The organism is Corynebacterium sp. 20-84 (assembly GCF_053479455.1).
This window is the reverse complement of the sequence record NZ_JBRBCB010000015.1, coordinates 1-40,738: the sequence shown is the minus strand read 5'-3', so window position 1 is coordinate 40,738 and position 40,738 is coordinate 1. Positions and strand designations below refer to the sequence as shown.

Genomic DNA, 40,738 nt, shown 5'->3' with positions numbered 1-40,738 from the left:
TCCATCAGCTTCTCGCTGATCTCGTTGACCCTCGCCGGGTCATGGCCTTTCTTCGGTGACACCGTAGTCATTATCGGTGAAACTCCTTCTAGATCAGAGCCTCACACACAAACTTCCTGACACTCCCTACGAAACGCTGCCAAGCATCCCGCCAGACCTTGACTGACCTGAGCTGCCATCGTGAACATCACACCACCAGAACACCCCTTTCGGAAACGGAAGCGGGTGTTTTCGCTGTTAGAAGGTGCCCCAGTCAGGAGAGATACTTCCGCCTGACACTCCACCTCCGCCGCCGGGAACAAGCTCGTAATTCTTCGCGACGTAGGCGAAGAGGCTGAAGATCGCCGCAGTCACAGCGACACTCACGGCCGGCGCGAACCAGGCACTTGCGACGAAGGCCAACCATTCAGAGCCAGCGAGGAGACTGAGACCACCGAAAAGCAGAACCACGAAGCGCGGCAGAACCATAACAGCGATGGCGGCGCACAGCGCCAGGAAGACCTTTCGCGTTTCCATACCGGCGGCGAGCACGCACGCGCAGCACGCGGTGAACATGGGCGCAGCCGTCGCGAACGCGGGAAACATCGTCGCAAAGAAGAACATGTCCGCGCCGACAGGCCGCCACGAACTGAACGCCGCAGCTGCCGCGATGCCGAGTAGGAGGATCAACGATGCGGCGATTCCGCGGGCAGCGCGGGTGCGGGCGGTCAGCACACATGCCAACACTCCCGCTACAGCAGCGAGGGCACACAATGCAGCCACTGCTGTGGCGGAATCACCGCCGGTGGTAGCTACCGCAGAGGCAGCGAGACTCACGATGAACAGAAATATAGGTAAGGCGGTCGGGTCGTTGTGGATCATCTACGTACCTCTTCCGGTTTGGCCCCAGGGTACTCGCGGGTGAAGATTGTGAGGTGAAACTTCGCCAGGTTGTCGTGCTCGTTGCGGCCGTGCTTTTCATCGCGGCATGGATGCTTATCGACGTCCCCTCCCTCGCCCAACTCCGGTCCTGGTCCGAGCAGACCGGCGCGTGGTTCCCCGTGGTGTTCTGGCTGGCGTATGTGGTGATCACTCAGTTCCCGATTCCCCGCACGCTCCTCACTGTGTCGGCGGGAGTACTGTTCGGCGCGGTGAAAGGCATCGCACTGGCGCTGACGGCGACGACGGTCTCGGCGGTGATCTCGCTGCTGCTGGTGCGCTTCTTGCTGCGTGACTGGGTGGAGCCGCGGTTGACGCATCCGGCGGTGCAGCGGATCAATCAGAGGCTCGAAGAACGCGGCTGGCTGGCCGTCACGAGTTTGCGGATGATCGCGGGCATTCCCTTCTCGATCATGAACTACGCGGCGGCGCTCACACGTGTTCCGGTACTGCCGTTCGCTGTGGCCACACTCGTGGGGTCGGCGCCGGGAACAATCCTGGTCACCATGTTCGGGCAGACGCTCACCGACGATCCTGATCCGATTTTCGTGGCCATCATGGCAGTGCTCGCGGTGATCGGCATTGCAGGATTGCTTTTCGACGCGACCACGCCCACCCGTCAAGCCTCCACCGTGGACCGCTGGTCAAGGGTCTAGACTATCCCCCATGATTGCTGTCCATGCCCGCTACCGTGGCCGCGATGCGCGGCGCGCCGAACTCGTCAAACGCTCCGCCGAGGCTCTCTCGACCCTCGACGGAGTGGGCCGTTTCGATGTCGTCGGTGTCGAGGACATTCGCGCCCACGTCGACGATGCTGAAGCCGCCTGCATGCTCGTCATGGCGCTCTTGTCCGACGGGAATTGGGCCATCGGTATCGGCATCACAGAAAAAGGCCCCGCCATCTACGCCGCAACAGATGGGGCGGGAAATAAGGCAGGGTCGGTAGGAGTGGTCGTCGATAAGCCTGAGCCCCGAACGGACGCTGCGGACATTGCGTCTGCGTTCGCGTTGCTCGGTCATGTGCTGGCGAAACGCACCGTCGAGGGCCGTGAGGCGACCTCGCTGGTGCGTTCCGGGCTGAATCAGAATGAGGCGGCGGCCGAGCTCGGCATCTCTAAACAGGCGATGAGCCAGCGCCTGCAGGCTGCCGGGTGGCAGGCCGAGCAGGCGGGCTGGCAGCTCGCCGTCAATTTGATGTCTAGGGCTGCTGGGGATACTGGTTAGGCATCTGCGGGGGCTGCGCCTGCTGCATCGGGAACTGCTGCGGCTCATACTGCGGCGGCTCGTATTGCGCAGGCTGCTGCGTCGGCTGCGGCATGTCGAGTTCAGGGCGCGACGGGGACTCGTCGGGCTCGGCGCCGGCCTTCACGCTCGTTGAAATCGACGTGGACGTGGAGCCCTTGGATGCGCTGGCTCCCGTCGCGTCGTCGAGGCTGGACCCGACCGGCTTGTTCGCCACGGCGCGCGCCTCGGCGACAGCCTTCGCGATCTCCGGGTCGGAGGCCGTCTCGAACCACGCGTCCGTGTCTTCCTGGGTGGCGATCTCCTTCGCCTCCGGGTCGATCTGGCCGGGCTCGTAGCGGAAGACACCGTCGTCGTCCTTCTTGGCGAAGGCCTTGGCGAATTCCTCCAGCGAATCGCCGAACTGCGACGGGATCATCCACATGGTGGAACCGTTGCCCTCGGCGATCTTCGGCAGCTTCTCCATGTACTGGAAGGCGAGCAGCTCCGGCGTGACGCCGGAGGACTTGATGGCGGCGTTGACCTTCTGGATCGCGCGTGCTTCACCCTGTGCTTCGAGGAATTTCGCGGCGCGCTCACCTTCAGCGCGAAGAATGGTCGCCTGACGCTCAGCTTCCGCGGCGAGGATGGCTGCGTGCTTCTCACCCTCAGCGGACAGGATGCGCGACTGCTTCTCACCCTCGGCGGTCTTGATGTCGGACTCTCGGCGGCCCTCAGCGGTGAGAATCATGGCGCGCTTCTCGCGGTCCGCCTTCATCTGCATCTCCATGGACTGCTGGATGGACGGCGGCGGATCAATCGCCTTGAGCTCCACTCGGCTAATGCGCAGGCCCCACTTGGCGGTGGCGGCGTCGAGCTCGCCGCGCAGGCGGCGGTTAATGGTCTCACGGGAGGTCAGAGTTTCCTCGAGGGTCATGCCACCGACGACATCGCGCAGCGTCGCGGTGGAGATCTGCTCCACACCGACGATGTAGTTGTCCACGCCGTAGATGGCGCGCGCAGGGTCGTTGACCTGGAAGGTCACCACCGTGTCAATGGCCACGGTCAGGTTGTCCTGGGTGATCACAGCCTGCGGCGGGAAGGACACGACGCGCTCACGGGTGTCCACGCGCTCGCGCACTCGGTCGATGAACGGCACCAGCAAAGTGATGCCGCCCGAAACGGTGCGGGTGTAGCGGCCGAGTCGTTCGATGACCGCGGCCTCACCCTGCGGGATCAGCGCGATGGCGCGGAAAACGACGATGACAATGAAAATGAATAAGACGAGTAGCAGAACAAGCGTTGGTGTCATGATCACTCCTTCCGGACGACGGCGGTCGGGCCGTCAATATCAGCGACGGTGACGTGCTCACCGGCGGGGATGGTGAAAGCGGGGTCGATAGCGCGGGCCGACCAAATTGACCCGTCGAGGCGGACCTGGCCACCATACCGGTTGATCTCCTCGAGCACCTCTGCCTTGGCGCCGACGAGAGCCTTCGGGGACGTGTCCAGGGCTGCCGGTTTTTTGAAGCGGCGGTGCAGCCATGGGCGAAGGAACAGGATGAGGGCACCGGACGCGAGTCCGAAGATGACGATCTCCGCCCACAGCGGAATGCCGAACAGGCTTGCGCCGGCTGTCGCCAGTGCACCCCCGGCGAGCATGAGAAATGTGAACTCGCCAGCCGCTAATTCGAGGAGGGCGAGTACGAGCGTGCCAATGAGCCAAATAACTGTTCCCACACGATCAGGTTAACGCATTTTCGGGCGTCGATAAGCCACTCAAAAGCTTTCTTTTGGCAACTCCGGCGTTGTCACGAAATCGACGAGTCGCTCGACCGCGCCAATGAGCGTGTGGTCGAGGTCGCGGAACGTCTCGACCGCGCCATACACGCGATTCCACCCCTCGCGCGGATCCGACCAGCCGACGCGGCGGCAGATGCCAGTCTTCCAGTCCTCGCCCTTCGGCACGTCCGGCCAGGCGCGCAACCCCAAGCGCTCGGGCTTGACCGCCGCCCAGATATCCACGTACGGGTGCCCGGTGACCAGCACATGCGGGCCGACATCCGCCACGAGCCGCGACTCTTTCGACCCGGCAATGAGGTGGTCAGCGAGCACCCCGATGCGGCGTCCGGGCCCCGGCTGAAACTCGGCGAGCCGCTCCGGCAGATTGTCCAAGCCTTCCAGGAACTCGACGACGACGCCCTCGACGCGCAGATCGTGCCCCCACACCTTCTCCACGATCGCGGCGTCGTGCACGCCCTCGACCCAAATCCGCGACGGCATCGCCACTTTCGCCTGGACATTCTCCACGCGCCGGGACCCCGAATTCGAGCGTTGCGGCTTCCGCTTGACGACGGGCCGCGTCAAGGTCACCCTCTCCCCCTCCACCAGGAACGCGCCAGGCAGCATCTTGAACAGTCTTTGCGTGCCGTAGCGATCCTCGAGCCGGACAAACTCACCGTCATAGGTGCGCTCCACGCCGACAACGAGCCCCACGAAGTCGTCGCCGAACACCTCCGCCACCACATCGCCGGTTGCTTCCACCTGCGGGTACACCTTCGGTCGCTTGCGGGCGTGACCGGCGAAAATATCGCCGCCGTACGGGTCTGCGTGGCTGTTGAATCCGCTCATAGTGGGCCAGAGTGTATCCCGTATACTTCGCCACCGTGAGTACGCGCGCCGAAGTCTATTCTCCCCTGCAGAACACCGCCGTCTGGCTCGCGGCATGGCTCTACGGGCACGAGCCCTCCGACGCACTCGTCGGCGCCATGACGGAATTGCACGGCCGGAACAGCTACCAGGGCGAACCGCTCGCGCATTTGCTTCACGACGTCCGCTCCTCCACCGACCTCACCTCCCCCGGCCCCGCCGTCCGCCTCATTTTGTCTGGCCCCGGCCAACCTCCGGAACTGCCCGCGGGTTCAGCAGCAGCATTGGCCGCCACCGAACTCAGCGGCGGCAGCGCGATCGTGCTCCGCGGCAACGGTGGCGTGTCCCATGTTTTGGTGCCTGATAGCTCTTCCGAGCTGGGGGTTCGCGGTGAAAGCGCCGGGGTCTTATGGCGGTGGTTCGAGGAAGACGGCCCCCTTCCGGAGCCAGCGTGGCTCTCCCCCGGCGAGGCCGATGCGCTGCTATCGCGCGCGACTAATGAGGCCTCGCTACTGATTGAGGCCGCGGGCGGCACGCGCGAGGAGTTGCCCGACCCGCGCCTGACGGTGGGGACGCTCTCTGATTTCTACGACACGCCCGGTTTGCCCATGCGAACGCCACCGCGTGCCGCGAAACTCTTCGCGCGGGCGGACGCGGTGGCGGCGGTCATTGAGACTGTGGTCGACAGGTTGAACGACCACAGCTTCGATCCCCAGCTCTTCAGCCTCTGGCGGCACATCCGTACCGCACGCATGGCTGGAGTGGCCGATGCGGTACTGGAGTACCAACGCTGAAGCTTAAGACGCGACCGGCTTCGGGCGCCGGGGCGCGCAGCAGCCTTCCTTGCACGGGGCACCGTTGAGGGTGCAGCCCTGGACCGTGATCGTCGATAAGCTTTCTGGCTTTGTGCCTGCGGCCGTGTGGTCGACGAGATCGAGGACGAGCTTCGCGAAGGTCCGCTCCAAGCCCACCGTCGGCGTGCGGGTCAGGGTGATGCCGCGCTCTTCGCACGCTTCCTTGAGCTCGGTGTCGAGGTCCCAGATGACCTCCATGTGGTCCGTGATGAAACCGACCGGGACGCAGATGATGTGCTTGACGCCCTCATTCGCGTCGTCGATCTCCTCGGTGCGGTCCACGACATCCGGCTCAAGCCACGGGGTGCGCGGGTCGCCGGAGCGGGACTGCCAGACGACCTCGTAATCGGGGACGCCAGCCTCAAGCGCGATCAGGCGCGCGGCCTCCGCGACCTGACGGGAGTACAGATTCTGGTCGGTCGGACCGCCAGATGCGTCGTCGGCCGCATTCGGCACCGAGTGCGCGGCGAACAAAACGCGGGTGGACTTCTGGTCCGCTGCCTCCCACGCCGTGCGGACATGATCCGCCATGAGCTTCACAAAAGTCGGGTGGCCGTAGAACTGCCAGAGCTTCGTGAACTCGAGCTCCGGGTGCGCCTCGCGCAGCTTCACAATGTCCTCGTCGTACTGGCGGCACGCCGAGTACCCGCCCCATGCGGAGGTGGCGAAAACAGCGACATTCTTGTGGCCGTCGGCCGCAATCTGGTCGGCGGCGTCGGCGGCGTACGGGTGCCAGTTGCGGTTGCCGAAGTAGACCGGCAGCGTTTCGCCGCGCGCGGCGATCTCCGCCTCGACATTGGCGATGATCTCGCGGTTCTGACCGTTGATCGGGCTCACACCACCGAAATTGAAGTAGTGCTCGCCGACCTCAGCGAGGCGTTCGCGCGGAATACCGCGTCCGCGGGTGACATTCTCCAGAAATGGAATGACCTCGTCTTCTCCCTCGGGGCCACCGAAGGACAAGACGAGGAGTGCATCGAAGTTGCTTTCAGACATAGGGCCATTCTAGTTCAGCGGCCCTACGCCCGGTATTAGATCAGGCGGACAGCCATCGGTGCCATTCCGCTACGGCGGACTGCCGTCTTTTGCACGTTCATTCCGGTCTGCGGCGCTTCGAGCATCATGCCGTCTCCGAGGTAGATCGCGACGTGCTGGTTGCCGCCGTTGCCCCAGAACAGCAGGTCGCCGCGTTCAGCTTCATCGACCGGGATCTGGGTGCCGCGCTGGTACTGGTAGCCCGTGTAGTGCGGCAGCGAGATACCTGCACCGGAGAAGGCGTAGAGGACAAGGCCCGAGCAGTCGTAGCCGGCCTGGCCGTTGTAACCCTGGCCGTCAAGGCCCATCGTCGCGCCGTTCGCGTCGCCGCCGCCCCACACGTATGGGGTGCCGATCTGCGATTCAGCACGCGCGATGACCGCTTCGATCTGCTGCTCGCGGCTGCCATCGGAAGCCGCTTCGTCGCCGCGCAGCTTGTTGGAGACTTCCTCCGCGTCGTCGACGTCCGGAAGGACGTCTGCGACATTCGTGCCTTCTTCCTCGTCGGTTTCGGCCACGGACGCATCCGCGCTTTCGCTTGACGACGGCGCCGCGATCCCCGACGCACCCGACTCCCCGTCCTCACTGTCGTACGGGTCTTCGAAGCTGGCGTGATCCGCCTGGGTCTCACCGACCGCCTTCGCAAAAGCGTCGAGCGCAGCCTGGACCGTATCCGGGTTGGCGAACTCTTCCAGGGACGGCGCTGACGACCCCGAGGAGCTCAAGGCATCGGACGATCCAGCATCCCCAGTTCCGGCGTCTGCCGGCTCAGCTTCAGTGTTTGCCGACTCTGCCGGCGCCTCCGCGTCAGCGGATTCGGCGTCGGACTCAGTCTCGGTCGCTGCCTCTGCTTCTGCCTCAGCCTCGGTTTCGCCCTCGGTCTCAGACTCAGCTTCCGTGGCGGATTCCGACTCAGTCTGAGTGTTGGCAGACTCTTCGGCTGCGGTCTCCGACTCGGTGGTCGGCTGCTCGCTCGCGTCCGGGGCTTCAGTCTCCGGTGTGGGGGCAGTCTCCGGGGTGGCACCCTCAGCACCGGCGGCCGCACCCTCTGCACCGTCGACGCCAATGCCCATGGCGGCTGCAGCTTCGGGGCGCTGCTCGGCGAGGTCGGACTTAGCTTCCTCAAGTTCGGTGGAGACGGTGTCGCGCTCTGCGAGGAATGTATCCAGAGAACTCAGGGAGTCGTCGAGGGTCGTTCGTGCCTTCTCCTCGGCATCCTCGGCATCGGCAGCGCGGTCGTCGGCAAGCCTGCTGGCTTGACGTAGCGTCGACTCGTCGTTGGCGGCCTCGGTGCGCGCACGCTGCAGATCCTCGAGTGCGCGTTGCTTATCCTCGGACTCCTTGCGGAGGTAGGTCTTGCGGTCGAGGGAATCCTTTCGGGCGTCGGCGTCTGCATGGACGCTCGCCCCACCCGCGCCGCTGGAGCGGTACGAGGAGCGGGAGATCTGGTCGAGCTCATCCTGGGCGCGCTCGACCTCGGCCTGGGTGTCGTCGAGACGCTTGCGCGCTTCGGTGGCGCCCTGACGGGCCTGCTCGGCGTGCGACTGGGCATCGTGCAGGTCGACGAGCGCCTGGTTGACGGCTTCGCGGAGTTTACCGATCTCACGGTTAATGCGGTCGATATCTACCTCGTGGCGAGAAATCTCCGAGACAATCGCCGTCAGGGGCGATTCTTGCGCGACAGCTTCCACGTGCGTCGTCGCCATAGACAACGTAGCCACGCAGGCGGCAGCCGGCACGAGGGTGCGGACACGGAATTTACTGGACAGGCGGGGCCGCGCAGTGCCGCGCGCGGAACGGACGGTGAAATCCACGGAGGTATTCCTCTCACCGCACACTTCATCAGCAGACCGCGCCAAGGCATAGGTATGCCCGGGAAACGGACCGTGAATGGGCCAGGGTGTCAAGGCTGGCGTGCGGACGATTGAACGATCACGGATGAAAACCCGTGGGCTGATTCACCGCTACCTCCGCACTGACGTGACCCGTGATCCTTGGCGTGCTTCCCCACATGCCCGAATCTCTCGAGAGTTACGTCTGCGCTCTGATGTTGCAGCTATCAGCCCACGAGCTGACATGAAAACCATAGGCCACATAACAAGTCTGTTGCACACCCTTTACCAAATTTCACACACGTCAAGGCGAATAACATGACTGTGAGATTTGCCCACGCTGGGGTTTTAGAGATGAGGCGCATTACTGTGACATGCGACACATTGGCCCCGGGAATTATCACATTGCGGCCACAATGCCCGGCAGACACGCCGAAGCGGCCATTTTCTAGACCTCTAGGTCAACCGTCGATCCTTGACGGATTAGTCGTTGCTTTTGGAGAAAAAGAAGGAGACTCCGGCCGCGACGGCGACTAGCACGAGAAGGGTTGCAGTGACCAACGCCCACGGAATAGTGAAGGCATCCGCCTCCGCGGCAAAATCGCGGACACCGGCGGCATAATTCGGTTCAGAAATCAGCGCGTATTGACCCTTCTCTACTTGCGCACGGGTGAGGCTGTCGCTCACCGCGGCGGTCGCCGCCGGAGAGCGGACAATCACTGTGTCGAATCCCGCTTCCGTCGCGGTCGCATCTTTGAGGTCCTGGGCGAGGTCCCGCAGAGCGCCTGCCGACTGGCCCGCTTGCCCGAGTACTACGATGCCTACTGACCCCGCCGGACCCGCCTCCCCCGCGTTCACATCTGCGACAGCTCCCAGCAGGTCTGCCTCGAGCGCGAGGTTGGCGGGATTGTCGGTGTCGAAGGCAACGGCGTCGTCGATAAGCTGTGCTCTCAAGCTGTCGAAATTGGGCGCGCTGGGGTCCATGTCACAAGAGCGTATCCGGCCGCCGGATTCGTGCGAGGTGGGCGCGCCGAGACCGGCCGGGGTAGCTGAAAGTCTGACAATAATAATTGTGTGCGACCAAATACCCCCGAACCAACGTGTGTGTCCTAACATTGACCTGTAGGGACCCTGATGGGTCACACACCTAGATTTTCAGTTGTTACAACGAGAAACGGAGCTCACGTGTCTGAAAGCAAGAACTCCTTCAACGCGAAGAAGACGCTCGAGGTCGGCGGTAAGTCCTACGACTATTACGCCCTCGATGCCGTCGAAGGCATGGAGAAACTGCCCTACTCCCTGAAGGTGCTCGGCGAGAACCTCTTGCGCACCGAAGACGGCAAGAACGTCACCGAGGAGCACATTAAGGCTATCGCTAACTGGGATCCTTCGGCTGAGCCGTCTGTGGAAATCCAGTTCACCCCGGCCCGCGTCCTCATGCAGGACTTCACCGGCGTGCCCTGTGTTGTCGACCTTGCCACCATGCGTGAGGCCGTTTCTTCTCTCGGCGGCAACCCGGACCAGGTGAACCCACTGAACCCGGCTGAGATGGTCATCGATCACTCCGTCATCATCGAGGCCTTCGGTTCCGAGAACGCCCTCGACAAGAACGTCGAGATCGAGTACGAGCGCAACGAGGAGCGCTACCAGTTCCTGCGCTGGGGTGCCGAGAACTTCTCTAACTTCCGCGTCGTCCCGCCGGGAACCGGCATTGTCCACCAGGTCAACATCGAGTACCTGTCCCGCGTCGTCTTCGACAACGAGGGCGTGGCGTACCCCGATACCTGCATCGGCACCGACTCCCACACCACCATGGAAAACGGCCTGGGCATCCTGGGCTGGGGCGTCGGCGGCATCGAGGCTGAGGCTGCAATGCTCGGCCAGCCGGTGTCCATGCTGATCCCGCGCGTCGTCGGCTTCAAGCTCACCGGTGAGATCCCGGTTGGCGTGACCGCCACCGACGTCGTTCTGACCGTCACCGAGATGCTCCGCGAGCACGGCGTGGTCCAGAAGTTCGTCGAGTTCTACGGCGATGGCGTCAAGGAGATCCCGCTGGCTAACCGCGCCACCATCGGCAACATGTCGCCGGAGTTCGGCTCCACCTGTGCGATCTTCCCGATCGACGAGGAGACCATCAACTACCTGCACCTCACCGGCCGCGACCAGGAGACCATCGACCGCGTCGAGGCATACGCCAAGGCTCAGGGCATGTGGCTCGAGCAGGGTGCGGAGGAAGCCGAGTACTCCGAGTACCTCGAGCTCGACCTGTCCACCGTCAAGCCGTCCATCGCTGGCCCGAAGCGCCCGCAGGACCGCATCCTGCTGGAGGAGTCCAAGAACACCTTCCGCAAGCAGCTGCCGGACTACAACACCGCCGGCGAAGGCGCCGCAGAGCCGGTCCGCGCCGAGAAGGTCGAGGCTGTCGACTACAACGTGTCCTGGCCGGCAAACGGCGAGTCCGCTGCCGAGGGCGCTGAAGGCCGCGCTTCCAAGCCGGTCATCGTCGAGTCCCCGCAGGGCGGCGAGTACACCCTCGACCACGGCATGGTCGCCATCGCCGCAATCACCTCCTGCACCAACACCTCCAACCCGTCCGTCATGGTCGGCGCCGCTCTGCTGGCACGCAAGGCTGCGGAAAAGGGCCTGAAGGCGAAGCCGTGGGTCAAGACGATTATGGCCCCGGGCTCCCAGGTCGTCGACGGTTACTACAACCGCGCGGACCTGTGGAAGGACCTCGAGGCTGTCGGCTTCTACCTCTCCGGCTTCGGCTGCGCGTCCTGCATCGGTAACTCCGGCCCGCTGCCGAACGAGATCTCCGACGCCATCAACGAGTACGACCTGACCGCCACCGCTGTGCTGTCCGGTAACCGTAACTTCGAGGGCCGCATCTCTCCGGACGTGAAGATGAACTACCTCGCGTCCCCGCTGCTCGTCATCGCCTACGCGATCGCCGGCACCATGGACTTCGACTTCGAGTCCCAGCCGCTCGGCCAGGACGCCGACGGCAACGACGTCTTCCTGAAGGACGTCTGGCCGTCCGCCGACGAGATCGAGGGTGTCATCGCCGACACGATCTCCCGCGAAATGTACGAGAAGGACTACGCGGACGTCTTCAAGGGCGACCAGCAGTGGCAGGCTCTCGACGTTCCGGAGGGCAAGACCTTCTCCTGGAACGAGGACTCCACCTACATCCGCAAGGCTCCGTACTTCGACGGCATGCCGGATGAGCCGGAGGCAGTCGAGGACATCTCCGGTGCTCGCGTTCTGGCGAAGCTGGGCGACTCGGTCACCACCGACCACATCTCCCCTGCTTCCTCCATCAAGCCGGGCACCCCGGCGGCGAACTACCTGGACGACAACGGTGTCGCCCGCCACGACTACAACTCCTTCGGTTCCCGTCGCGGTAACCACGAGGTCATGGTCCGCGGTACCTTCGCCAACATCCGTCTCCGCAACCAGCTCGTCACCGATGCTGGCGGCTACACCCTGGACTTCACCCAAGAAGGCAACCCGCAGGCGTACATCTACGACGCTGCGCAGAACTACGCCGAGAAGAACATCCCGCTGGTCGTCCTGGCCGGCAAGGAGTACGGCACCGGTTCTTCCCGCGACTGGGCTGCAAAGGGCACCAACCTGCTCGGCGTCCGCGCCGTCATCACCGAGTCCTTCGAGCGCATCCACCGCTCGAACCTGATCGGTATGGGTGTTCTGCCGCTGCAGTTCCCGGAGGGTGAGTCCCACGAGTCCCTGGGCTTGGACGGCACCGAGACCTTCGACATCTCCGGCATCACCGCCTTCAACGAGGGCGACACCATTCCGGAGACCGTTCACGTCACGGCTACCAAGGAAGGCGGCGAGACCGTCGAGTTCGACGCCAAGGTCCGCGTGGACACCCCTGGTGAGGCTGAGTACTACCGCCACGGCGGCATTCTCCAGTACGTGCTGCGCCAGATGGTCAAGAACTAAGTTCTAGCCACTCAAGGCCGGATCCCGCGCGGGGTCCGGCCTTTTGCTTTGCGCATTTTCGCTTATCGACGACACCGCCGCTCGCCCCCAATTTCACTCCCACTAGACCAAGCGGTATAGAATTGCCGTCATGTCTCGTCTGCTCTTCCTTTCCCTGCGCGACGGCGCGATCGGCCCTGATGTGTCGATGGCCGAATACAACGATGTCCTAGGCGCGACGGGTCTCATGCCTGAGCAGCTTGAGCGCCGCATGATCCCGGACGTGGACACCCCGCTCGGCAGCCTCGAAGGCTTCAGCGGCATCATCGTCGGCGGCAGCTCACTGAATATCACCAACGCGGAGTGGTCCCCGTGGCAGCGCCATATCGACGAGATCCTCGGAGAGGTCGTCGCCGGGCCGCTTCCGGTCTTCTTCGTCTGTTTCGGTCTGAGCTGGCTCACGCACCACCTGGGCGGCTCCGTGGCGCACACGCATCCGGAGGCGGCGGGGCCGACCGTCGTCAAGCTTCTGCCCGCTGCTGCACAGGATCCGCTGACTGCCGGGTTGCCCGCGGAATTCACCGCGCTGACTGGGCACACAGAAAACGCCGAATCGCTTCCGGCTGAGCTCGAATTGCTCGCCAGCGGCCCGACGTGTCCGGTGCAGATTGTCCGCTACGGCGACCATGTGTGGGCCACCCAATTCCACGCGGAGATGGACCATGGGGCGATGAAAGCCCGCATGGATTTCTTCTACGACTACGGGTACTTCCCCGCCGAGGAATACGACACGATCGTCGCCTCACTTCCCGGCGTGGACACCACGTACTCGAACGAGCTGCTGCGCCGTTTCACCGCGCACTGCGGCCTGAACTAGACCTCGCTGGCGGGTGTGCCGCCGTCCTCGAAATCGAACGGGTTCGGATCGAGGCCACCGCGATCGACAGCCTCCACGATCACCTGGGCGACGAGCTCACGCGACGTCGTCGACTCCGCGTTGCGCAGCTCGGTGAGCACATTGAGCCCCCTCGCCGGTTCATCTGTCAGGCGCGTCGGGCCCAGGATCGTGTACGGCAGTTCCGAAGCAAGCAGACGCTTATCGACGGCCTTCTTCGACTCCACATACGCGTACCACGATCCACCGTCGTCCTCCGTGGTCGCCTCGGATGCACCCGCGTAGGAGACCATGATGAAGTGCGGCGCGAACTCGCCGAGTTCCTCGAGGGCGTCCACGGCCTTCAAGGCTGCGTCGCGGTCCACTGCGTAGGTGCGTTCCGCGCTGCCGCCGCCGGCACCTGCGGACCACACGACGGTGTCGAACGGAGTGATCAGGCGCGCCCAACCCTCTTCGTCCAAGGCGGTGAGGTCTTGGATGATCACGGCTGCGCCGGCGTCGATAAGCGCCTGCGCGTGGTCCGGATTGCGCACGAGGGCTACGACCTTGTGCCCCGACTCGGTAAGCAGCGGAACCGTGTGCTTGGACACGTTGCCGCCCGCGCCGAGGACGAGGACGAACTTGCTTGCTTCTTGCGTGTTTTCTTCAGTGCTCATATCGCCCACCGTAGCCCTGAATCCCGAACGCTGTCGTCGCCCAAGCGCGCCGTAGGATAGGACGCATGTACGCCATCATCACCACCACCGGGCCGGACCGCGTCGGCATTATCGCCGGCGTCTCGCAGGCCGTTGCCGATCATCAGCTCAACATCGTCGACGTCTCCCAGACCATCATGGACGACTTCTTCACCATGATTCTGCGTGCGGAGCTGCCGACCGACGACTTCGATCTCGCGGGCCTCCAGGACACGATGGCCGAGCTCGGTAAGACGCTCGGCGTGGATATCCGCGTCCAGTCCGAAGCGCTGTTCACCGCCATGAACGAGGTCTAAGCGGCGATGGCGAACCAACTCAATTTCAAAGCCGCCAGCATCGTCGACGTCATCTCGATGATCGAGGACTACCGCCTCGACATTCGCACCGTGACGATGGGCATCTCGCTCATCGGATGCACGCGCGCCACGATGGAAGCGACCGCGGAGGCCGTCTACGACCTTGTGACCACGCGCGCCGCCCGCCTCGTCGAAGTCTGCGAGGGAATCGAGCACGAACTCGGCATCCCGATCGTGAATAAGCGCGTCTCCGTCTCCCCGATCTCACTCGTCGCTGCTGGTGTGGACGGTAATCCCGCTGAGATTGCCCGCGCCCTCGACCGCGCGGCGACAGAGCTGGGCGTGAACTTCATCGGCGGCTACTCCGCACTGGTGGAAAAGGGTGCGACCGAGGCTGATTCACGCCTCATCCACTCCATTCCCGAAGCACTGTCTGAAACGAGCTTCGTCTGCGGTTCCGTCAACGTCGCGTCGTCGCGCGCCGGCATCAATATGGACGCGGTGAAGACGATGGGCAAGGTGATCAAGGATGCGGCAGCCCGCACGGCCGACGAGTCTTCCATCGCATGCGCCAAGCTCGTTGTCTTCGCCAACGCCGTCGGCGACAACCCGTTCATGGCAGGAGCATTCCACGGCATCGAGGAACCGGACACTGTGGTGTCGGTGGGTGTCTCGGGCCCGGGCGTGGTGGACCGCGCCATCACGCCCCTTGCTGGGAAGAGCCTCAACGAAGTCGCCGAAGAAATCAAGAAGGCCGCCTTCAAGATCACCCGCGCCGGTCAGCTCGTTGGCAACCTCGCTGCGGAACGGCTCGGCGTCCCCTTCGGCATCGTCGACCTCTCCCTCGCCCCCACCGCGGAGGTCGGCGATTCCGTCGCCCACATCCTCGAGCACATGGGGCTCGGCCAAGTGGGCACGCACGGCACGACTGCCGCGCTCGCATTGCTTAACGACGCCGTCAAAAAAGGCGGCATGATGGCCTGCTCCCGCGTCGGCGGCCTCTCCGGTTCCTTCATCCCTGTCTCCGAAGATCAGGGCATGATCGACGCGGTCCGTTCGGGCGCCATTTCACTGGACAAGCTCGAGGCGATGACATCGATCTGCTCCGTCGGCTTCGACATGATCGCCATTCCCGGCGACACTTCTGCCGCGTCCATCGCGGGCATGATAGCCGACGAAGCCGCCATCGGTGTCATGAACCACAAGACCACCGCCGCCCGCCTCATTCCTGTGCCGGGCACAAAGCCCGGCGATGAGGTGAACTTCGGTGGTCTTCTCGGATACGCCCCGGTCATTCCGGTTAGCGAGGTGTTCAACGCGCCATTCATCGAGCGCGGCGGATTCATTCCCGCGCCGGTTCACGGGTTCCGTAATTAGCGGTACACCTCGCGGCGGTGAGCGGCCCGCAGAACAACCACGACAAGGCGATCATCGTGAACGCGGTAAATGATGCGATAGTCGCCAACCCGAATGCGCCTCTCTCCGTCACCACCGCTCAATTTGATTGAGCCGACGGGCCGAGGTTCGTGAGATAGCTCCTCGATCGCGGTGACAATTCGTCGTGCAATCGATTTGTCGATCTTTTTCAGTGCTTTAAGCACGGCTCTCTCATAGAGAATTTCGTATTGAGGAGCCATAGCTTCCTAAAGTCCTAGCTCACGGAGCACTTCTGCGTGTGGCACCAAGTCGCCCTTAGCTTGCCGCGCGGCTGCCAGATCAAGCTGGTCTTCGAGTGCCTCCATCGCCCTATCGAAGAGCTCCGGAGAAACAAGCACCGCTCGGCGCTGAGCGCCCCGCGACATGATTAAGACCGGTTCCCGCTGAGCTTCAGCGATGAACCGGCTCTGATTCGCGCGAAATTCGGAAAGCGATGCTGTGGTCATGCCCCAGATGATACATCTTGTACAAGTCGTGGCATAGTAGATGAACGCTGCCGCGCGCCCTAAGGGCGTTTCAACTTCAGTTTTGGGGTGCAGCTACTACTTCTTCGCCTTCGCGTCGCCGCGCTTTTTGCCGACGATGAAGTAGCTCGCCCAGCCGAAGGTGTTCACTGCGCCGATGAAGGTGGTCCAGAACCACTTCGGGCCGCGCAGGTTCTTCGAGTCGGTGCGGGCGAGATCCCACAAAGCGATGCCCTTCGCGACAGTGTCGATCGCGCCGAAGATGCCGGCGATGGTCTTCTCTTCCTTGCTGAGGGACTTCCAGGCTTCAAGTACTGAATCAATCGGGTTCATGCCCCTCATCTTATTCCTATTTAGGCGAGCTCGACGATCTCCATGTACTCGTCGCTCCAGATGTCCTCGTCGCCTTCCGGCATGATGATCACGCGCTCCGGCTCAAGGGCGCGGACCGCTCCAGGGTCGTGGGTGACGAGGACGACGGCACCTGTGTAGGTCTTCAGGGCATCGAGGACCTGCTCGCGGGATTGGGGGTCGAGGTTGTTGGTGGGCTCGTCGAGAAGCAGCACGTTGGCTCGGGAGGAGACGAGCGTGGCCAGAGCGAGTCGTGTCTTCTCACCACCGGAGAGCGTTCCGGCGGGTTGTTCCAGCTTGTCGCCGGAGAACATGAACGCGCCGAGCAGGCCGCGCAAGTCCTGCTGGCCGGCGTCGGGGCACGCCTCGATCGTGTTTTCCCACACGGTCTTGTCGCCGTCAATCGTGTCGTGCTCCTGCGCGAAATAACCGATCTTGAGGCCGTGGCCGCTGACGAGGCCGCCCTCACCATCGGTGCGTTCGACACCAGCGAGGAGCTTGAGCAGGGTCGTCTTGCCCGCGCCGTTGGTGCCCAGCACGACCACGCGCGAGCCCTTGTCGATCGCGAGATCGACGCCGGCGAAGACCTCGAGCGAGCCGTACATCTTGGTCAGACCTTTGCCGAATAGCGGGGTCTTACCGCACGGCGCGGGCTCCGGGAAGCTAATCGACGCCACCTTGTCCGCCACCCGGACCTCATCGAGCTCGTTCATCATGCGGTCGGCCCGGGCGAGCATCTGCTTGGCAGCCGCTGCCTTGGTGGCTTTCGCGCCGAGCTTGGCGGCCTGTTTCTGCAACGCAGACGCCTTCTTCTCTGCGTTAGCTCGCTCGCGACGGCGGCGCGCCTCGTCTTCGGCGCGGGCATCCTTGTACTTGGAAAAGCCCATGTTGTACACGTCGGCTTCGCCGCGGACGGCGTCGAGGAACCAGACCTTATTGCACACCTGGTCCAGCAACTCGACATCGTGGGAGATCATGATGAGCCCGCCCTCGTGCTTGGACAAGAAATCACGCAGCCACGTGATGGAATCGGCATCGAGGTGGTTGGTGGGCTCGTCGAGAAGCAACGTCGTCGTGGACTTGCCCGCGCCGTCGTTGGCGGCGAAAAGAATTTGCGCGAGCTCAACGCGACGACGCTGGCCGCCGGAGAGCGTTTTGAGCTGCTGGTCGAGGATCCGGTCCGGCAAGCCCAGGTTGTCGCAAATCTGGGCTGCTTCGGCATCTGCCTCATAGCCACCGAGGGCTTGGTAGCGCTCCTCGAGACGGGAGTATTTCGAGATCGCGGCGTCGCGCTTGGCCCCGTCCTCGACCTCCATGATCTCCTGCTGGCGCTCCATAGAAGAACGGAGCTGGTCGAGCCCGCGGGCCGAGAGCACACGGTCGCGCGCAGTCTGCTCGATATTTCCCTCGCGGGAATCCTGCGGCAGGTAGCCGATCTCACCGGAGCGTGTCACTGACCCGCCGTACGGCTCGGTCTCCCCCGACAGGATGCGCATCGTGGTCGTTTTGCCGGCACCGTTGCGGCCGACGAGTCCGATGCGGTCGCCGGGCTGCACGCGTAGGTGCTGGCCGGGCGCGTTGAGCAGAGTACGCGCGCCGACGCGGACTTCAAGGTCGTTAGTGACAATCACAACGGGTCAGTGTACCGCTGCGAACGCTTCGGCTACTAAGCGGTCATTGCGCCAAACCGAAAGCTACGAGAAGCGCCGAGTTGATCTTACGGAGTGTCTGTGGAGTAACCGCCCCGCCGAAACGCGGTTCATCGTCCAGGTAGATCGTTTCAATATCGTCGCAGATGACAGAACCCACCAAGGGGTCGCCTGCACCGAGTTCCACAATGCTCGGCAACGGTGGTTTCGGTGTTGTTGTCACGCGCGCAACGAGCGCACTCCCCAAGGCTCGATTACGCGAATTATTCGACACCACAACCCATGGCTTGTCCCCGTACCCCAGATCGAGCCAGTAGATCTGCCCCCGCAAGAAAGCCATCGTTAATCCTGACCCCGTTTATCGGACCGGAGTTGCCGGCGGGCTCGGGATGCGTTCTTATACGCGGCGTCTTCCTCTAGAAGCTGCTGGGCATACGCTTCATACGCGGAATCTAGAGCCTTTTCCCTTACTGAGCGAGCTCCTAGTGCTACGAGCTCGGCAATCGCCTGGGACTCTGACAGGTTGGCAGGCATCTGTCCACGAGCATCCTCCAGGTACTTGCGCTCGGGACTGCTGGGCTCGCGCAAGCGCTGCACGATATCCAGATCCTCCGGTGTCAGCGCCACTGATTTTCGGGTCGCGGAAGCAGTCATGCCTTGAGCATAAAGAAGCGCTTCACCCGATGCAACAGATTTTGCAGCAGCTTGTGAAGCGCAAGCGCGAAAATTTTAGACCGCGAAGCCGAGGGCGCGCAGCTGCTCGCGGCCTTCCTCGGTGATCATGTGCGGGCCCCACGGCGGCATCCAGACCCAGTTCAGGGTGATCGCGTCGACAGCGCCGGAGCCGACTGCAGCCTGCTCGGCCTGCTCCTCGATGACGTCGGTCAGAGGGCAAGCCGGGGAGGTAAGCGTCATGTTGATCACGGCGCGCTTCTTGTCGGCTTCTTCTTCGATCCAGATGTCGTAGACGAGGCCGAGGTCGACGACGTTAATGCCGAGCTCCGGGTCAATCACGTCGTGGAGGTATTCAGCGACGTCAGCGGCGAGCTGGATCTGCTCTTCGGTCTGCTCGGGGCGCTCGCCCGGGCCGTCGAAACTCGAGCTGGAGGTGTCTGCTTCGTTCGGGGTGGTCATTTTCCGGTCACTCCTTGTTCTGTTTGTTTTCAAGCTCGGTAATCGCGTCGCTGGTGGCGGCCTGGAAGGCCTTCCAACCGAGCAGCGCGCATTTGACGCGGGCGGGGAATTTGGCCACGCCGGAGAAGGCGATTCCGTCGCCGATCAGGCCAGCGTCGCCCTCCTTCTCCCCCTTCGAGGTGATCATCTCTTCAAAAGCGTCGAGCTTCTTCATCGCCTCAGCAACCGGCAGGCCGATCACTTCCTCGGTGAGCACGCTTGTCGATGCCTGCGAGATCGAGCACCCCTCCGCCTCATACGAGATGTCCTCGACAGTGTTGCCGTCCTCGGACAAGTGCACCCGGAGGGTGAGCTCATCACCGCAGGACGGGTTGACGTGGTGCACCTCGGCCTCGTACGGGTCACGCAGGCCCGCGTTCTGCGGGTTCTTGTAGTGGTCGAGGATGACCTCTTGGTACATGGACTCTAGGTTCATACTCTTCTTTCTACCTTGGCTTTCTGCGGTCTTACAGTTCTGGTGTCTTACACGTGCAACGGGATTAGGCGCCGAAGAATTCCTGGGCGGCGCGGATGCCGTCGATAAGCGCGTCGATTTCTTCTGTGGTGTTGTACAGGTAGAAGCTCGCGCGGGCGGTGGACTGCGCGTCGAGGCCGCGGTGTGCGGGCCATGCGCAGTGGTGACCGACGCGGATGCACACGCCCTTGGAGTCCAGGACTTGGCCGAGGTCGTGCGGGTGAATGCCGTCGACGATGAACGAGATCGCGCCGCCACGGTTCTCCGCAGTCTCGGGGCCGATGATGCGCAGGCCGTCGATCTCCTGCATACGCTCGAGCGCGTAGGCGGTCAGCTTGTGCTCGTGCGCGGCGATCTTGTCCATGCCGATCTCGCCCAGGAACTCCACGGCCGCACCGAGTCCGACGACCTGGCTGGTCATCTGGGTGCCTGCCTCAAAGCGCTGCGGTGCGGGGGCAAAGGTGGAGCCTTCCATCTTCACCACTTCGATCATGGAACCACCGGTGAGGAAAGGCGGGAGCGCGCCGAGAAGCGTTCCCTTGCCGTACACGACGCCGACGCCGGACGGTCCGCACATCTTGTGGCCGGAGAACGCCGCGAAATCGACGTCCAGCGCGTGGAAGTCAACCGGCTGGTGCGGCACGGACTGGCATGCGTCGAGGACGGTGAGCGCGCCGACGGCTTTCGCGCGACGGACAATCTCCGGGACGTCCGCGATCGCACCAGTGACGTTGGACTGCTGCGTGAAGGCGACGACCTTGACTGTCTCGTCGAGCTCGAGCGAGTCGAGGTCGATGCGGCCGTCGTCGGTCATCGAGTACCACTTCAGCGTCGCACCGGTGCGGCGGGCGAGCTCCTGCCACGGAACGAGGTTCGCGTGGTGCTCCAGCTCCGTGATCACGATGGTGTCGCCTTCGCGGACCTGGAGGTCGCCGGCGCGGTCGTCGCCAAGCGTGTAGGCGACGAGGTTCAGCGCCTCGGTGGCGTTTTTAGTGAACGCGATCTCATGCCCCTCGGCTCCCACGAAGCGGGCGATCGACTCGCGCGCAGATTCGTAAGCGTCGGTCGCTTCTTCCGCGAGCTGGTACGCGCCACGGTGGACGGGCGCGAAGGTGTTCAGCACGAATTCTTCCTCCGCGCGCCACACGCGCTCCGGTCGTTGCGATGTCGCACCGGAGTCGAGGTACACCAAAGGCGTGTCCTCGCGCACGGTGCGGGAAAGGATCGGAAACTCCGCGCGGATCGCATCAAGGTTCAATGTTCCGTCGGTGTTCACGTACTGGGTCATGAGCTCGGTTCTGTCTCGTTGGTGGATTGTGGGAAAGAAAAACGGCCGGCGCATTGGTGAGGCCGGCCGTTTCGGAAGGTTTAGACGAATGCGTCGTAGCCCTCAGCCTCGAGCTTCTCAGCCAGCTCGAAGCCACCGGAGTGCTTGATCACGCCGTCAGCGAAGATGTGCACGTGATCCGGCTTCACGTAGTTCAGGATGCGCTGGTAGTGGGTGATCATGAGGATGCCGCCGTCGGTCTCGTCCTGGTAGCGGTTGATGCCCTCGGAGACGATGCGCAGCGCGTCGACGTCGAGGCCGGAGTCGGTCTCGTCCATGACAGCGAACTTCGGCTTCATCAGGGACAGCTGCATGACCTCGTGGCGCTTCTTCTCGCCGCCGGAGAAGCCCTCGTTGACAGCGCGCTCGCTGAACGACGGGTCGATCTTCAGGTCGTCGCGTGCCTGGTTCAGCTCCTGGACCCACTCACGCAGCTTCGGTGCCTCGCCGCGGACGGCGGTGACAGCGGAGCGCATGAAGTTGGACGAGGACACGCCCGGGACCTCGACCGGGTACTGCATGGCCAAAAAGAGGCCGGCACGTGCGCGCTCGTCGACTTCCATCTCAAGGATGTTCTCGCCGTCGAGCAGCACCTCACCCTCGGTCACCTCGTAAGACGGGTGACCGGACAAGGTGTAGGCCAGCGTGGACTTGCCGGAGCCGTTCGGGCCCATGATGGCGTGGGTCTCGCCGGAGTTGATGGTCAGGTTGACGCCCTTGAGGATCGGGGTGGGATCCTGGCCTTCCTCGAGCGGGAGGACCGAGGCGTGGAGGTTCTTGATTTCCAGGGTAGACATAGAACTCTTTTCTCTTTCGTTTTAAAAGGGTGTTGCCTTGGCCGTGGCCTTACAGGTTGACCTGCTCGAGCTCGCCGGAGACACGATTGATCAGCTCGTCGCGCACGGACTCGACCGGGATGCGGTTGAGCACCTCGTTGAAGAAGCCGCGGACGATGAGGCGGCGTGCCTCGCCGTCGGGAATGCCGCGGGACTTGAGGTAGAACAGCTGCTCCTCATCGAAGCGGCCGACGGTGGCGGCGTGGCCAGCACCCGGGATGTCGCCGGTCTCGATCTCGAGGTTCGGGATCGCGTCTGCGCGGGCACCATCGGTGAGCACGATATTGCGGTTGGCTTCGTAGGTCTCCGTGCCGGAGGCGTTGGAGCGGATCAGCACGTCGCCGACCCAGCATGTGCGCGCATCGGGAAGCTTGGAGTCCTTGTCGCCCTGGAGCGCACCCTTGTAGAGCACGTTGGAGCGGCAGTACGGGTGGTTGTGGTCCACCAGCAGGCGGTTCTCGATGTACTGGCCGTCGTCGGCGTAGTACACACCGGTCAGCTCGACATCGCCGCCGGAACCGGCGTACTTGACGCGCGGGGTGTTGCGGACGACTTCGCCGCCGAAGGTGGCGACGGTGTGGCGCAGCACAGCGTCGCGGCCCACCACGATGCTCTGGGCACCGACGTGGACGGCGTCATTCTCCCACTCCTCGTCGACGATGACGTTGACGTGAGCGTTGTCGCCGATCACGAAATTGACGTTGTCAGCGTGGGTGCCGGAGCCTTCGTACTGGACGATGACGGTGGCGCGGGCGTTCTCCCCTGCCTCGACGTGGACGCCGGCGAAGGTGGTGTTGTCCAGCCCTGCACCGGTGGTGGTGATGACCACGGGCTCGGCCAGATCGGCATTCGCCGGGATCGACACCACGGTCACGTGCGGCATGGAGGACCATGCCTGCGCGGCGATGCGGTCGGTGGGGGCTGTGACGGCTTTCAGGCGTTCGTCGTCACGCGAAACCTCTTCAACCGTGACCTCGGAAGACGACTGGACTTCCACTTTCGCCTCCGTTTGCGGAGCGAATTTGCCGTTGTGCAGGCCGCGCAGGCGGCGCAGGGACACGAAGCGCCAGACCTCGTCGCGGCCCTGCGGGACCTCGAAGTCGTTGACATCGTAGGAAGCGAACAGGTCGCCCTTATTGTCGTGGAAGGTCGCGTTACCCACGCGCTCCTTCTTAGCTACGGTCTCGGTCAATTAACCCACCGATCCTTCCATCTGCAGTTCAATGAGGCGGTTGAGCTCGAGCGCGTACTCCATCGGGAGCTCCTTCGCGATCGGCTCGATGAAGCCGCGGACGATCATCGCCATCGCGTCTTCTTCGGAGATGCCGCGGGACATGAGGTAGAACAGCTGCTCCTCGCTCACCTTCGACACCTTCGCCTCGTGGCCCAGGGTCACGTGGTCGTTGCGGATGTCGTTGTACGGGTAGGTGTCCGTGCGGGAAATATTGTCCACCAGGAGTGCGTCACACTCGATATTGGAGGTGGAGTTCTTCGCGTTGGCGTTGATCTGCACCAGGCCGCGGTAAGCGGCGCGGCCGCCGTTGCGGGAGACCGACTTGGACACGATGTTGGAGGAGGTGTTCGGCGCCATGTGGACGACCTTCGCACCGGTGTCCTGGGTCTGGCCTTCGCCACAGAACTGGGCGGAGAGAACCTCGCCGCGGGCGTTCGGGCCTGTCATCCAGACAGCCGGGTACTTCATGTTCACCTTGGAGCCGATATTGCCGTCGACCCACTCCATCGTGGCGCCTTCCTCGGCGCGGGCACGCTGGGTGACCAGGTTGTACACGTTGTTGGACCAGTTCTGGATCGTGGTGTAGCGGCAGCGCGCGTTCTTCTTCACGATGATCTCCACGACTGCTGCGTGCAGCGAATCGGACTGGTAGATCGGCGCGGTGCAGCCCTCGACGTAGTGGACGTAAGCGTCCTCGTCGACGACGATGAGGGTGCGCTCGAACTGGCCCATGTTCTCGGTGTTGATGCGGAAGTAGGCCTGCAGCGGGATCTCCACGTGGACGCCCTTGGGGACGTAGATGAAGGAACCGCCGGACCACACGGCCGCGTTCAGAGCGGAGAACTTGTTGTCGCCAGCCGGAACGACGGAACCGAAGTACTCCTTGAACAGCTCCGGGTACTCGCGCAGACCGGTGTCGGTGTCGACGAAGATGACGCCCTGCTCCTCAAGGTCCTCGCGGATCTTGTGGTAGACGACCTCGGACTCGTACTGGGCGGCGACACCAGCGACGAGGCGCTGCTTCTCAGCTTCCGGGATGCCCAGCTTGTCGTAGGTGTTCTTGATGTCTTCCGGCAGGTCTTCCCAGCTCGTCGCCTGCTTCTCAGTGGAGCGGACGAAGTACTTGATCTGGTCGAAGTCGATGCCGGAAAGGTCCGGACCCCAGTTCGGCAGGGGCTTCTTGTCGTAGATGTCCAGTGCCTTCAGGCGCTGCTCGAGCATCCACTCCGGCTCATTCTTGGCCGCAGAGATCTCGCGCACGACATCTTCGTCGAGACCACGGCGAGCAGCGGAACCTGCTTCGTCGGAGTCGTGCCAGCCGTAGTTGTACGGCCCCATGGACTCGATGATCTCGTCGTCATTCATCGGCTTTTCCAGGCCGGGTGCGGGAGTCGTACTAGTCATCGTCTCCGCTCCTTTCGCATTGTTTGTCCTCCAGCTTGGTGCTCCTTGCGAGACTGATGTGCGCGGTGCACACCCCGTCACCGTTTGCGATCAGGGCCAACGGTGCGACGGTGGAACCTACCAGTTCCGCAATTAACTCGTGCTCAGCCTCACAGATTTCCGGGTATTCGGCCGCGACGGCGTGTACCGGGCAGTGGTGCTGACACAGTTGCAGACCCGAGCCTACGTGGTTCGTTTCAGCGGCGTAGCCGTGGGCTGCGAATGCGTCCGCGACCTCGGTTGCGGCGTGCGCCACACCTTCCGCATCGTGGGCTTTTCGCTTATCGACGCTGCCCGCCACCCCCAACATCCGTTCCGCCCGCTTACGCGCGACCTTCTTCACGGCTTCGCGACCGCCGAGTTCCTCCACTTCAGCGAAGGCGGCGAGTGCGAGCTCGTCATAGCCGTTGCCGAAGCGGTCTCGACCGCTGTCCGTGAGACGGTAATGCTGGGCGGGGCGGCCGCGCGTTGGTTTGCCCGCCGGCGATTGCGCCGGGGCTTCACACGCTTCCACCAGCTCGGAATCGAGCAACTTGTCTATGTGCCGGCGTACTCCGGCAGGCGAGAGACCCACTTGCTCCGCGAGGTGCGCAGCCGTGGAAGGACCGGACCGCAGCATGCAGTTCATGATGCGCATGCGGGTCTGACCTTCAGTCGACCGTTGCGCGCGTGTTCCTGCACCCGTCATGGTTTCGCGGTCCGCTCCTTTCTTCCTCTCGACCTTTAGACAACACTAGTGTGCTCTAAATTCCGGCCTACTTCAAGGTGTGTTGTGTGACCAGTATTGCACGGTCATGCGCTCTGTGACGGGCGCTGCACTGGCAGTGTAGTCTGGGCCGTTTAGTACACTGCGTGTGTGAATTCGGTGCCCCGCTCCAACGAAGCGACGAAAGCAAGCCCGGGTGGTCCCACCCGCCGAGCTTTCGGGCGCCGCAAGCATTCGCCCGTCTGGTTCATCACGCGTGAGCTACCGCGCTTCGGTCGCCCTGGTTCACGCTCCGCAGAACTTCACGACGGGCACCCTGACACCCCCTCCCCCTCACCCACCCCCTCCATCTGGGAGCGCAACCGCTTCGAGTTGCTCCGTGTGATCGGGCTGGTGGGCACCATCCTCATCGGTCTCGGCGGACTCGGCGGCGGCGCTTTGCCGGTGGTGGATGGGTCAGCCACCTCTTTCACTTCGCTCCCATTGGGGGCGTTGATGGGGAGGATGATGTTGGCGTCGTCAAGCGTGGTGCTTGTGGGCGTTGCCTTTCTCGTTCTCGCGTGGCTGCTGATGGGCCCGTTTGTCGGCGCGGGCGGCGGCGCACCGCGCGTGAGGGTCGCTGCCCTCCTCCGCACATTCGGCGCGTGGGTGCTGCCGCTGATCTTCACGGCGCCTTTGTTCACGCAGGATATTTACTCGTACCTGGCGCAGGGCGCGATCGTCGCGGACGGCATGGACCCGTATTCCGCGGGACCCGTGGAACTACTGGGGCAGGAACACCCTCTCGCGCGCAGCGTGCCGTTCATCTGGGCTGAATCGCCGTCGCCGTACGGCCCGGTGGCACTCGGCATTTCGTCGGTGATCGCGCAGATCACTGGGTCGTCGATCTTCTGGGGCGTCATCTGTCACCGCCTGTTGTCGCTGCTCGGCGTGGCTGCGGCCGCGTGGGCGATCGTCGCTCTCGCGCGGCGTTGCGACGTCAATCCTGCCGCCGCGGTGTGGCTCGGCGTGCTGAACCCGCTGGTGATCCTGCACCTGATCGGTGGCATCCACAACGAGGCGATCATGATGGGAATCCTCCTGGTCGGTCTCGAACTCGGACTCCGCGGTGTCGACAAGATCGGCAGCCCGGGCTGGTCCGGATGGGCGTTGTTGATCGGCTCCGGCGTGCTGATTAGCTGCGCCGGCATGGTGAAAGTGACCGGCTTTTTGGCGCTCGGTTTCGTCGGCATGGCGCTCGCCCGGCGCTGGGGCGGCGCGCGTGGCATTGCCGGGGCGGTGCTTGTCCAGTCCGCAATCATGGTTGCTTCTATCGCTCTCGCGACCGTGGTCACCCGCATCGGCCTCGGCTGGGTCACCGGGCAAGGCGGCGCCGCCACGATCCGCAGCTGGCTGTCCATGACCACTGATATCGGCGTGATCTCCGCGTTCATCGGCCAACTGCTCGGGCTCGGCGACCACTCTGAAGCCACCCTCGTCATCACCCGCACCGCCGGCCTTCTCATCGCCGTCGGATTCATCGTCCGCATGCTGTGGGCCACCTACAGGGGCACGGTTCACCCCGTTGGGGGGCTCGGCGTGGCCACTCTCGTTTTGGTGCTCCTCTTCCCCGTCGTGCATCCGTGGTACCCGCTGTGGGGCATCATGCCGCTCGCCGGCTGGGCCAACCGCACCTTCTTCCGCGCAGGTACCGCCGCCTACTCCGCGCTTTTCAGCTTCGTCGTGCTTCCCCGTGGCCTCGCGTTGCCGCCCGATGCCGTGGCGACGATCTACGTCAACGCCCTGATCGCCGCCGCCGTCATTGGCGCCGGCGCGTGGGCGTGGTTAAGGGTCCGTGGACAAAAAGTTCTACACTAAGCTCGATGAAACCTGCACGAGCTTCTAGCGGAACCGGCTCCGCGCCGACCCGCCATACCGCGGGCGAGGCGCGCGATGCTGCGCTCGAGGCCCGCAACGTGGTCAAGACCTTCGGGTCCGTCACAGCCGTCGACAACATCAGCTTCACCGCCCGCCGCGGCGAAGTGCTGGCTTTGCTCGGCCCGAACGGCGCCGGCAAGACCACCACGATTGAAATGTGCGAGGGCTTCACGTCCCCCACCAGCGGCTCGATTTCAGTGCTGGGCCTCGATCCGCAGCGCGACGGCGAGAAAGTACGCGAACGCATCGGCATCATGCTCCAGGGCGGCGGGTCATATTCAGGCATCCGCGTGAAGGAAATGCTCGAGCTCACCGCGTCGTACAACGCGGATCCGCTCGATCCGGGTTGGCTCATGGACACGCTCGGCTTGAACGAGGTCGCAACGACGACCTACCGGCGGCTTTCCGGCGGCCAACAGCAGCGCTTATCGCTCGCGTTGGCGCTCATCGGCCGCCCGGAGCTTGTCTTTCTCGACGAGCCCACCGCCGGCATGGATGCGCAATCGCGCCGTGCTGTGTGGGAACTGATCGGTTCGCTGCGCCGCGACGGAGTCACGGTCATCTTGACCACGCACCTGATGGACGAAGCGGAACGACTAGCGGACTATGTGGTCATCATCGACCGCGGCCGACTCGTCGCCACCGGCACTCCGCAGGAACTCATCGACGCCGGCGACCACCCCGCCCTGCGCATCCGCACCGACGGTCCTCTCGACCTTAAGGCGATCTCCACAGAAGCATCGCTTATCGACGACTCCCCCCACACCTACCGCCTCCACTCCGCCGGCGACCCGCAGATCATCTCTGCTGTCGCCTCCGAAGCTGCCCGGCAAAATGTACTGATCAAGGAACTCGGCGTGCACCACCGCACCCTCGAAGACGTCTTCCTTGATCTGACCGGACGTGAACTACGAGCGTGATTCCATGACTGACACTTCTGAAACTCTCGCCCCCGGACGGTTCGCCCCCGGGACCTTCACTCCCGCCCCGCAGCGCGCGAGTGCCGCCCGCATGATTGCTGCGCAGGGCCGCATCGAAGCAATCCTGCTGCTGCGCCACGGCGAACAGATCCTCGTGAACCTTCTCATCCCGGCGGCCATTCTCATCGGCGCGACCGTCGTTCCGGTGCTCGGCGACCAGACGAGCTTAGACCAGATCGTCACCATGGTCTTCTCCATCGCCGCCGCGTCGGCCGGGTTCACGGGGCAGGCGATCTCGCTGGCATTCGATCGTCGCTACGGCGCTTTGAAGCGCACCGGTGCCTCTGGCGTCCCGGCCTGGACGATCATCGCGGGCAAGGTGCTCGGCGTGCTCGCCACCGTCCTCGTGCAGATCGTCGTCCTCGGCGGCATCGCTCTTGCGCTTGGCTGGCGCATCTCCCCCGGCGGCGCTGTGCTCGGTTTCTTTACCTTGCTCGCCGGTGTCACCGCCTTCACTGCGCTGGGCTTGCTCCTCGGCGGCACCCAATCGTCCGAAGTCGTGCTCGCCAGCGCGAACTTTATCTGGCTGGTCTTGCTGGCTGTGCTCGGCTGGGTCGTCTACGCCGAAAAACTCGGCACACCCGGAATATGGGACCTCGTCCCCTCCGTCGCGCTTGCCGACGCCATGGACGGCGCCCTATCCGCCACCATCCACCCCTGGGCCTGGCTAGCCCTGATCGGGTGGGCCATCGTCGCCGTCGCGGGAACCATTCGCTGGTTCAGATTCGACGGATAATCAGACACCATTAACCCAACAACGTGAAAGGCACACTCCGACCGTGAGTACCACCGCCACGACCTCCAGCATCTGGGAGCGTCTCAAAAGCGTCCCCACGGTGAAGACGCAGCGCATCTTCGCCCTCATCGTGCTCCTCGCACAAGCCGGCATCACCTTCACCGGCTCACTCGTGCGTGTCACCGGTTCCGGCCTCGGCTGCGACACCTGGCCGTTGTGCCACGAGGGCTCCCTCTTCCCAGTCCCGGGAGCGAACCCGTGGGTGCACCAGCTCATTGAGTTCGGCAACAGAACCCTGACCTTCGTCGTGGCAGCCGCAACGATCGTGCTGTTCATCGGCATACTGCGGGCCAACCGCCGCGGAGAAATCATTGCTTTGTCCGTCGTCTCCGGCGTCGGCGTTCTGGTGCAGGCTGTCATCGGCGGCATTTCCGTGCACCTCGACCTGCTCTGGTGGTCCGTGGCTATCCACTTCCTGCCGTCGATGATCCTCGTCTTCGTCGCCGCCGTGCTGTACATGCGCATCGCCGAACCCGACGACATCGCACCCGAGCGCCGCTATTCCTCGGCCGCACGCTGGTTGGTTGTCGCCGCGGCCGTCGCCCTGTGCGTCGTGCTTATCACCGGCACGATGGTCACCGGCTCCGGCCCTCACTCGGGCGATGCCGCCGCAGGCATGGAAGGCCGCCTCGAGCTGCCCACCCGCACGCTCGCCTACGTTCACGCCGCCGCCATGTACGTCTACCTCGCGTTCACCCTCATCACGGTGTACATCCTGCGGCGCGACAACGCTCCGAAAGACGCTTTCAAGTCGTCCCTCGTTCTCATCGCGATGATCGCCGTGCAGTGGGCCATCGGCGTCGGCCAGTTCTACCTCGGCGTGCCGCGCTGGACCGTTCCGCTTCATATCCTCATGTCCGGCGTCGTCGTCGCCTTCACCGCGTTCCTCTTCGCCCACGGCAACCGACGCATGCCGCTGCTGGAGCCGCAGCAGTACAACACCAGCTCGTCATAGAAAAGGCCTACGCAGCTCACCTGACCACGCGTAACCTGGATACGTATGAAAGCTATCCAGATCACCGAACACGGCGGACCTGACGTCCTCAAACTTGCCGACGTCCCCGCCCCCTCCCCCAACCCCGACCAAGTTCTGGTCAAGGTCGCCTACGCGGGTGTCAACTACATCGACACCTATTACCGCGAAGGCATCTATCACTCCGAGCTGCCGTTCACACCGGGGCTGGAGGGCTGCGGCGAGGTCATCGAGGACCCCTCTGGCACCATCGCGCCCGGCACCGTCGTGGCGTGGGATTCCGCCCCCGGCTCCTACGCTGAGTATGTCTGCGTGGACCGCGGCCGCCTCGTTGCCGTGCCCGACACCATTGACCCGCACGTCGCCGCGACGATGCTCCTCCAAGGCATCACCGCCCACTACCTGCTCTACGGTGTGCGCGACACCCAGCAGGGCGATTCGTTGCTCATCACCGCGGGCGCGGGCGGCGTGGGCCTCCTGTTGACGCAGCTCGCCGCCGCGCAGGGCGCCACGGTCTATTCCGTCGTCTCCACCGACGAGAAAGAAAAGCTCGCCTACGATGCCGGCGCCACCGAAGTCTTCCGCTACAGCGACGATCTCGCTGAGATGGTGCGACGCCGCAACGGTGGCCGCGGCGTCGACGTGGTGTACGACGGCGTCGGCAAAGACACCTTCACCGAATCCCTCGAAGCCGTCCGCCCCCGCGGTCTCGTATGCCTCTTCGGCGCAGCATCGGGCCCGGTGGACCCGATTGACCCACAGGTGCTCAACACGCACGGGTCGATCTTCCTGACGCGGCCGTCGATCGGCGCATACACCGCCACCGACGACGAATTCCGCATGCGTGCCCAAGCCGTCGTGCGCGCCGTCGACGATGGTGCGCTCACCCTCCGCGTTCAGGAGCCTTACGCTCTCGCGGATGCCGCGCAGGCCCACAAGGATCTGCAGGGGCGCAGGACGACGGGTTCAATCGTCCTGAAGGTCGCTGACTAACCTGCTTAAGCGATCGAGCCGAGTCCGCCGCCGACCAGCTCGCCCAGCGTCTGCAGCCCGAAGACCGCGTCAACGGACAAGCCGAGGAACAACGCCGCAAGGTAGTTATTCGACAGAATGAACAGCTTCAGCGGCTTGACGTCGCCGCCGGCCTTCACTCCGTTGTGCAAGCGCGTCGCCATGACCAAGAACACACCACCCGACAGCAGCGCAATAGCGAAGTACACCCAGGACGCAGCCGGCACGAGCAGCAGCGACGTGATCACGGTGAGCCACGAGTAGATGACGATCTGGCGGGTCGTCTCCACCGGGGTCGCCACGACGGGCAGCATGGGGACTTCGGCGCGCTCGTAGTCGTCCCTGTATTTCATGGCCAGCGCCCAGGTGTGCGGCGGAGTCCAGAAGAAGATGATCATGAACAGCACGATCGCCTGCCACCAATGGTCGGGGCTTCCGTCGGTGACGTGGTCACGGATGACAGCCCAGCCGACGAGCACCGGCATACACCCGGCGGCACCGCCCCAGATGACGTTCTGCCAGGTGCGGCGCTTGAGCCACTTGGTGTAGACGTAAATATAGAACCAGTTCGTCAACTGGATGAAGAACGCGGCGAGCCACGAGCCGCACACCAGCCCGAGCCACGCGACCGACGCCACGAGCAGCACGACCGCGAAGATGCGGGCGCGTTCTTTAGTCACCGTGTGGCGCACGAGCGGGCGGGCGCGGGTGCGGCCCATTTTCTGGTCGATGTCGTAGTCGACGACCATGTTGAACGTATTCGCGGCAGCGGCACCCATCCAGCCGCCGAACAGCGTGGCCAGGATGAGCCAGACGTGCACTTTGCCGCGGTCGGCCTGCAGCATCGCGGGGATAGCGGCGACCAGCAAAAGCTCGATGACTCGCGGCTTAGTCAGCGCGAAGTACGCTTTGATGGTCTCCAACACAACTCCTCATTCGACGCGGTTTTTGGGCTGGGGACTAGTCGTAACAAGGCGCGCACAAGTTCCCGCGCTTATCGACGTCCCCCGCTTTCCTACGCCCTTGGCATCCTAGTCCCCGCCCGCACCGGCATGAAATTACCGCGCCTTCACCCACATATGTTGTTAAATAGCTACTTATGATACCCCGTATCGCAACGACCCTCGCCGCTGTGCTTTGCTCCGGATCTCTGCTCGCGGGCTGCACCATCGGCGACGGCGTTGATGCCCCCAATGCGAGCTCCGCGACCGGGGCTTCCCCGGCGCAGTCTTCCGGCGCTACCGACGCACCCGACCCGTCATCGGAAGACAAAGCCGAACCGGAGCTGGAAGAAGCATCGGTGACGTTCCGCTCCGTCGGCGACATCCTCATTCACAACGAGGTCTATTTCGACGCGGCGGCGAAAACTGAAGGCAGCGGCCAGGACTACGATTTCGCGCCGATGTTTGAAACGGTGAAAAAGTACATGGAGAACGCGGACATCACCACCGCGAATATGGAGGTCCCTGTCGCCGGCCCCGAATTCGATCTGTCGGGCTACCCGGCTTTCAACTCCCCGCCGGAAATCGTGGACGCGCTCAAAGGGGCGGGCGTGGACATCGTCAACAACGCGACCAATCACTCGATGGATCGGGGAACGGAGGGAGTCAAGGCGTCGACAAGCAATCTGCGCGAACGCGAAATGCTGTACATGGGCAGCTTCGACTCCCCGCAGGACCGTGCGACGCCGCGCGTGATCGAGCGCAACGGGCTGAAAGTCGGCTTCCTCGGCTACACGTACGGCACGAACGGAATCCCCGTGCCTGCCGGGGAGGAACACGCGGTCAACCTCATCGATCCGGAACTGATGAAGCGCGATATCGAACAGCTGCGTGACGACGTCGACATCCTCATCGTCAACCTCCACGCCGGCGAAGAATACGAATCGCTGCCCGTCCAATCGCAGATCGACGCGGCTGATACTGCCCGCAACGCTGGCGCCGATTTCGTCCTCGCTGGCCACCCCCACGTGCTTGAGCCGTTCCAGCGCTACCCGGAGAACGAGCCGGGGCTGGGTGTCTGGTTCTCGCACGGCAATTTCCTCCACGGGCAATACGACGAGCAGACCAAGTACGGCGGCATCGGCGAATACACCATCACCCGCCGCACCGACGGCACGCTCACGCTGGACAAGATCCGCTTCATGCCCACGTACACCGTCGGCAAGCCGCAAACCACCGAGTACAAGGTCATTCCGCTTGCCGATGCCGCCTCCCTCGGCTGGGGCGCCCCCGTCAGCGCCCGCGTGGACATCACCGCGCTGATGAACACGTACACCGACGTCGAGGTCGTCGACTACCTCGACTGACCCACCGCGGTCCCCGCCCGCTGAATACCACTAATGTGTAAAGAGTTAGTTAGCTCCAACACACTGGTAAGCGAGGACACACTGTGACTTTCGAGAACAACCCCGCCGCGTCGCTCCCCGTCGAACTGCAGGCCATGACCCAGGCCCGCTACCCGGAGGACTGGACTGCAGAAGACACCCGCGCAGTGGACACCGTGCGCGTGCTCGCCGCAGATGCAGTGGAGAACTGCGGTTCCGGCCACCCGGGCACCGCGATGTCGCTTGCCCCGCTGGCGTACACGCTCTACCAGCGTGTCATGCGCCACGACCCGGCTGATCCGCACTGGATCGGCCGCGACCGCTTCGTGCTGTCCAACGGCCACTCGTCGCTGACGCAATACATTCAGCTCTACCTCGGCGGCTTCGGCCTCGAGATCGAGGACTTGAAGGCTCTGCGCACCTGGGGTTCCAAGACTCCGGGCCACCCGGAGTACAACCACACCGCGGGCGTGGAGATCACCACGGGTCCGCTCGGCCAGGGTCTCGCGTCAGCAGTCGGCATGGCGATGGCCTCGCGCCGCGAGCGTGGCCTTTTCGACCCGGAGGCTGCCGCCGGCAAGTCCCCGTTCGACCACTTCATTTACGTCATTGCCGGCGACGGCGACCTTCAGGAAGGCGTGACCAGCGAGGCCAGCTCCCTGGCAGGCACTCAGCAGCTGGGCAACCTCATCGCCTTCTGGGACGACAACCGCATCTCCATTGAGGACGACACCCAGATCGCCTTCAACGAAGACGTTCTCGCCCGCTACGAGGCGTACGGCTGGCAGACGCTCACCGTCGAATCCGGCGAAGACGTCACCGCGATCCTCGATGCCGTGGAGAAGGCGAAGGCCGAGACGGCGAAGCCGACGATGATCCGCGTCAAGACGGTCATCGGCTACCCCGCCCCGAACATGATGAACACCGGAGCTGTCCACGGCGCAGCTCTCGGCGCCGACGAGGTCGCAGCCGTCAAGGAAGTCCTCGGTTTCGACGCGGATGCGTCCTTCCCCGTCGAGGACAACGTCATTGCGCACACCCGCCAGCTCACCGAGCGCGGAGCCGAGGCCCACAAGCAATGGCAAGAGCTTTTCGACGCCTGGGCTACCGCCAACCCCGACAACAAGGCCCTCCTGGACCGCCTTACCGCCCGCGAACTGCCGGAAGGCTGGGCTGACGAGCTGCCGACGTGGGAGCCGGACGAGAAGGGCATTGCCACGCGCAAGGCTTCCGAGGCTTCCATCCAAGCTCTGGCAAAGACCCTGCCTGAGCTGTGGGGCGGTTCCGCCGACCTGGCCGGCTCGAATAACACCCTGATCAAGGACGAGCCGTCGTTCGGCCCCGAGTCGATCTCCACCGAGAAGTTCACCGCGCACCCCTACGGCCGCAACCTGCATTTCGGTATCCGCGAGCACGGCATGGGCGCGATCATGAACGGCATCGCGCTGCACGGCAACACCCGCGTCTACGGCGGTACCTTCCTGATCTTCTCCGAGTACCTCTACCCCTCCATCCGCGTCGCGGCTCTCTCGGGTATCGACGGCTACTACGTCTTCACCCACGACTCCATCGGCCTCGGCGAAGACGGCCCGACCCACCAGCCGGTAGAGACCCTGACTGCTCTGCGCGCTATCCCGGACCTCGCGGTGATCCGTCCGGCTGATGCCAACGAGACCGCCGCCGCCTGGAAGGCAGCCCTCGAGGCCGACCCGCAGCCGAAGGCTCTCGCTCTGTCCCGCCAGAACCTCCCCGTTCTCGAGGGCACCAAGGAGAAGGCCATCGACGGTGTCGCACGTGGCGCCTACATCCTCGTCGAAGCATCCACCGGCACGCCTGATGTCATCCTCATGGGCTCCGGCTCCGAGGTCCAGCTCGCTGTCGCAGCAGCGAAGGAACTCGAGGCAGACGGCATTGCCACCCGCGTCGTGTCCATGCCGTCGATGGACTGGTTCCTCCAGCAGGACCGCTCCTACATCGACGAGATCATCCCGCGCGACGTCCTCGCCCGCGTCTCCGTCGAAGCGGGCGTGGCCATGCCGTGGTTCCGCTTCACCGGCGACCAGGGCCGCAACGTCTCCCTCGAGCACTTCGGCGCATCCGCACCGGGTGCAGAACTCTTCGAGCGCTTCGGTTTCACCACCGACGCCGTCGTCGCCGCCGCCCGCGAATCCCTCGACTCCGTGCGCACCGGCACCGCCGACTCGGCAGCTGACCCGCAGCGCGGACCCGTGCGAGGGGACGGGGTGTAAGGGAAAACAGGGAAACGTCGATAAGCGAAAAGCGAAAAGGAGCTACCCATGACCGCAATTGACCGCCTTGCCGAAGCCGGCACCTCCACCTGGCTCGACGACCTGTCGCGCGAGCGCATCGTGAGCGGCAACCTCGCCGAAATCAAAGCTGCCAAATCCCTGGCCGGCGTGACGACGAACCCGGCGATCTTCGCCAAGGCCATGTCCTCGGGCACCGCCTACGACGCGCAGATCGCCGAGCTCAAAGACGGCAAAGTCGGCGTCGACGAAGCCGTCTACGCCATGAGCGTCAAAGACGTCCAGGACGCCTGCGATCTGTTCCGCGACGTCTTCGACGCAACCGGCGGGCAGGACGGCCGCGTGTCCATCGAGGTCGACCCGCGCCACGCCGACGACGAAGCAGCCACCGTCGCCCACGCGAAGGAACTGTGGGAGCTCGTCGACCGACCGAACGTGATGATCAAGATCCCCGCCACCGACGCCTCCCTGCCCGCGATCACGCAGGCGCTCGCCGAGGGCATCTCCGTCAACGTCACGCTCATCTTCTCCGTCGAGCGCTACAAGCAGGTCATCGACGCCTACATTGCGGGCATTGAGCAGGCCGCCGCCAACGGGCACGACGTCTCCGGGATTCACTCCGTCGCTTCCTTCTTCGTCTCCCGCATGGACACCGAGGTGGACAACCGCCTCGACGCGATCGGCACCGACGAAGCACGCGCGCTCAAAGGCAAGGTCGGCATCGCGAACGCGCGCCTGGCGTACCAGCTGTTCCTCGATACGCTCAGCGACTTGCCGGACGGCGCCAACAAGCAGCGTCCGCTGTGGGCGTCCACCGGTGTGAAGAACCCCGACTACCCCGCCGACATGTACGTCGTCGAGCTCGCGGGCCCCGACACCGTCAACACCATGCCCGAGCCGACCATCGACGCCACGCTCAACGGCGACAATGTCCGCGGCGACACGCTCAACGGCACCGCCGACGAGGCACGCGCCGTCTTCGAGCAGCTCGCCGCCGTAGGCATTGAGCTTGACGACGTCGTCTCCGTCCTCGAACGCGAAGGCGTCGACAAGTTCGTCGATGCGTGGCAGGAACTGCTCGACTCCATGCTCGAGAATTTGAAATAGCCAATTCCTTCGTCGCGGCCGCCCATTTAAGGTTTAATCTTCTTAATTGGAATCGTGGCCGCGACGCATCACGTGCGGCACACCTCACCCCAGCCCACCAGACGAAAGGCCAACGCCTGTGTCGAACCCGGCACCCGAAGAATGGAAGAACCCCCTCCGCTCGCATGCTGACCGGCGCCTCCCGCGGATTGCCGGCCCCTCCGGCATGGTCATCTTCGGTGTGACCGGCGACTTGGCCAAGCGGAAACTGCTGCCCGCCATCTACGACCTCGCCTACCGCGGGCTCCTGCCCGCCGGCTTCACCCTCGTCGGCTTCGGCCGCCGCCCCTGGTCGAAGGAAGAATTTGAAAACTACGTCCGCGAACAAGTCGAAGTAGGCGCCCGCACCGACTTCGACGAGCACGTCTGGGACCGCCTCGCCGAAGGCATGCACTTCGTCCAAGGCGCCTTTGACGACGACACTGCTTTCGACAACATGGCCGAGCTCCTCGACCACATGGACGCGACTCGCGGCACCGCCGGCAACTGGGCCTTCTACTTGTCCGTGCCGCCAGAGTACTTCTCCAATGTGATCGACCAGCTCGACCGCACCGGCATGGCGAAAGCACGCGACGGACAGTGGCGCCGCGTGATCATTGAGAAGCCCTTCGGCCACAACCTCGCCACCGCGCGCGAACTGAACGAGACCATCAACTCCGTGTTCCCCGAGCGCGCCGTCTTCCGCATCGACCACTACCTCGGCAAGGAGACCGTCCAAAACATCCTGGCCATGCGTTTTGCCAACCAGATGTTCGAGCCGCTCTGGAACGCCCAATTCGTCGACCACGTCCAGATCACCATGGCCGAGGACATCGGACTCGGTGGCCGCGCCGGCTACTACGACGGCATCGGCGCCGCCCGCGACGTCATCCAGAACCATCTCCTCCAGCTCCTCGCACTGGTGGCCATGGATGAGCCAGTGTCTTTCTCCCCGCGGCAGCTGCGCTACGAAAAACTCAAGATTCTCCGCGCCACCAAGCCCATCGGCCCCTTCGAAGAGACCACCGCACGCGGCCAGTACACCGCCGGGTGGCAGGGCTCCGAGCAAGTCCTCGGCCTGCGCGAAGAGGACGGCTTCGACCCCGAGTCCACCACCGAGACCTACGCCGCGTGCACCCTCGGCGTGAACTCGCGCCGCTGGGCTGGCGTGCCGTTCTACCTGCGCACCGGCAAGCGTCTCGGACGTCGTGTCACCGAGATCGCGCTGGTATTCAAAAAGGCCCCGCACGAAGCATTCGGCCCAGGCCTGACCAGCCAGCTCGGCGCGAACACACTCGTCATCCGCGTCCAGCCCGATGAAGGCATCCTGCTCCGCTTCGGCTCCAAGGTCCCCGGCTCCACCATGGAAGTCCGAGACGTCAACATGGACTTCTCCTACACCGAAGCCTTCACCGAGGAGTCGCCGGAAGCGTACGAGCGCCTCATTCTCGACGCGCTTCTCGACGAAACCGGTCTCTTCCCCACCGCCGCCGAAGTCGAACGCAGCTGGGAAATCCTCGACCCCATCCTCGACTACTGGGCCGCAAACGGCCGCCCCGACGAATACGCCGCCGGCACCTGGGGTCCCACCTCCGCAGACGAAATGATGGCCGCCCACGGACGGACCTGGCGCCGCCCGTAGACCCAAGGACGGAAAAGAGTCACAGATGATCATCACCATGTCCGACACCTCCACCCGGGAGATCACGAAGCTTCTGCTGGACACCCAGGAGAACTACTCGCTGGCTACCGGCCGTGTGCTCACTCTCATCGTCGTCGCAGACATCCACGACGACGTCGAATCCATCCTCGACCACGTCCGCACCGCCTCCCATGAACACCCCTCGCGTGTGCTCATGCTCATCACCGGCAACCCCGACGGCGACAACGTTCTCGACGCCCAAGCGATACTCGCGGATGACGCAGGAGCCTCCGAGATCATCGTGATGGATTTGCACGGGGAGTTGGCGAACAATCTCGCGTCCGTCGTCACGCCTCTTTTGCTCCCGGACACCCCGATCGTCGCATGGTGGCCGTCGACCGCTCCCGCGCGTCCCGCCGAGCACCCTCTAGGGCAACTCGCGCACCGCCGCATCACCAACGCCCGCGAGAACGTCGACGGCAACTCGCTGCTGCGTCTCGCCAACGGCTACTGCCCTGGCGATTCCGACATGCTGTGGTCCCGCATCACGCACTGGCGCGGCGTCGTCGCCTCCGCCTTGGACCGCTACCCGCACGAGCCTGTCACCGCCGTCGAGATCGACGGGCCCGCCGAAGATCCGAGCGTCGACATCGCCGCCGCCTGGCTCTCCTCCGCCCTCGACGCGCCTGTCACCCGCATCTGCAGCGAACAAACCGCGAGCGAACCGTCGCGGCTCTTTCCCATCCGCCGCCTCACCCTCGAACGCACATCCGGGCCCGTGTCCGTCAGCGTCAAGGACGATAAGAGCATCCGCGTGCGCGTGCCGGGGTTGCCCGATTCTTTCGTCGCGATGAGTACCCGCAGCGACGCCGACTGCCTCTCCGAGGAACTCCGCCACCTCGACCCCGACTGGGCGTACTCGCAGGCGCTGCGGTCACTGTCGAACGTGAATTTTGTCTAGAGTCATAAGGCAAGCAGTTTTTGAAGGAGCGATAGCAATGATTACCGTCGAGAACGTCCCCAATCTCGATGTGCTTATCGACGAAGCCTCTGCCCGCTTCGTCGACACCGTCACCGAGATCATCACCTCCGATACCGGCGGTGTGCACGGGGACGGAATCGCACGCGTAGTTTTCACCGGCGGCGGCGCTGGTATCAAGCTCCTGTCGCGCCTCGTGCGCGCCAAGAACCTCGACTGGTCCCGCATCCACGTCTTCTTCGGCGACGAACGCAACGTTCCCGTCTACGACCCGGACTCCAACGAGGGACAGGCACGGTACGCCCTGCTCAACCACGTCAATATCCCGGAGTCCAATATTCACGGCTACCGCCCCGGCAACCTTCCGCTTGACGACGCCGCCGCGAACTACTCCAACGCCATCCACCAGCACGCTCCCCGCGGCTTCGACCTCCACCTCCTTGGCATGGGCCCCGACGGACACATCAACTCGCTGTTCCCCTCCTCCCCGCAGCTGAGCGAAGAAGACAAGCTCGTCGTCGGTGTCACCGACTCACCGAAGCCGCCCGCCGAGCGCATCACCCTGACGCTTCCCGCCGTCGCCCGCGCGAAGCAGGTCTGGCTCCTTGTCTCCGGATCCGAGAAGGCCGACGCCATCAGCCACCTCGTGGACGGCGAGGCCTCCGACGAATGGCCCGTCACGCGCGTTCCCGCCCTCGCCGATACCACCCTTTTTGTCACGGAGGACGCTTTCACCCCGGCGCAGTAGCTTTTCTCCCAGCACTGTGGCGCAGGCCCGGACCTTCGCGCTCACATACGGTCGCGACCTGGCGAGCTAGTTTTCGGGCGCGCCGAACTGGCCGTGGACATGCCTGACTCACGCGATGAGCGTAGTCAGACTGTGTCTGCGGCCGTTTCGCTATTTCCCGAACAACAGGTGCATGGCACCGTATTGGTGTGTGCTGTTCGCCACTGGTGTTCCGCGCGGTGAAACCCATGTCGGTGTCCCATCGCGCATCTGTATTCGGCCCCTGTTGTGTCTGTCGGGGTCATCGTCGTTGGTGCGGTTGTGATACCTGCACAACACCGACAAGTTGTTCATATTCGTCGGCCCACCCCGGGCCCAGGGTTCGATGTGGTGGACCTCGCAGTTATCAGCAGCATGCCGACAATCTGGTACCGGACACGTCGTCAGTGTTGCCCGGGCGAGGTCGCGTTGTTTCTTATTGGCGAACCGTTTCGTGTTGTACAGGTTCACCGGACCTGCCTGCGGGTGGAAGAGTGCGACTTCCAAGTCGGACCCGTGGA

Annotated in this window: 40 protein-coding genes; 18 read left to right on the top strand and 22 right to left on the bottom strand. The window is 63.9% G+C overall.

Annotated elements, in window-relative coordinates; translation table 11 throughout:
• Positions 1 to 237 precede the first annotated feature (237 nt).
• Positions 238 to 861, bottom strand: a complete 624-nt coding sequence (locus ACUY2Y_RS11000; RefSeq protein WP_448326459.1) for a hypothetical protein — start codon at positions 859 to 861, stop codon at positions 238 to 240.
• A 110-nt stretch (positions 862 to 971) separates the two neighbouring features.
• Here ACUY2Y_RS11000 and ACUY2Y_RS10995 point away from each other — a divergent pair, with 110 nt between their 5' ends.
• Together ACUY2Y_RS10995 and ACUY2Y_RS10990 are read left to right on the top strand one after the other, a co-directional pair.
• Entirely contained in the window at positions 972 to 1,574 is a 603-nt protein-coding gene (locus ACUY2Y_RS10995) for a TVP38/TMEM64 family protein (RefSeq protein WP_448326464.1), read from the top strand.
• Positions 1,575 to 1,584: 10 nt separating this feature from the next.
• Positions 1,585 to 2,142 (top strand): MarR family transcriptional regulator, encoded by a 558-nt coding sequence (locus tag ACUY2Y_RS10990; protein ID WP_448326458.1) that lies wholly within the window; start codon positions 1,585 to 1,587, stop codon positions 2,140 to 2,142.
• On the opposite strand, the gene ACUY2Y_RS10985 is transcribed toward ACUY2Y_RS10990, so the two are convergent.
• The 3 genes from ACUY2Y_RS10985 to ACUY2Y_RS10975 are packed head-to-tail and all read right to left on the bottom strand — an operon-like array spanning position 2,117 to position 4,770.
• The gene (locus ACUY2Y_RS10985) at positions 2,117 to 3,451 is read right to left on the bottom strand and encodes an SPFH domain-containing protein (protein WP_448326456.1); all 1,335 of its coding nucleotides are present in this window, start codon (positions 3,449 to 3,451) and stop codon (positions 2,117 to 2,119) included. The two genes, ACUY2Y_RS10990 and ACUY2Y_RS10985, sit on opposite strands and share 26 nt — an antisense overlap.
• 2 nt (positions 3,452 to 3,453) lie before the next feature.
• Complete coding sequence (locus ACUY2Y_RS10980) at positions 3,454 to 3,879, bottom strand: NfeD family protein (RefSeq protein ID WP_448326454.1); 426 nt, start codon at positions 3,877 to 3,879, stop codon at positions 3,454 to 3,456.
• Positions 3,880 to 3,918: 39 nt separating this feature from the next.
• Positions 3,919 to 4,770: a DUF3097 domain-containing protein gene (locus ACUY2Y_RS10975; RefSeq protein ID WP_448326452.1), complete on the bottom strand. Its 852-nt coding sequence runs from the start codon at positions 4,768 to 4,770 to the stop codon at positions 3,919 to 3,921.
• 35 nt (positions 4,771 to 4,805) lie between these two features.
• Between ACUY2Y_RS10975 and ACUY2Y_RS10970 the strand changes: the two genes are divergently transcribed.
• Entirely contained in the window at positions 4,806 to 5,582 is a 777-nt protein-coding gene (locus tag ACUY2Y_RS10970) for a hypothetical protein (RefSeq protein WP_448326450.1), read from the top strand.
• Between the two features lie 3 nt (positions 5,583 to 5,585).
• On the opposite strand, the gene ACUY2Y_RS10965 is transcribed toward ACUY2Y_RS10970, so the two are convergent.
• The 3 genes from ACUY2Y_RS10965 to ACUY2Y_RS10955 form a co-directional block, all read right to left on the bottom strand.
• Positions 5,586 to 6,638, bottom strand: coding sequence for a ferrochelatase (locus tag ACUY2Y_RS10965; protein ID WP_448326448.1), 1,053 nt, complete (start codon positions 6,636 to 6,638; stop codon positions 5,586 to 5,588).
• 35 nt (positions 6,639 to 6,673) lie between these two features.
• Positions 6,674 to 8,491 (bottom strand): DIP1281 family NlpC/P60 protein, encoded by a 1,818-nt coding sequence (locus ACUY2Y_RS10960; RefSeq protein ID WP_448326446.1) that lies wholly within the window; start codon positions 8,489 to 8,491, stop codon positions 6,674 to 6,676.
• Positions 8,492 to 8,992: 501 nt separating this feature from the next.
• The gene (locus ACUY2Y_RS10955; RefSeq protein ID WP_210573346.1) at positions 8,993 to 9,493 is read right to left on the bottom strand and encodes an Rv1476 family membrane protein; all 501 of its coding nucleotides are present in this window, start codon (positions 9,491 to 9,493) and stop codon (positions 8,993 to 8,995) included.
• Between the two features lie 201 nt (positions 9,494 to 9,694).
• Here ACUY2Y_RS10955 and acnA point away from each other — a divergent pair, with 201 nt between their 5' ends.
• Positions 9,695 to 12,475 (top strand): aconitate hydratase AcnA, encoded by a 2,781-nt coding sequence (gene acnA / locus ACUY2Y_RS10950; protein ID WP_448326444.1) that lies wholly within the window; start codon positions 9,695 to 9,697, stop codon positions 12,473 to 12,475.
• A 130-nt stretch (positions 12,476 to 12,605) separates the two neighbouring features.
• On the top strand, positions 12,606 to 13,331 hold the full coding sequence (locus ACUY2Y_RS10945; RefSeq protein WP_448326442.1) for a glutamine amidotransferase: 726 nt from the start codon (positions 12,606 to 12,608) through the stop codon (positions 13,329 to 13,331).
• On the opposite strand, the gene ACUY2Y_RS10940 is transcribed toward ACUY2Y_RS10945, so the two are convergent.
• Positions 13,328 to 14,005 carry an NAD(P)H-binding protein gene (locus tag ACUY2Y_RS10940; protein WP_448326440.1) on the bottom strand — a complete coding sequence of 226 codons (678 nt, stop codon included), beginning with the start codon at positions 14,003 to 14,005 and terminating at the stop codon, positions 13,328 to 13,330. The two genes, ACUY2Y_RS10945 and ACUY2Y_RS10940, sit on opposite strands and share 4 nt — an antisense overlap.
• A gap of 65 nt (positions 14,006 to 14,070) precedes the next feature.
• On the opposite strand from ACUY2Y_RS10940, the gene ACUY2Y_RS10935 reads away from it, so the two are divergent.
• Together ACUY2Y_RS10935 and ACUY2Y_RS10930 are read left to right on the top strand one after the other, a co-directional pair.
• Positions 14,071 to 14,340 (top strand): ACT domain-containing protein, encoded by a 270-nt coding sequence (locus tag ACUY2Y_RS10935; RefSeq protein ID WP_210573352.1) that lies wholly within the window; start codon positions 14,071 to 14,073, stop codon positions 14,338 to 14,340.
• A gap of 6 nt (positions 14,341 to 14,346) precedes the next feature.
• The gene (locus ACUY2Y_RS10930) at positions 14,347 to 15,717 is read left to right on the top strand and encodes a DUF711 family protein (RefSeq protein ID WP_448326438.1); all 1,371 of its coding nucleotides are present in this window, start codon (positions 14,347 to 14,349) and stop codon (positions 15,715 to 15,717) included.
• Here the strand turns inward: ACUY2Y_RS10930 and ACUY2Y_RS10925 are convergent.
• The 12 genes from ACUY2Y_RS10925 to ACUY2Y_RS10870 all read right to left on the bottom strand — a co-directional run bounded on the left by ACUY2Y_RS10925 (position 15,714) and on the right by ACUY2Y_RS10870 (position 25,417).
• Positions 15,714 to 15,977 (bottom strand): type II toxin-antitoxin system RelE family toxin, encoded by a 264-nt coding sequence (locus tag ACUY2Y_RS10925; RefSeq protein WP_448326436.1) that lies wholly within the window; start codon positions 15,975 to 15,977, stop codon positions 15,714 to 15,716. The two genes, ACUY2Y_RS10930 and ACUY2Y_RS10925, sit on opposite strands and share 4 nt — an antisense overlap.
• Positions 15,978 to 15,983: 6 nt before the next feature.
• Positions 15,984 to 16,223, bottom strand: coding sequence for a type II toxin-antitoxin system Phd/YefM family antitoxin (locus tag ACUY2Y_RS10920; RefSeq protein ID WP_448326435.1), 240 nt, complete (start codon positions 16,221 to 16,223; stop codon positions 15,984 to 15,986).
• A 96-nt stretch (positions 16,224 to 16,319) separates the two neighbouring features.
• Complete coding sequence (locus tag ACUY2Y_RS10915; RefSeq protein ID WP_448326433.1) at positions 16,320 to 16,574, bottom strand: PLDc N-terminal domain-containing protein; 255 nt, start codon at positions 16,572 to 16,574, stop codon at positions 16,320 to 16,322.
• Positions 16,575 to 16,594: 20 nt separating this feature from the next.
• Positions 16,595 to 18,223, bottom strand: a complete 1,629-nt coding sequence (locus ACUY2Y_RS10910) for an ABC-F family ATP-binding cassette domain-containing protein (RefSeq protein WP_448326431.1) — start codon at positions 18,221 to 18,223, stop codon at positions 16,595 to 16,597.
• A gap of 43 nt (positions 18,224 to 18,266) precedes the next feature.
• Positions 18,267 to 18,581 carry a type II toxin-antitoxin system PemK/MazF family toxin gene (locus ACUY2Y_RS10905; RefSeq protein WP_448326429.1) on the bottom strand — a complete coding sequence of 105 codons (315 nt, stop codon included), beginning with the start codon at positions 18,579 to 18,581 and terminating at the stop codon, positions 18,267 to 18,269.
• Between the two features lie 389 nt (positions 18,582 to 18,970).
• On the bottom strand, positions 18,971 to 19,375 hold the full coding sequence (locus ACUY2Y_RS10900) for a metal-sulfur cluster assembly factor (protein WP_210573357.1): 405 nt from the start codon (positions 19,373 to 19,375) through the stop codon (positions 18,971 to 18,973).
• A 7-nt stretch (positions 19,376 to 19,382) separates the two neighbouring features.
• Entirely contained in the window at positions 19,383 to 19,850 is a 468-nt protein-coding gene (gene sufU / locus ACUY2Y_RS10895) for a Fe-S cluster assembly sulfur transfer protein SufU (protein ID WP_210573358.1), read from the bottom strand.
• Between the two features lie 64 nt (positions 19,851 to 19,914).
• Positions 19,915 to 21,177, bottom strand: coding sequence for a cysteine desulfurase (locus ACUY2Y_RS10890; RefSeq protein ID WP_448326428.1), 1,263 nt, complete (start codon positions 21,175 to 21,177; stop codon positions 19,915 to 19,917).
• 80 nt (positions 21,178 to 21,257) lie between these two features.
• Positions 21,258 to 22,013 (bottom strand): Fe-S cluster assembly ATPase SufC, encoded by a 756-nt coding sequence (gene sufC / locus ACUY2Y_RS10885; protein WP_210573360.1) that lies wholly within the window; start codon positions 22,011 to 22,013, stop codon positions 21,258 to 21,260.
• A 49-nt stretch (positions 22,014 to 22,062) separates the two neighbouring features.
• A complete protein-coding gene (gene sufD, locus ACUY2Y_RS10880; RefSeq protein ID WP_259899936.1) occupies positions 22,063 to 23,244 on the bottom strand; it encodes a Fe-S cluster assembly protein SufD in 1,182 nt (393 codons plus the stop codon).
• A complete protein-coding gene (gene sufB / locus ACUY2Y_RS10875; RefSeq protein ID WP_210573362.1) occupies positions 23,245 to 24,690 on the bottom strand; it encodes a Fe-S cluster assembly protein SufB in 1,446 nt (481 codons plus the stop codon).
• Positions 24,683 to 25,417, bottom strand: coding sequence for a helix-turn-helix transcriptional regulator (locus tag ACUY2Y_RS10870; RefSeq protein ID WP_448326425.1), 735 nt, complete (start codon positions 25,415 to 25,417; stop codon positions 24,683 to 24,685). Before ACUY2Y_RS10870 ends, sufB begins: the two co-directional genes overlap by 8 nt.
• A 168-nt stretch (positions 25,418 to 25,585) precedes the next feature.
• Here ACUY2Y_RS10870 and mptB point away from each other — a divergent pair, with 168 nt between their 5' ends.
• The 5 genes from mptB to ACUY2Y_RS10845 are packed head-to-tail and all read left to right on the top strand — an operon-like array spanning position 25,586 to position 31,094.
• Positions 25,586 to 27,292 (top strand): polyprenol phosphomannose-dependent alpha 1,6 mannosyltransferase MptB, encoded by a 1,707-nt coding sequence (gene mptB / locus ACUY2Y_RS10865; RefSeq protein WP_448326423.1) that lies wholly within the window; start codon positions 25,586 to 25,588, stop codon positions 27,290 to 27,292.
• 5 nt (positions 27,293 to 27,297) lie between these two features.
• Entirely contained in the window at positions 27,298 to 28,272 is a 975-nt protein-coding gene (locus tag ACUY2Y_RS10860; protein WP_448326421.1) for an ABC transporter ATP-binding protein, read from the top strand.
• Between the two features lie 4 nt (positions 28,273 to 28,276).
• Entirely contained in the window at positions 28,277 to 29,068 is a 792-nt protein-coding gene (locus ACUY2Y_RS10855; protein ID WP_448326419.1) for an ABC transporter permease, read from the top strand.
• Between the two features lie 43 nt (positions 29,069 to 29,111).
• On the top strand, positions 29,112 to 30,083 hold the full coding sequence (locus ACUY2Y_RS10850) for a COX15/CtaA family protein (RefSeq protein WP_448326417.1): 972 nt from the start codon (positions 29,112 to 29,114) through the stop codon (positions 30,081 to 30,083).
• Between the two features lie 45 nt (positions 30,084 to 30,128).
• Entirely contained in the window at positions 30,129 to 31,094 is a 966-nt protein-coding gene (locus ACUY2Y_RS10845; protein ID WP_448326415.1) for a quinone oxidoreductase family protein, read from the top strand.
• A 5-nt stretch (positions 31,095 to 31,099) separates the two neighbouring features.
• On the opposite strand, the gene ACUY2Y_RS10840 is transcribed toward ACUY2Y_RS10845, so the two are convergent.
• Positions 31,100 to 32,035, bottom strand: coding sequence for a heme o synthase (locus ACUY2Y_RS10840; protein ID WP_448326462.1), 936 nt, complete (start codon positions 32,033 to 32,035; stop codon positions 31,100 to 31,102).
• A 176-nt stretch (positions 32,036 to 32,211) separates the two neighbouring features.
• On the opposite strand from ACUY2Y_RS10840, the gene ACUY2Y_RS10835 reads away from it, so the two are divergent.
• The 6 genes from ACUY2Y_RS10835 to pgl all read left to right on the top strand — a co-directional run bounded on the left by ACUY2Y_RS10835 (position 32,212) and on the right by pgl (position 40,199).
• Positions 32,212 to 33,420: a CapA family protein gene (locus ACUY2Y_RS10835; RefSeq protein ID WP_448326413.1), complete on the top strand. Its 1,209-nt coding sequence runs from the start codon at positions 32,212 to 32,214 to the stop codon at positions 33,418 to 33,420.
• A gap of 134 nt (positions 33,421 to 33,554) precedes the next feature.
• Positions 33,555 to 35,687 carry a transketolase gene (tkt, locus tag ACUY2Y_RS10830; RefSeq protein ID WP_448326460.1) on the top strand — a complete coding sequence of 711 codons (2,133 nt, stop codon included), beginning with the start codon at positions 33,555 to 33,557 and terminating at the stop codon, positions 35,685 to 35,687.
• Positions 35,688 to 35,735: 48 nt separating this feature from the next.
• A complete protein-coding gene (gene tal, locus ACUY2Y_RS10825; protein ID WP_448326411.1) occupies positions 35,736 to 36,812 on the top strand; it encodes a transaldolase in 1,077 nt (358 codons plus the stop codon).
• A gap of 118 nt (positions 36,813 to 36,930) precedes the next feature.
• Positions 36,931 to 38,472: a glucose-6-phosphate dehydrogenase gene (gene zwf, locus ACUY2Y_RS10820; protein WP_448326409.1), complete on the top strand. Its 1,542-nt coding sequence runs from the start codon at positions 36,931 to 36,933 to the stop codon at positions 38,470 to 38,472.
• A 25-nt stretch (positions 38,473 to 38,497) separates the two neighbouring features.
• Positions 38,498 to 39,433, top strand: a complete 936-nt coding sequence (locus ACUY2Y_RS10815) for a glucose-6-phosphate dehydrogenase assembly protein OpcA (protein ID WP_448326407.1) — start codon at positions 38,498 to 38,500, stop codon at positions 39,431 to 39,433.
• A 37-nt stretch (positions 39,434 to 39,470) separates the two neighbouring features.
• On the top strand, positions 39,471 to 40,199 hold the full coding sequence (pgl, locus tag ACUY2Y_RS10810) for a 6-phosphogluconolactonase (RefSeq protein WP_448326405.1): 729 nt from the start codon (positions 39,471 to 39,473) through the stop codon (positions 40,197 to 40,199).
• A gap of 150 nt (positions 40,200 to 40,349) precedes the next feature.
• Here the strand turns inward: pgl and ACUY2Y_RS10805 are convergent.
• On the bottom strand, positions 40,350 to 40,738 hold a 389-nt coding region (locus ACUY2Y_RS10805), incomplete at its 5' end, for an HNH endonuclease signature motif containing protein (protein ID WP_448326403.1).

Bases quoted from the DNA above. Each gene is read 5' to 3' on its own strand.
- ACUY2Y_RS11000 (WP_448326459.1), bottom strand. From the start codon at position 861: ATGATCCACAACGACCCGACCGCCTTACCTATATTTCTGTTCATCGTG.
- ACUY2Y_RS10995 (WP_448326464.1), top strand. From the start codon at position 972: ATGCTTATCGACGTCCCCTCCCTCGCCCAACTCCGGTCCTGGTCCGAG.
- ACUY2Y_RS10990 (WP_448326458.1), top strand. From the start codon at position 1,585: ATGATTGCTGTCCATGCCCGCTACCGTGGCCGCGATGCGCGGCGCGCC.
- ACUY2Y_RS10985 (WP_448326456.1), bottom strand. From the start codon at position 3,451: ATGACACCAACGCTTGTTCTGCTACTCGTCTTATTCATTTTCATTGTC.
- ACUY2Y_RS10975 (WP_448326452.1), bottom strand. From the start codon at position 4,770: ATGAGCGGATTCAACAGCCACGCAGACCCGTACGGCGGCGATATTTTC.
- ACUY2Y_RS10965 (WP_448326448.1), bottom strand. From the start codon at position 6,638: ATGTCTGAAAGCAACTTCGATGCACTCCTCGTCTTGTCCTTCGGTGGC.
- ACUY2Y_RS10955 (WP_210573346.1), bottom strand. From the start codon at position 9,493: ATGGACCCCAGCGCGCCCAATTTCGACAGCTTGAGAGCACAGCTTATC.
- ACUY2Y_RS10945 (WP_448326442.1), top strand. From the start codon at position 12,606: ATGTCTCGTCTGCTCTTCCTTTCCCTGCGCGACGGCGCGATCGGCCCT.
- ACUY2Y_RS10940 (WP_448326440.1), bottom strand. From the start codon at position 14,005: ATGAGCACTGAAGAAAACACGCAAGAAGCAAGCAAGTTCGTCCTCGTC.
- ACUY2Y_RS10935 (WP_210573352.1), top strand. From the start codon at position 14,071: ATGTACGCCATCATCACCACCACCGGGCCGGACCGCGTCGGCATTATC.
- ACUY2Y_RS10930 (WP_448326438.1), top strand. From the start codon at position 14,347: ATGGCGAACCAACTCAATTTCAAAGCCGCCAGCATCGTCGACGTCATC.
- ACUY2Y_RS10925 (WP_448326436.1), bottom strand. From the start codon at position 15,977: ATGGCTCCTCAATACGAAATTCTCTATGAGAGAGCCGTGCTTAAAGCA.
- ACUY2Y_RS10920 (WP_448326435.1), bottom strand. From the start codon at position 16,223: ATGACCACAGCATCGCTTTCCGAATTTCGCGCGAATCAGAGCCGGTTC.
- ACUY2Y_RS10915 (WP_448326433.1), bottom strand. From the start codon at position 16,574: ATGAACCCGATTGATTCAGTACTTGAAGCCTGGAAGTCCCTCAGCAAG.
- ACUY2Y_RS10905 (WP_448326429.1), bottom strand. From the start codon at position 18,581: ATGGCTTTCTTGCGGGGGCAGATCTACTGGCTCGATCTGGGGTACGGG.
- ACUY2Y_RS10900 (WP_210573357.1), bottom strand. From the start codon at position 19,375: ATGACCACCCCGAACGAAGCAGACACCTCCAGCTCGAGTTTCGACGGC.
- sufU (WP_210573358.1), bottom strand. From the start codon at position 19,850: ATGAACCTAGAGTCCATGTACCAAGAGGTCATCCTCGACCACTACAAG.
- ACUY2Y_RS10890 (WP_448326428.1), bottom strand. From the start codon at position 21,177: ATGACCCAGTACGTGAACACCGACGGAACATTGAACCTTGATGCGATC.
- sufC (WP_210573360.1), bottom strand. From the start codon at position 22,013: ATGTCTACCCTGGAAATCAAGAACCTCCACGCCTCGGTCCTCCCGCTC.
- sufB (WP_210573362.1), bottom strand. From the start codon at position 24,690: ATGACTAGTACGACTCCCGCACCCGGCCTGGAAAAGCCGATGAATGAC.
- ACUY2Y_RS10870 (WP_448326425.1), bottom strand. From the start codon at position 25,417: ATGACGGGTGCAGGAACACGCGCGCAACGGTCGACTGAAGGTCAGACC.
- ACUY2Y_RS10860 (WP_448326421.1), top strand. From the start codon at position 27,298: ATGAAACCTGCACGAGCTTCTAGCGGAACCGGCTCCGCGCCGACCCGC.
- ACUY2Y_RS10855 (WP_448326419.1), top strand. From the start codon at position 28,277: ATGACTGACACTTCTGAAACTCTCGCCCCCGGACGGTTCGCCCCCGGG.
- ACUY2Y_RS10845 (WP_448326415.1), top strand. From the start codon at position 30,129: ATGAAAGCTATCCAGATCACCGAACACGGCGGACCTGACGTCCTCAAA.
- ACUY2Y_RS10835 (WP_448326413.1), top strand. From the start codon at position 32,212: ATGATACCCCGTATCGCAACGACCCTCGCCGCTGTGCTTTGCTCCGGA.
- tkt (WP_448326460.1), top strand. From the start codon at position 33,555: ATGACCCAGGCCCGCTACCCGGAGGACTGGACTGCAGAAGACACCCGC.
- tal (WP_448326411.1), top strand. From the start codon at position 35,736: ATGACCGCAATTGACCGCCTTGCCGAAGCCGGCACCTCCACCTGGCTC.
- ACUY2Y_RS10815 (WP_448326407.1), top strand. From the start codon at position 38,498: ATGATCATCACCATGTCCGACACCTCCACCCGGGAGATCACGAAGCTT.
- pgl (WP_448326405.1), top strand. From the start codon at position 39,471: ATGATTACCGTCGAGAACGTCCCCAATCTCGATGTGCTTATCGACGAA.